Origin of the sequence: Paraburkholderia sprentiae WSM5005 (assembly GCF_001865575.2) — a bacterium.
Lineage (GTDB): Bacteria > Pseudomonadota > Gammaproteobacteria > Burkholderiales > Burkholderiaceae > Paraburkholderia > Paraburkholderia sprentiae.
This window is the reverse complement of sequence record NZ_CP017562.2, coordinates 340,092-396,680: the sequence shown is the minus strand read 5'-3', so window position 1 is coordinate 396,680 and position 56,589 is coordinate 340,092. Positions and strand designations below refer to the sequence as shown.

At 64.2% G+C, this 56,589-nt stretch carries 52 protein-coding genes and 1 pseudogene (2 of these 53 running past the window's edge); 17 read left to right on the top strand and 36 right to left on the bottom strand.

From position 1 onward, the window contains the following. The 4 genes in view from BJG93_RS18575 to BJG93_RS18560 are tightly spaced (at most 29 nt apart) and all read right to left on the bottom strand, a layout consistent with a single transcriptional unit that may run on beyond the window. Positions 1-272 carry the 5' end (the start) of a phosphocholine cytidylyltransferase family protein gene (locus BJG93_RS18575; RefSeq protein ID WP_027195771.1) on the bottom strand. Its footprint begins 493 nt before the window's first position, so 272 of the gene's 765 nt are visible here — the first part of the coding sequence; it begins with the start codon at positions 270-272; its stop codon lies off the left edge, out of view. Between the two features lie 29 nt (positions 273-301). Next, positions 302-1,366: a lysylphosphatidylglycerol synthase domain-containing protein gene (locus BJG93_RS18570; RefSeq protein ID WP_027195770.1), complete on the bottom strand. Its 1,065-nt coding sequence runs from the start codon at positions 1,364-1,366 to the stop codon at positions 302-304. Continuing rightward, positions 1,363-2,178, bottom strand: coding sequence for a HalD/BesD family halogenase (locus tag BJG93_RS18565; RefSeq protein WP_027195769.1), 816 nt, complete (start codon positions 2,176-2,178; stop codon positions 1,363-1,365). The genes BJG93_RS18570 and BJG93_RS18565 overlap by 4 nt, the downstream gene beginning before the upstream one ends. Next, positions 2,175-2,873 carry a CDP-alcohol phosphatidyltransferase family protein gene (locus tag BJG93_RS18560; protein WP_027195768.1) on the bottom strand — a complete coding sequence of 233 codons (699 nt, stop codon included), beginning with the start codon at positions 2,871-2,873 and terminating at the stop codon, positions 2,175-2,177. Before BJG93_RS18560 ends, BJG93_RS18565 begins: the two co-directional genes overlap by 4 nt. Before the next feature lie 239 nt (positions 2,874-3,112). On the opposite strand from BJG93_RS18560, the gene BJG93_RS18555 reads away from it, so the two are divergent. Continuing rightward, positions 3,113-3,544, top strand: coding sequence for a hypothetical protein (locus BJG93_RS18555; protein ID WP_027195767.1), 432 nt, complete (start codon positions 3,113-3,115; stop codon positions 3,542-3,544). 4 nt (positions 3,545-3,548) lie between these two features. Here BJG93_RS18555 and BJG93_RS18550 read toward each other — a convergent pair whose 3' ends face one another. After that, complete coding sequence (locus BJG93_RS18550; protein WP_027195766.1) at positions 3,549-4,085, bottom strand: hypothetical protein; 537 nt, start codon at positions 4,083-4,085, stop codon at positions 3,549-3,551. Positions 4,086-4,658: 573 nt separating this feature from the next. Between BJG93_RS18550 and BJG93_RS18545 the strand changes: the two genes are divergently transcribed. Next, a complete protein-coding gene (locus BJG93_RS18545) occupies positions 4,659-5,012 on the top strand; it encodes a hypothetical protein (RefSeq protein ID WP_034478568.1) in 354 nt (117 codons plus the stop codon). A 139-nt stretch (positions 5,013-5,151) separates the two neighbouring features. After that, complete coding sequence (locus tag BJG93_RS18540) at positions 5,152-5,664, top strand: metal-dependent hydrolase (RefSeq protein ID WP_027195764.1); 513 nt, start codon at positions 5,152-5,154, stop codon at positions 5,662-5,664. 35 nt (positions 5,665-5,699) lie between these two features. Here BJG93_RS18540 and epsC read toward each other — a convergent pair whose 3' ends face one another. Both epsC and BJG93_RS18530 read right to left on the bottom strand, forming a co-directional pair. Next, positions 5,700-6,626 carry a serine O-acetyltransferase EpsC gene (epsC, locus tag BJG93_RS18535; RefSeq protein ID WP_027195763.1) on the bottom strand — a complete coding sequence of 309 codons (927 nt, stop codon included), beginning with the start codon at positions 6,624-6,626 and terminating at the stop codon, positions 5,700-5,702. 121 nt (positions 6,627-6,747) lie between these two features. Continuing rightward, entirely contained in the window at positions 6,748-6,981 is a 234-nt protein-coding gene (locus tag BJG93_RS18530) for a hypothetical protein (RefSeq protein WP_013092363.1), read from the bottom strand. Between the two features lie 328 nt (positions 6,982-7,309). Between BJG93_RS18530 and BJG93_RS18525 the strand changes: the two genes are divergently transcribed. Both BJG93_RS18525 and BJG93_RS18520 read left to right on the top strand, forming a co-directional pair. Next, complete coding sequence (locus tag BJG93_RS18525) at positions 7,310-7,762, top strand: DUF3005 domain-containing protein (RefSeq protein ID WP_027195762.1); 453 nt, start codon at positions 7,310-7,312, stop codon at positions 7,760-7,762. Between the two features lie 168 nt (positions 7,763-7,930). Next, positions 7,931-8,157: pseudogene (locus tag BJG93_RS18520) on the top strand (short chain dehydrogenase); the annotation flags it as partial. Between the two features lie 3 nt (positions 8,158-8,160). Here BJG93_RS18520 and araD read toward each other — a convergent pair. From araD to BJG93_RS18485, 7 genes are all read right to left on the bottom strand, one after another. Continuing rightward, on the bottom strand, positions 8,161-9,897 hold the full coding sequence (gene araD, locus BJG93_RS18515; protein WP_027195760.1) for an L-arabinonate dehydratase: 1,737 nt from the start codon (positions 9,895-9,897) through the stop codon (positions 8,161-8,163). A gap of 31 nt (positions 9,898-9,928) precedes the next feature. Continuing rightward, on the bottom strand, positions 9,929-10,870 hold the full coding sequence (locus BJG93_RS18510; protein WP_027195759.1) for an ABC transporter permease: 942 nt from the start codon (positions 10,868-10,870) through the stop codon (positions 9,929-9,931). Next, on the bottom strand, positions 10,870-11,757 hold the full coding sequence (locus BJG93_RS18505; RefSeq protein ID WP_027195758.1) for an ABC transporter permease: 888 nt from the start codon (positions 11,755-11,757) through the stop codon (positions 10,870-10,872). Before BJG93_RS18505 ends, BJG93_RS18510 begins: the two co-directional genes overlap by 1 nt. Then, the gene (locus BJG93_RS18500) at positions 11,754-12,833 is read right to left on the bottom strand and encodes an ABC transporter ATP-binding protein (protein ID WP_027195757.1); all 1,080 of its coding nucleotides are present in this window, start codon (positions 12,831-12,833) and stop codon (positions 11,754-11,756) included. The genes BJG93_RS18505 and BJG93_RS18500 overlap by 4 nt, the downstream gene beginning before the upstream one ends. Before the next feature lie 171 nt (positions 12,834-13,004). Beyond that, positions 13,005-14,174, bottom strand: a complete 1,170-nt coding sequence (locus BJG93_RS18495; RefSeq protein WP_027195756.1) for an extracellular solute-binding protein — start codon at positions 14,172-14,174, stop codon at positions 13,005-13,007. Positions 14,175-14,420: 246 nt separating this feature from the next. After that, entirely contained in the window at positions 14,421-15,365 is a 945-nt protein-coding gene (locus BJG93_RS18490) for an SMP-30/gluconolactonase/LRE family protein (protein ID WP_027195755.1), read from the bottom strand. After that, the gene (locus BJG93_RS18485) at positions 15,362-16,342 is read right to left on the bottom strand and encodes a dihydrodipicolinate synthase family protein (RefSeq protein WP_027195754.1); all 981 of its coding nucleotides are present in this window, start codon (positions 16,340-16,342) and stop codon (positions 15,362-15,364) included. Before BJG93_RS18485 ends, BJG93_RS18490 begins: the two co-directional genes overlap by 4 nt. A gap of 575 nt (positions 16,343-16,917) precedes the next feature. Here BJG93_RS18485 and BJG93_RS18480 point away from each other — a divergent pair. After that, positions 16,918-17,622 (top strand): helix-turn-helix transcriptional regulator, encoded by a 705-nt coding sequence (locus tag BJG93_RS18480; protein WP_027195753.1) that lies wholly within the window; start codon positions 16,918-16,920, stop codon positions 17,620-17,622. Here the strand turns inward: BJG93_RS18480 and BJG93_RS18475 are convergent. Continuing rightward, complete coding sequence (locus BJG93_RS18475) at positions 17,606-17,923, bottom strand: helix-turn-helix domain-containing protein (protein ID WP_027195752.1); 318 nt, start codon at positions 17,921-17,923, stop codon at positions 17,606-17,608. The genes BJG93_RS18480 and BJG93_RS18475 overlap by 17 nt on opposite strands. A gap of 153 nt (positions 17,924-18,076) precedes the next feature. On the opposite strand from BJG93_RS18475, the gene BJG93_RS18470 reads away from it, so the two are divergent. Next, positions 18,077-18,670: an acyl-homoserine-lactone synthase gene (locus tag BJG93_RS18470; protein WP_027195751.1), complete on the top strand. Its 594-nt coding sequence runs from the start codon at positions 18,077-18,079 to the stop codon at positions 18,668-18,670. A gap of 40 nt (positions 18,671-18,710) precedes the next feature. Here BJG93_RS18470 and BJG93_RS18465 read toward each other — a convergent pair whose 3' ends face one another. After that, on the bottom strand, positions 18,711-19,400 hold the full coding sequence (locus BJG93_RS18465) for a FadR/GntR family transcriptional regulator (RefSeq protein ID WP_027195750.1): 690 nt from the start codon (positions 19,398-19,400) through the stop codon (positions 18,711-18,713). Positions 19,401-19,675: 275 nt separating this feature from the next. Here BJG93_RS18465 and BJG93_RS18460 point away from each other — a divergent pair, with 275 nt between their 5' ends. The 3 genes from BJG93_RS18460 (at position 19,676) to BJG93_RS18450 (ending at position 22,536) form a co-directional block, all read left to right on the top strand. Further along, positions 19,676-20,143, top strand: coding sequence for a universal stress protein (locus BJG93_RS18460; RefSeq protein WP_027195749.1), 468 nt, complete (start codon positions 19,676-19,678; stop codon positions 20,141-20,143). A 318-nt stretch (positions 20,144-20,461) separates the two neighbouring features. After that, positions 20,462-21,754, top strand: a complete 1,293-nt coding sequence (locus BJG93_RS18455; protein WP_027195748.1) for an SUMF1/EgtB/PvdO family nonheme iron enzyme — start codon at positions 20,462-20,464, stop codon at positions 21,752-21,754. Positions 21,755-21,843: 89 nt separating this feature from the next. Next, positions 21,844-22,536 (top strand): cytochrome b/b6 domain-containing protein, encoded by a 693-nt coding sequence (locus BJG93_RS18450; protein WP_027195747.1) that lies wholly within the window; start codon positions 21,844-21,846, stop codon positions 22,534-22,536. Between the two features lie 42 nt (positions 22,537-22,578). Here BJG93_RS18450 and BJG93_RS18445 read toward each other — a convergent pair whose 3' ends face one another. After that, positions 22,579-23,040: a CHRD domain-containing protein gene (locus BJG93_RS18445; RefSeq protein WP_027195746.1), complete on the bottom strand. Its 462-nt coding sequence runs from the start codon at positions 23,038-23,040 to the stop codon at positions 22,579-22,581. Positions 23,041-23,288: 248 nt separating this feature from the next. Further along, a complete protein-coding gene (gene ilvD / locus BJG93_RS18440; RefSeq protein ID WP_027195745.1) occupies positions 23,289-25,151 on the bottom strand; it encodes a dihydroxy-acid dehydratase in 1,863 nt (620 codons plus the stop codon). Positions 25,152-25,635: 484 nt separating this feature from the next. On the opposite strand from ilvD, the gene BJG93_RS18435 reads away from it, so the two are divergent. After that, complete coding sequence (locus tag BJG93_RS18435; RefSeq protein ID WP_027195744.1) at positions 25,636-27,027, top strand: short-chain fatty acid transporter; 1,392 nt, start codon at positions 25,636-25,638, stop codon at positions 27,025-27,027. A 107-nt stretch (positions 27,028-27,134) separates the two neighbouring features. On the opposite strand, the gene BJG93_RS18430 is transcribed toward BJG93_RS18435, so the two are convergent. Continuing rightward, positions 27,135-28,115: a substrate-binding domain-containing protein gene (locus tag BJG93_RS18430; protein ID WP_027195743.1), complete on the bottom strand. Its 981-nt coding sequence runs from the start codon at positions 28,113-28,115 to the stop codon at positions 27,135-27,137. Further along, the gene (locus tag BJG93_RS18425; protein ID WP_027195742.1) at positions 28,112-29,524 is read right to left on the bottom strand and encodes a leucine-rich repeat-containing protein kinase family protein; all 1,413 of its coding nucleotides are present in this window, start codon (positions 29,522-29,524) and stop codon (positions 28,112-28,114) included. Before BJG93_RS18425 ends, BJG93_RS18430 begins: the two co-directional genes overlap by 4 nt. 299 nt (positions 29,525-29,823) lie before the next feature. Between BJG93_RS18425 and BJG93_RS18420 the strand changes: the two genes are divergently transcribed. After that, positions 29,824-30,447, top strand: a complete 624-nt coding sequence (locus BJG93_RS18420) for a methylated-DNA--[protein]-cysteine S-methyltransferase (RefSeq protein WP_027195741.1) — start codon at positions 29,824-29,826, stop codon at positions 30,445-30,447. Between the two features lie 48 nt (positions 30,448-30,495). Here BJG93_RS18420 and BJG93_RS18415 read toward each other — a convergent pair whose 3' ends face one another. The 3 genes from BJG93_RS18415 to BJG93_RS18405 form a co-directional block, all read right to left on the bottom strand. Beyond that, positions 30,496-31,737: a Zn-dependent hydrolase gene (locus BJG93_RS18415; protein ID WP_027195740.1), complete on the bottom strand. Its 1,242-nt coding sequence runs from the start codon at positions 31,735-31,737 to the stop codon at positions 30,496-30,498. A gap of 78 nt (positions 31,738-31,815) precedes the next feature. Continuing rightward, positions 31,816-32,523, bottom strand: a complete 708-nt coding sequence (locus tag BJG93_RS18410; RefSeq protein WP_027195739.1) for a dienelactone hydrolase family protein — start codon at positions 32,521-32,523, stop codon at positions 31,816-31,818. 92 nt (positions 32,524-32,615) lie between these two features. Further along, positions 32,616-33,758 (bottom strand): porin, encoded by a 1,143-nt coding sequence (locus BJG93_RS18405; RefSeq protein ID WP_027195738.1) that lies wholly within the window; start codon positions 33,756-33,758, stop codon positions 32,616-32,618. A 268-nt stretch (positions 33,759-34,026) separates the two neighbouring features. Between BJG93_RS18405 and BJG93_RS18400 the strand changes: the two genes are divergently transcribed. Next, positions 34,027-35,535 carry an MFS transporter gene (locus tag BJG93_RS18400; protein ID WP_027195737.1) on the top strand — a complete coding sequence of 503 codons (1,509 nt, stop codon included), beginning with the start codon at positions 34,027-34,029 and terminating at the stop codon, positions 35,533-35,535. Between the two features lie 20 nt (positions 35,536-35,555). On the opposite strand, the gene BJG93_RS18395 is transcribed toward BJG93_RS18400, so the two are convergent. The 4 genes from BJG93_RS18395 to BJG93_RS18380 all read right to left on the bottom strand — a co-directional run bounded on the left by BJG93_RS18395 (position 35,556) and on the right by BJG93_RS18380 (position 42,039). After that, positions 35,556-36,353, bottom strand: a complete 798-nt coding sequence (locus BJG93_RS18395) for a peptidylprolyl isomerase (protein WP_027195736.1) — start codon at positions 36,351-36,353, stop codon at positions 35,556-35,558. A 138-nt stretch (positions 36,354-36,491) separates the two neighbouring features. Next, on the bottom strand, positions 36,492-38,921 hold the full coding sequence (locus tag BJG93_RS18390) for a beta-glucosidase family protein (RefSeq protein WP_034478190.1): 2,430 nt from the start codon (positions 38,919-38,921) through the stop codon (positions 36,492-36,494). A gap of 307 nt (positions 38,922-39,228) precedes the next feature. Next, positions 39,229-40,578, bottom strand: coding sequence for a glucarate dehydratase (gudD, locus tag BJG93_RS18385; protein WP_027195734.1), 1,350 nt, complete (start codon positions 40,576-40,578; stop codon positions 39,229-39,231). Between the two features lie 129 nt (positions 40,579-40,707). After that, the gene (locus tag BJG93_RS18380) at positions 40,708-42,039 is read right to left on the bottom strand and encodes an MFS transporter (protein WP_027195733.1); all 1,332 of its coding nucleotides are present in this window, start codon (positions 42,037-42,039) and stop codon (positions 40,708-40,710) included. Positions 42,040-42,443: 404 nt separating this feature from the next. Here BJG93_RS18380 and BJG93_RS18375 point away from each other — a divergent pair, with 404 nt between their 5' ends. After that, on the top strand, positions 42,444-43,154 hold the full coding sequence (locus BJG93_RS18375; protein ID WP_027195732.1) for a FadR/GntR family transcriptional regulator: 711 nt from the start codon (positions 42,444-42,446) through the stop codon (positions 43,152-43,154). Positions 43,155-43,211: 57 nt separating this feature from the next. Here the strand turns inward: BJG93_RS18375 and BJG93_RS18370 are convergent, their stop codons facing one another. From BJG93_RS18370 to BJG93_RS18360, 3 genes are read right to left on the bottom strand one after another with little or no spacing between them, the layout of a single operon-like run. Next, a complete protein-coding gene (locus BJG93_RS18370) occupies positions 43,212-43,517 on the bottom strand; it encodes an AtuA-related protein (RefSeq protein ID WP_027195731.1) in 306 nt (101 codons plus the stop codon). A gap of 1 nt (position 43,518) precedes the next feature. Further along, a complete protein-coding gene (locus BJG93_RS18365; RefSeq protein WP_027195730.1) occupies positions 43,519-44,877 on the bottom strand; it encodes an acyclic terpene utilization AtuA family protein in 1,359 nt (452 codons plus the stop codon). 25 nt (positions 44,878-44,902) lie between these two features. Next, positions 44,903-46,207: a CitMHS family transporter gene (locus tag BJG93_RS18360; RefSeq protein WP_027195729.1), complete on the bottom strand. Its 1,305-nt coding sequence runs from the start codon at positions 46,205-46,207 to the stop codon at positions 44,903-44,905. 98 nt (positions 46,208-46,305) lie between these two features. Between BJG93_RS18360 and BJG93_RS18355 the strand changes: the two genes are divergently transcribed. Beyond that, positions 46,306-47,202 (top strand): LysR family transcriptional regulator, encoded by an 897-nt coding sequence (locus tag BJG93_RS18355; protein ID WP_027195728.1) that lies wholly within the window; start codon positions 46,306-46,308, stop codon positions 47,200-47,202. A 361-nt stretch (positions 47,203-47,563) separates the two neighbouring features. Continuing rightward, positions 47,564-47,791 carry a hypothetical protein gene (locus BJG93_RS18350; protein WP_013092475.1) on the top strand — a complete coding sequence of 76 codons (228 nt, stop codon included), beginning with the start codon at positions 47,564-47,566 and terminating at the stop codon, positions 47,789-47,791. 189 nt (positions 47,792-47,980) lie between these two features. Here the strand turns inward: BJG93_RS18350 and BJG93_RS18345 are convergent, their stop codons facing one another. Further along, positions 47,981-50,209, bottom strand: coding sequence for an NADP-dependent isocitrate dehydrogenase (locus BJG93_RS18345; RefSeq protein ID WP_027195727.1), 2,229 nt, complete (start codon positions 50,207-50,209; stop codon positions 47,981-47,983). Positions 50,210-50,534: 325 nt separating this feature from the next. Beyond that, the gene (locus tag BJG93_RS18340) at positions 50,535-51,830 is read right to left on the bottom strand and encodes an MFS transporter (RefSeq protein WP_034478183.1); all 1,296 of its coding nucleotides are present in this window, start codon (positions 51,828-51,830) and stop codon (positions 50,535-50,537) included. 122 nt (positions 51,831-51,952) lie between these two features. Between BJG93_RS18340 and BJG93_RS18335 the strand changes: the two genes are divergently transcribed. After that, positions 51,953-53,035, top strand: a complete 1,083-nt coding sequence (locus tag BJG93_RS18335; protein WP_027195726.1) for a LacI family DNA-binding transcriptional regulator — start codon at positions 51,953-51,955, stop codon at positions 53,033-53,035. Here BJG93_RS18335 and BJG93_RS18330 read toward each other — a convergent pair. From BJG93_RS18330 to BJG93_RS18315, 4 genes are all read right to left on the bottom strand, one after another. Further along, entirely contained in the window at positions 53,018-53,722 is a 705-nt protein-coding gene (locus BJG93_RS18330; protein ID WP_027195725.1) for a response regulator transcription factor, read from the bottom strand. The genes BJG93_RS18335 and BJG93_RS18330 overlap by 18 nt on opposite strands. A gap of 31 nt (positions 53,723-53,753) precedes the next feature. Next, a complete protein-coding gene (locus tag BJG93_RS18325; protein ID WP_027195724.1) occupies positions 53,754-55,136 on the bottom strand; it encodes a sensor histidine kinase in 1,383 nt (460 codons plus the stop codon). Between the two features lie 48 nt (positions 55,137-55,184). Then, positions 55,185-56,225 (bottom strand): ABC transporter substrate-binding protein, encoded by a 1,041-nt coding sequence (locus BJG93_RS18320; protein ID WP_027195723.1) that lies wholly within the window; start codon positions 56,223-56,225, stop codon positions 55,185-55,187. 126 nt (positions 56,226-56,351) lie between these two features. After that, positions 56,352-56,589 carry the 3' end of a sensor histidine kinase gene (locus tag BJG93_RS18315; protein ID WP_027195722.1) on the bottom strand. Its footprint extends 1,148 nt past the window's final position, so the window shows 238 of its 1,386 coding nt (coding positions 1,149-1,386); the start codon falls outside the window, past its right edge; it ends in the stop codon at positions 56,352-56,354.

Sequence of the window (56,589 nt, the reverse complement as noted above, 5' to 3'; positions counted from 1 at the left end):
TGCACGGTCAGCACGCTGCCCAGATCGAAGCGCGGATTGAGCACGGTCTCGACCTTGTGCGGCCAGTCGATGCGCGCCAGTTCCGCCTGCACGGATTCCGGCTGAAAACCCAGCGCCAAAACGACGTCGGTCACGCCGGCGGTTTCGAGCATCTGCAGATGCCGTTCAAGCAGGCTCATGCCGTCGAACTGCAACAGGCATTTCGGAAACTGGGCTTGCGGCGGTTGCTGGAGACGCAGGCCGAGGCCCGCTGCGAGAATGATGGCGCGCATGCGCTGTCCTTTGGAAAAAAATACGGAGGTCAATCGGCAACCGGCACACGCCGCACGGCGCGCCGACGTTGCCAGCTTCGTTCGCTGAGGTGCAATACGAGCAGGCCCGGCAGGCCCAGCACCAGTTCACGCGCACGCTTGGCGAGCGACAACGCCAGCGCCGCGTCGGGCGGCAAACCGACCAGCGGCGCGAGCAGCAGATAGCCGCCCTCCTGCACGCCGAGCGAGCCCGGAATCATGAAGGCCGCGCCGCGAATCGCCTGACCGATGCTCTCCAGCAGCAGCGCATCGATCCAGCCGACCGGGTGGCCTAAAAAACGCAACGCGAGCCAAACCTCGGCCGTGCCGACGGCCCAACCGACGAGGCTCAGCGCAAAGCTCGCCGCCACGCTGCCGCGCCCGCGGTACAGCGACTGCACGGCGGCGTCGACCGCTTCGGCGCGCGTCATCAGCGACGCCCAGTCGCGCTTGCCGAACAGCTTCGACACCACGCCGAGCAGCCGGCCGAACAGGCCGCGCCGCTGTGCGAAGTAAAACGCGGCGATCAGCGAGCCGAGCACGCAGGTCGCGATCAGCGTGGCGCTTCGCACGTCATGCAGCGCGCCGTGCGCCGCGTACGCGCCGAACATCACGAGGCCGCCGAGCGCGAACACGATTTGCGCGAGCGCCTGCCAGGTCGTGCTGACGGTGATCGCGGCGGCCGCGTCGCGCAGCAGCATGCCGCGCTGCGACAGTTGACGCACCATCACCACCGGGCCGCCGATCTGCCCGGCGGGCAGCAGGCTATTCACCGATTCGCCGACCCAGCGCGCGAACAGCGCATCGCGCAGCGAGGGTTCGGCTCGTGCAGTGCCCGTCGCGCCGCGCGTTGCGCCTTCTTGCGCACCGTCACGCGATGGGGCGCCGCGCTTGAACAGCACCGCGATCGCGCCCGCATCGAGCACCAGCGGCACCACGTGGAATGCGGCGACGACCGCGAGCCCCCAGCCGGCTGCGAGCAGGGTCGACGCCACCGAGCCGAAGCCCTGCCAGGCGAGCAGGCCGACGAACAGCGCCGAGCCGATCGACAGCAGAAGCAGGGCCGCGCGACTCATGCTGCGTCCTTGCCGCGCGAGGCGATCTGACGGAACACCTGGCGGAAACCGAAGTACGCGATCGCGTCCTTCATGTTGGACACGAAGCGGCGCCACGGCCGCATAGTGGGATCGGTGACGTATTCGAACGTCAGCGACACCCGCATCTCGTTCGGGCCGGCCGGCGTGATGCGATGACGCAGCTTGTCGCCGTCGAAAAACACGAGGCCGCCCGGCGGAATCTGCACCGAACCCGGCTCGTCCGGCACGTCCGGATTGCGCGTATGCAGCTCATAGTCGAGCCGGCACGATGACTCGTCGATCACGCCAAGCAGCAGCGTGTAGCGGCGTCCCTCGTAATACGAAGTATCGTAGTGCCAGCCGATATGGTCGCCGGCGCGCGTGTAGTAGTAGAGCGCGTACGCGTGCGGATCGTCGGCGGGCGACACCTGCAGCTGATCGCCGCTCAGCTGCGCGAGCCAGCCGATCAGCTCCTTCGAGCGATACAGCTCGGCGATGAACGGCGCGAGCCGGTCGATCGTATGACGGCTCACACTGCCGCCCTGCTTGTGACCCGGCAGATAGTTGCGGTTCACCTCGTCGAGCAGTGACCGCGCGCTATGAACCAGCTGCGCGGTGACTTCCGGCGCGAGGAAATCTTCCAGATACAGAAACGCGTCCTGCGCGGCGAAGTCTTTTCGCAGACGCGCGTTGTCGAAGGTGCGGGTACGGCTCGCGATCGCACGGTCGGCGTCGGGCGCGGGGATGAGCGCCGCCACGGGCGTGCCTGAGGAAACGGGCGCGATCACGTCGTCTTCGGCGTGCAGGTTCATTCGCTGGCCCACTGTCGACTGGTTTCGGAAGCGTTGGCGGCCTTGGCCGCCACGCGAGCGGTACGGCGCGCGACGCGCCGGTAGTCGATCACCACCCATGCCGCGAACAGCGGCGCGCCGATCGCCGCGACCACCACGAACGGCGCGACGACATCCGTCAGCGTGACGATCGGCAGCAGGTACAGCACGTCCTCGGTTTCGAAGCCGCCCACCGACGCCTGCTTCGTGCCGGCCTTGCCGGCCATTTCCTCGATCCGCATGCGCAAAAAGAAGATCAGGGCAATGGCGACACCCGCCACCGCGCCGAGCACGCCAGGCGCGAGCTTCAAAGCGCTGATCTGTGTGCCGCCGGCACCGATGCCCATGCCGACGAACAGCATCACGGTGACGAGCGCGTCGCAGGCAAGGTCGTAGAAATGACCGATGCGGCTCGACTTGCCACCGACCCGCGCGAGTTCGCCGTCCGTGTGGTCGACGAAATTCGACAGCACGATCAGTAGTGCGCCCGCGTTGGCCCACGCGAATCCCCCGCGCGCAACGCATAACGCGCCGGCGATACCGATCAGCAGGCGCAGCGTGGTCAAATGGTTCGGGGTGACCCAGGTGTCGACTAGCGGTGTCACGAGCCGGCGGGCGAGCCGGGCATCCCACGTACGTGGCGGCGGAACGTTTATTGGAGGTCGTCGCGAAGTCATAAGTCGGAAATATATACGGGATTCTGAAAGCTTGCTGTCATCCCGAACGCTTTTTTGTGAAGTCGTAGATGCCGTTGCGTGTCCGTCGCAAAGCGGAATTCGCCGAATCGCTGTAAAGTGCGAATCCAGTTTTGCCAGTCGCTCGGAATCCTTCGATGTGCAGCACCGTTCGTGCCTCCGCGGGGATGGCGCGGTGGTTGCTGGTCCACCACATCGATTGGTGACGCCCGCCTACGCTCATGAACCGTCTTCTTGCCCCTGTGCTGTTTGCCGCAGCCGCCGCACTGCCGCTTTCTTCGTTCGCCGTGGAGCTCGACGCGCCACTGGTATGCAACGAGAGCGGCCACCAGTTCATTGCTGATCTGATGCAGCAGCAGCTGATCAACCCGAAGCCGACGCACGTCGAAAGCAACTCGATCAACGCGTTCTCGCCCATGCCCGATGCGCATCTGACCGCTTTCGGCTTCCGGGTATTCGCGGTGGTGGGCTTCGAAAAGGACGACCCGATGTTCCGGGTCGGCGACGGCGAGCCGGTCGCGCAGTCCGCGTATGGCGCCGTCGTGTTCGGCAGCGACGACAAGGTAAAAAGCGCGCTCGAGAACGCCGGCAGCACGGCGATCGTGCATCACGTCGCGCCGCTCATCACCGCCATTTTTTGCAAGCGCAGCTAGCGCTTCACCCCGGTCGACGAAACTCGTTTGCCACCCACGCCGCGGCGCTCGCCTTGCTGAGCTTGAACGTCGGCGCAACCTGCACTTGCGCGACCTGCTCGCCGAAAGCATCGAGCGCGCTCAACAGTGCGTACGGCTCGTCTTCGTCGGGAACGATATCGAGCGTGATGTCGAGTTCGTCGTTGCCGTCCGCGCTCGGCACACGCACTGCCCTGTGCAGTTGCGCGCGCAGTTGCTGCTCGTGACGACGCAGCACTTCCGACGCCGTTTTCACCAGCGTGTTGAACGCCGATACGTCGAGCGGCTTCGGATCCTTCTTGTTGCGGCCCATCGTCCACGGTCCGACGAGCGTTGGCTCCGCCTCGCCGTCCTTGATCATTTCGACGGCCCAGCCTTCGTCGTCTTCGTTCTTGATGATGCGCGCGGTCCAGCCGTTGTCATGCCACAGACGGTCTTCATGCACGCTGTCTTGCGGTCCGGAAGAATCATCGGTCGGGAACTCGGCATTCGTGTCGGACGAGGGAAAGGGCGTGTCGTTCATCACAGGTTCACTCACTTCGCGGGGCGCACAAACAGATTTCGAACCCGCGATTCTACCTGTCCTGCGCCCTTTGCTTCGCTCCATCTGACGAACGGACAAGGCCTGTTCGGAATCGCGAAGCAGCCCCACCGGCGAAAGATGCTATTTGCCGGTACGTGGCGATCTATAAATCGGCCTTGAAAATATATAAAAAAAACGCGGCCCGAGAGCCGCGTATAAAAATGAAAAAGACACCCTTTGGTCGAAGGCGTCTATCGAAATTATAGGTGGCATCCCGCCTCGATTTAAGGCTTTCTTCGTAAGACTGCATTGCGCAAACCAATTATTAAATACCACGTCGCGGGTTTTTTCATGGGCCCTTACGGTTGGCCGTCGGACGAATTAACGCATGGCCGCGCTAGTGACGACGTCAACGCATGCTCGGTATACTGCCCCGGCCGCCGTGCGACGCGCGTGACACCGCGCCGTCCGCACAGCGGCTTTGTCGCGAAGCATCGCGCTGCACGCCGGCGCATCGCGCTTCGCTCGCGCCTCACCTTCCCATGCATGCATGGGAACGCCGACGATCGGATCATGAAAAGACTTTTGCTGCTTGCCCCCGCTGTCGCCCTCACTGCCACCCTCGCCGCTTGCGGTTCGTCGGGCGGCCCCGCGCGCGATGCGTCCGCGCCGCTCGTGTACGTCTCTTCATCGCGCACGCCTGCATCCATCGCGGCCTGCCTTGAAGAACGTCTGCCGCGCGTGCGTATCTCGCACGCCGGCGCCGCGACCGAACTCGCGGTCGGTGCCGATTCGCACAATTCGTACTTCGTTACGCTCACGCCGCTCAACGGCAACACGGTCATCAAGGTCATGCGTCCGGCCGATGCGCCCGACGATCCACCCGAAGAGGAGATGCGCTTCCATATCGCGCGTTGCGCGACCTGAGCGGCGCGTCTCGCGTGAACGCCGTGCGCCATCGGCTGATGCGCGAATTTTTATGTCGCGCATCGGCTATTTTTTTATCCGCTCATCTGCGAACATAGCCGCCCTTTGTTTTCGCGCGGCACGCGTGCCGCGAGTTTCGATGGCATCCAGCAAAGCGCATCATGCGACCGGTTTCGCTGCCGGCATCATCGCGGCGGCGATCGTCGCGCGCAGCGGCGGGGGTCCGTTTCATCCAGCCGTGCTGCTTAGCTTCATCGCCGGCGTGGCCGGCAGCACCGCGCCCGACTGGCTCGAAGTCGCGTGGTGGTCCCGCGCGCGGCGGCTGTGGATCACACATCGCACGTTGACGCATTGGGGTATCGGCTGGCTCGCGCTGCTAGCGGTGTCGTATCACACGCTCGGACATTCGATCTACGCGGCGCCGGCCTTCGGCTTCGCGTGCGGCGGCCTGATGCATCTGTTCGCCGACTGGCCGAATCCGCTGGGCGTGCCGTGGATCGCCGGGCGGCATTCGTTGAACCTATGGAATAGCGGGCACTGCGATCTGATCGTCGTCGCCGCGTCGTGGGTGGCCGCGTGGCTGATCGGCGAGCATGTGTGGCTGCATCGCGTGCATGCGTTGCCGTGGTTGCGCCACTGGCCGATCAGCTAGACGCGGCAATGCATCCGGACGCGGCTAGCGGTGCATCACTGCCGCCCATCGTCGGTGCGCTCGCCTTCGCGGACCTTGCCTTGCGATACGCTGCTGCCGGGCGGCACGCTGTGCGTGAGCCACACGTTGCCGCCGATCACCGAACCGCGCCCGATCGTCACGCGTCCGAGGATCGTCGCGCCCGCGTAGATCACGACGTCGTCCTCGACGATCGGATGGCGTGCGTTGCCCTTGATCAGCGTGCCGTCCTCGTCGGCCGCGAAGCTCTTCGCGCCGAGCGTGACTGCCTGGTACACGCGCACCCGCTCGCCGATGATCGCGGTCTCGCCGATCACCACGCCAGTGCCGTGATCGATGAAAAAGCTCGGCCCGATCGTCGCGCCCGGGTGAATGTCGATGCCGGTCGCCGAGTGCGCGATCTCGTTGATGAAGCGCGCGAGCAGCGGCACGCCGAGCCGGTGCAACGCATGCGCGAGACGGTGATGCGTCATCGCCCACACGCCCGGATAGCACAGCAGGATTTCGGTGATGTGCTGCGCGGCCGGGTCGCCGGTGAACGCGGCCTGGATGTCGCTGACGAGCAGCGCGCGGATGCCCGGCAACTGCGTGGCGAACTCGCGCGCCACCGCGAATGCGCGCTCGCGCAACTCGGGCTCGGGCGTCGCGCCGAACTCGGGCAGGAAGCGCAGCGCGCGACGAATCTGTTCGGCGAGCAGCCGCAACGTGCTTTCGAGCGTATGGCCGACGTAGTAGTCGACTGTCTCGTCGGTTAGATCGGGGGCGCCGTAATGCGTCGGAAACATCGCGGCGCGCAGGCCAGCCACGATATTGACCACCGCTTCACGCGATGGCAATTCGCGAATGCCGAGCGGATGCCGCGTGCGATGCAATTGTTCGCGCGAGGCGCGCAGGTCGGCGACGATCTGTTCAAGGCCCCAGTTGTGGGCAGGCACGTTGGGCATAAGGACGGCGCCGTGCGGCATGCACGGTTCGAGGTGGGGATGCAGCAGAGATTACAACGTTTTAACGCCGCCCGCGCGGCAACGGCCAGCGGCCAGCGGCAACACTCGCCGTTCCCTGAGCTTAAATAGTGAGACTGCTCGCGTCGATCCAGCGCACGGCCCAATCGCGCGCATGCGCGATCGCGGCGGCTTCGTCGGAGAAGCGCAGTTCCGTGGGGAAGAAACGGTTGGCGACCAGTTCGCCGTCGCTCGAGCGCGAGATCACCACATACGGTTGCCAGGAGCCGTCGCCCGAGCGCGCCGGTTCGCAATTCAAAAGATAGCCGCGATGTGTGAATGCAGCATCGAAGTGCATGAGCCACCCGCCCCTGAAGCCCCGTAACGTTTTCTCAATCGCGCGGCCATTTGTTTGTTCGTATTTTCCGACCATGAACAGCCAGAGCAGTGACGCCAATTTAACCGCGCATCGGTCGCAGGAGTAAGATCATACTCTGTAGAAAATGCGCGTCCATTAAAAAAAACGAAATGAAACGCGGACCTCATCGCCACTCAATCGCGAGGGCAACGCGACTCGCATCGAAGCATGGCGGACAACGCATCGCGAGGCCCGCGCATCGCGGCGCCGCGGCAGTCGGAACGGCTTTTGCTCCTTCTTCGACGATGTCCTCTTCAGGAGATGCACGATGAACAGCGCGATCAGCAAACCGGAAAACGCCGGCACGAAACCGGACCCGAAAGACCCACCGAGCACGGATCTGCACAACGACCGCACGCACGACAGCACGGTCGACACCGACGGCAAGAACCGCGAAGCGGCCCGTCTCGCGGGCCACGGCGCGATCTCGCCCGACGCGATCACGACCAGCAATGCGACGCTCGATAACAGCGTGCCCGAGTCGCTCGACGGCATGGCCGGCTTCGACAGCCGGGTCGGCGGCAATCATCTGCTGCTCGCGCTCGAGCCGGGTTACGCGGTGATCGACAAGGGCATGACCGAGCCGGTCGGCGCTTACTCGGCCGACCATCAGTACGACGACCCGCGTCCGGTCGGACAGCGCCAGGAGCGTGGCCGCATTCATTACGCGCTCAATCATTTGCGGCCCGCGCGCGTGATTGAATTACATCGGGTGAAATAGCGGAGTTGCGTATCATCCCTTTATACGCGCGCTTGAATCACCGCGTTTATTCCGATTAATCAGGTAATGACGTGGCACGCACTGTTTAATTCTGGTGCGTGCTTTGCTTTGTTTAACGCCGGTTCGTTTAACGGAGTTGCGGATGAAAAGAATCGTCGTCATCGGTGCGGCATTCCGGGCGACGAGCCGATCCTGCAGGGCGCGAGCGCGACGACCGTCAATCTCGCACTCGAAGGCTTCGTGCGCGGCGCGGCGATCGAACTTCCGCGCGGCTGCGCATCAACCTTGTGAGTCCGACGGTGCTGACCGAGGCCATGGACGCTTACGCGCCGTTCTTTCCGGGCTTCGAGCCCGTCAGCGCGCAGACGGGGCGCGTGTATCGCGTGGGGTATTGAAGCTCAGTGAATCTCCGGCTCGCCCGGGCTATCAGGACGCGCGCCGCCACGTTGCAGGAAGTCGAAATCGCAGCCTTGATGCGCCTGCATCACGTGCGCCTGATGCAGGGCGCCATAGCCGCGCTCGAAGCGCGCCGCCGGTTTGACCCACGCGGCCTCGCGGCGCGCGAACTCTTCGTCCGATACCAGCAAATTCAGCCGGCGGCGCGGCACATCCAGTTCGATCAGGTCGCCGCTTTGCACGAACGCCAGCGGTCCGCCGACGAACGCCTCGGGCGCCACGTGCAGCACGCACGCGCCATAGCTCGTGCCGCTCATCCGCGCATCGGAGATACGCACCATGTCGCGCACGCCCTTTTGCAGCAGCTTGCGCGGAATCGGCAGTTGGCCCCACTCGGGCATGCCCGCGCCGACCGGCCCCGCGTGCTGCAGCACGAGCACGCAGCTTTCGTCGATATCGAGCGTGTCGTCGTCGATGCGCGCGGCCATGTCGTTGTAGTCGCTGAACACGACAGCGCGGCCCGTGTGCACGAGCAGGTGCGGCTCGGCCGCGCCCGGCTTGATCACCGCGCCGTCGGGCGCCAGATTGCCGCGCAGCACCGCGAGGCTGCTGTCGCGTAGCAGCGGATTGGCGCGGCGGCGGATCACGTCGTCATTGAAAATGCGCGCGCCAGCAAGGTTCTCGCCGAGCGTGCGGCCGTTCACGGTTTTCTGCGAGCCGTCGATCAACTCGCCCAGTTCCGCGAGCAGCCCACGCAGACCGCCCGCGTAAAAAAAGTCTTCCATCAGGTAGGCGCCGGTCGGCCGGATGTTCGCGAGCACGGGCGTGCGGCGCGCGATCTCGTCGAAGCGATCGAGCGTCAACTCGATGCCGGCGCGCCGTGCCAACGCGATCATATGCACGACCGAATTGGTCGACCCGGACAGTGCGACGCACGTCGTCACCGCGTTATCGACCGATGCCGCCGTAATCAGGTCCGACGGCTTCAGATCCTCCCACACCATCTCGACGATACGCATGCCGGTTTTCGCGGCCATCTGCGCATGACGCGAATCTGGTGCCGGGATCGACGCGAAGCCGGGCAACGTGAAGCCCAGCGCTTCGGCCGCGCTCGTCATCGTCGACGCGGTGCCCATCGTCATGCAGTGCCCCGGGGAACGCGCGATGCCGCTCTCGACGCCCTGCCAGTCGTCCGGCGTCAGCGTGCCCGCGCGCAGTTCGGCCCAGTATCGCCACGAATCGGAACCCGAGCCGAGCGTCACGCCGTTCCAGTCGCCGCGCAGCATTGGCCCGGCCGGCAGAAAGATGGCGGGCAGATCCATCGAAATCGCGCCCATCAGCAACGCGGGCGTGGTCTTGTCGCAGCCGCCCATCAACACGACGCCGTCGGCGGGATACGAGCGCAGCATCTCCTCGGCTTCCATCGCGAGGAAATTGCGGTACAGCATCGTGGTGGGCTTCTGGAACGGCTCGGACAGCGTCTGCACCGGCAGCTCGATCGGGAAGCCGCCAGCCTGCCAGATGCCGCGCTTCACTTCCTCGACGCGCTGCTTGAAATGCGTGTGGCACGGGTTGATCTCGCTCCACGTGTTGAGAATCGCAATGACCGGCTTGCCCGCGTACTCGTCGCGGTTGTAGCCCATCTGCGCCGTGCGCGAGCGGTGGCCGAACGAACGCAGATCGTTCGCGCCGTACCAGCGATGACTGCGCAATTCCTCGGGGGTCTTTCTCTTCGTCAACGTCTACTCCACGATGGCCGCCGACCCTGCGTCAGCGCCTCTGTTCTTTCACGCGAGACACGATTTGCGTCGGGCTCACGAATTGTAGGGCGATCAGCACCCAGATCAACGTGATCGCCATATAGATCATCGCCATCGCATCGATCGATTGCGGCGCGCGCACGCCGGTCGAAAAGACCGCGTAGTACAACGCGACCACCAGCGTTTGCGTCGCCGGGCCGGCCGTAAAAAACGTCAGTTCGAACATGCCGATCGTGCGCACCAGCACGAGCAGGCCTGCCGCCAGCATACCCGGCACGAGCAGCGGCAGCAGCACATAACGGAAATAGCGGAACGTGTTCGCGCCGAAAATGCGCGCGGCCGCCTCGAGATTCGGATCGATCTGCTCGATGAACGGCGTCATCACGAGAATCACGAACGGCAGCGCCGGTACCAGATTCGCAAGAATCACGCCCCATAGCGTGCCGGCGAGCCCGACCTTGTACATCACGGTCGCCATCGGAATGCCGTAGGTGACGGGCGGCACCATCAACGGCAGCAGAAAGATCAGCATCGCGAGGCGTTTGCCGGTGAACTGCACGCGCGCGAGCGCATACGCGGCGGGCACGCCGAGCAGCACCGACAGCAGCACGACCGCGCCGACCACCTGCACGGTGACCCACAACACGCTCGCGAGCTGGAAGTCGCTCCACGCCTGCGCATACCAGTGCAGCGTGAAGCCTTGCGGCAACGCGGTGCCGAACCAGCGCGTCGCGATCGAATTCACCGCGACGGTCGCGATCAGCAGCACGACGTTGATCAGGAAGAACGCCATTACGGCCCACACCAGCACCCGCCAGATACGGCCCGCCAGGTTCGCGCGCTGACGCGCGTGTTGCGCGGGCTCGCGGGCGCCGTCGCCCGGCTGAGGCGCCGCGGAAGCGGAGGTTGACGCGGACCAGTCGGGCTGCGTCGCGCGACGATCGGTCGTCATCAGCCTTTGCCTCCCGTGACGGGGCCACGATAGAACCAGCGACGCGCGCCGAGCAGCGCGGCGACCACCAGCAGTTGCACGAAGCCCATCACCATCGCGATCGCCGACGCAAGCGAATAGTCGTAGCTCTCGAACGCGGCTTCGGCCGCGGCAATCGACATCACGCGCGTCGGACCCGCGGGCGCGCCGAGCAGCACCGCGGACGGAAACACCGAGAACGCCTGCACGAACGACAGACACGCGGCCATCGTGAGCCCCGGCACGAGCAGCGGCAGATAGATGCGGCGAAACTGCTGCCACGGACTCGCGCCGAGCGTCGCGGCCGCGCTCGCGAGGGTGGGGTCGATGCCGGTCACGTACGACAGGGTCAGCAGAAACGCGAACGGAAAGCCCGACACGATCAGCGACAGCAGCACGCCCGTGAAGTTGTGCGTGAGCCGCACTTCGCGCGTGTACAGATGCAGCGCCTGCAACGCCTGCGGCAGCCAGCCGTGCGGACCGAAGTACGTGAGCATGCCGTCCGCGATCAGCACGGTGCCGAGCGTCACCGGAATCACCAGCAGCGTCGTGACAATCTTCTGATAACGCGAGTAGCGGCGCAGTGCGAACGCGACCGGTACCGACACGCCGACGTTGATCAGCGTGGCCGGTACCGACAGCTTCAGCGTGACGAGAATCGTCGGCCACATCGACATGTCGGTGAAGAACGTCAGATAGTTGGCCCACACGCCGCCGCCGTTCATCGGCCGGAACGACAGCGCGAGCCCATACGCGAACGGATAGATGAACAGCGCGACGATGAAGAGCAGCGCAGGCGCGACGAGCCAGGCCTTGGCGTCGCGCGGCGCGCGGGAGCTAAGCGGGGGGACGAGCGTCGGCGTGTTCATGCGGCCTCGGGGTCATAGACGAGCACGCACGACGGCCGCACCCGCAACGTGATGCGCTCGCCCTCCGCGCATTCGCCGGTCACGCGCGCCCACACGTCGCCGAACGCGGTCTTCGCGCGCAGCAGCGAATCGTGGCCGCCGTATTCGACCGCGTCGATCAGCGCATCGAACGCGTTGTCGGCGCCGGGTTCGGCACGCTCCATGTCTTCGGGACGCAGTGCGACGCTCACGCGTTTGCCGTCGAAGCCCGCCATCGGCGTGCCGATGAGCCGCACGCCGTTGGCACTGACCGCGACCCCATCGCCTTGCATGCCCTCCAGCGTGAACTCGGCGACATTGCGATAGCCCATGAAGCGCGCGACGTGCAGGTTGCGCGGCCGCGTATAGACCTCCTTCGGCGTCGCGACCTGCTGCACGACGCCCTCCCTCATCACGACGATGCGATCGGCCATCGACAGCGCTTCGTCCTGATCATGCGTCACGTACAGCGTCGCGCGTTCGAGCTGCGTATGGATGCGGCGAATCTCCGCGCGCATTTCGATGCGCAGCTTCGTATCGAGATTCGACAGCGGCTCGTCCATCAGGATCAGCGGCGGCTCGATCACGATCGCACGCGCGATCGCGACGCGCTGTTGCTGGCCACCGGACAATTGGCCGGGCAGCTTGTGCTCATGACCGGTCAGCTGCACCAGTTGCAGGGCCTCGCGCGCACGCCGCGCGATCTCGCTCCTGCCGACGCCGCGCATCTTCAGCCCGAAGCCGACGTTGTCGAGCACGCTCATGTGCGGGAACAGCGCGTAGTTCTGGAACACCATGCCGAAGCCGCGCTTTTCGGGCGGCAGCACGTCGATGCGCCGTTCGTCGAGCCAGATGCCGCCGCCGGTGAGCGGCTGCAATCCGGCGATGCAGTTCAGCGCCGTCGATTTGCCGCAACCCGACGGCCCCAGCAGCGCGATGAACTCGCCGCGCCGGATCGTCAGGTCGAGACCCTGCAGCGCGGCGATCGCGTGGCCTTGCGCGTTCGTGAAACTGCGGCTCACCGAATCGAGCCGCAACTGCTCAAAATGATGCTTCATGGCGGTTTCCTGGTCCGCGTGGGCGACGGATGTCGCGAGTGCCGCGCTTGCGGTGAACGCGGCACATCAGGCAGTCAAGCGGAGGCGCACGTCATCGCTGAAAACACGCAGCGCGGCCGAACTTCACGCCGCGCTGCATTTCGCCTCGTTTGCCGTCGCGATGGCGAAGGCCTAACGGGTCTTTTGCGCGCCGATGTCGCTATCCCACTTCCTGAAGGCGGCGACCATTGCCGCTGCATTCAGCGGCAACGCATGCGGATGATCGGCCAACATCTTCGCGTATTCGGGGCGGCCATACTTTTGCAGCACCTCCTGACTGTGCGCGGGCGCCTGCTCGACGGTGACGCCCTTGATCGCCGGGCCCGGATAGAAATAGCCGTCGTCGTAGGTCAGCGCCTGCTGCGCGGGCTCCAGCATGAAGTTCATCATCTTGTACAGCACGTCGAGCTTTTCCTTCGGCACGCCCTTCGGAATCACCATGTAGTGGGCGTCGTTGACCCACGTCATGTTGTCGAACGGCTGTACGCGGAATTCGGCGGGCACGATGCCGAGCGCGCGCGGATTGATGTCCCAGCCGGTCACGGTCACGGTCATGTCGCGCGTGCCTTCGCCCAGTTCCTTCATCACCGCCGAGGTGCCGCCCGGATAGTACGGAATGCAGTCGTTCAACTGCTTGAGGAACGCCCATGTCTTGTCCCAGCCATGCACCGGGTCCCGCGGGTCCTTGTCGCCGAGCACGTAGGGCAAGCCCATCAGGAACGTGCGGCCGGGACCGGAATTTGCCGGCCGTGCGTAGATCAGCTTGTCGGGGTGGGCCTTGCACCATTGCAGCAGTTGCTCGGGCGTCTTCGGCGGATCGCTGACCTTGGCCGGGTTGTACTCGAGCAACGGACCGGCCGGCATATACGCGACCTCGAGGCCGTAGCCTTGCGCGAGGTCCTGCATCTTGCGCGGACCCGGCGCGTATTTGTCGAGCACGCCGGGGAACTGCGCCGCGTTGTCGGGCAGCAGCTTGATCCACAGGTTCTGTTCGATGCCGGCCGCGAGCGCGTCGGTGCCGGTCAGCACGAGGTCGATGTCGGAGCGGCCCGCGGCCTGCATCGCCTTGATCTTGCCGGGTAATTGCGGCGCCGGCGCGTTCGTGAACGTCATGTTTCCGACGAGATTCGGATACTTCGCCTTGAACGCCTCGAAGCCCTTCTGTGTGAGTTGAAGATCGCCGGCGACGTCGACGATGTTGATCGTGACCGGATCGGCCGCATGCGCCGCAACGGTGAAGGCCGCGCTCGCGACGATACAGACGGATAGCAGCTTGAACGACAACCTGTGCGAAACAGTCATTGCGTCTCCTCGCTTCTTGGTATGGAAGCCCGCCGTCGATGCGTTGCGGGCGGTGTCTTTCTACCAATGGAACATAGCGAAGCGCAACAGCCGATGTCAAGCAAATAGTCGAGACTGCTGGCGTGCGCGAAAACGGCTTGTTTTCCGTGGACTCCTTGTCCTTCAACGCCTGGCAACGCGCGTTAAGGGCAAACCCGAGCGTCCGCTGCGCATGCAGCACGTGTTGTCTGGTAAGCGGACGACCGCTCAGCCGCCGCGCACGCCCTGCGTATTGACGAACAGCGAATACAGCCCGTGGCTCGCCGCCATGAACAAGCGGTTGCGATGCCGTCCGCCGAAACACACGTTCGCGCAACGCTCCGGCAGCGCGACATGGCCGAGCGGCTCGCCGTGCGCGGTGAACACGCGCACGCCGTCCAGCTCGTCGGTGCCCATGCCCCAGCCGCACCACAAGTTGCCGTGCACATCGATACGAAAACCGTCGGGCGTGCCCGGACCCGCGTCGATCAGCACGCGGTTGTTCGACACCGTCGTGCGTTTGCCGTTGGCCTCGACATCGAACGCACGGATCTTGCGCGGCTCGCCGCGCGATTGGACGACGTACAGCAGCGATTCATCCGGTGAAAACGCGAGACCGTTCGGAGCCAGCACGTCGTCGATCACCACCGACACCTCGCCCGACTGGCCGTCGATCCGATACACGCATGGGTTCAGCTCGGACTGCTGCTGCTCGCCCTCGTAAAAACCGTCGATGCCGAAGCTCGGGTCGGTGAACCAGATCGAGCCGTCCGATTTGACGACCACGTCGTTCGGCGAATTGAAGCGCTTGCCCTGATAGCGATCGGCGAGCACGGTGATCGAACCGTCGTACTCGGTGCGCGTCACCCGCCGCGTCAGGTGCTCGCAACTGACGAGCCGCCCTTCCCGATCGCGCGTGTGGCCGTTCGCATTGTTCGACGATTGACGGAACGTGCTGACCGCGCCCGTGGTTTCGTCCCAGCGCAGGATGCGGTCGTTCGGAATGTCGCTCCATAGCAGATAGCGTCCATCGCCGAACCACACCGGCCCCTCGGACCAGCGCGTGCCCTGGTACAAGCATTCGACCGATGCCGACGCGAGGATCAGCGACTTGAAGCGCGGATCGAACACGCGGATGGCGGGATCGGGATAGCGTCGGCTTTGGTCGGTCATGCGGTGGCCTGCCTGTCGGAACGGTTACATGGGGTGCGCGCGAACTCGCGTTCGAGCGCGAGTAGCGTGCCTGCGGTCTGCGCGATCTTCGCATGATGCTCGCGCGGTGTCGAACTGAGCAGCGGCAGCAGCGGCCCCATGTCGGCCAGACCCGTGAACGAGATCGCATCGTGCAACACCCGGATCAGCGAGATGTCGTTGCGCAGCGCTTCGAGCGGCATGAACGCGTCGTACAGACGTTCGGCGGTGTTGTCATCAGCGCTACCGGCGCTGTGGCCGCTCTGCACCGCGCGCAGCAGCGCCATCACCATGCTCGGCGCGATGCAGCCGCTACCGGTGGTCCACGCGGCGAGTCCAAACTCGCGCAGATGCACGAGCGCCGGCCGCTCGCCCATGCCCGACACGATCTTGGCGGCCGGCACGCGTTGCAGCAGCCGGCGCAAATACGGATCGTCAGCGGGATCGTCGCGCGGGATCGCATATTTGACCGCGGTCAACGTGCCACGCTCGACGAGCCGCGCGAGCGTATCGACATCGACGTAGTTTTCGCTTTTGATGTACACCGTGAGCGGCATGCCGGCCGTGTCCGCGATCCGTGTGAGGCCCGTCTCGACGCCCTCGGGCGTCGTCAAGCCGCCGAGCGGCAGCACCATCGCCGTGCGGTAACGCGTCTGCGCGAGGATGCGCGCCTGGTCGAGCATCTTGCCGTAGTCGGGACCGAGCGCAGGAATGACGCGTGTTCCGGGACTCGCGGCGTCGGCGAGCAGGTCCAACAGTTCCCGGTATTCGCTGACCGCGACGTGATAAAGGTTCGCGTTGCCGCCATACAGTAGCGTGCGTACGCCGCCCGCTTCGATATGGCGGATCAACGCGAGATTCTGAGCCGGGTCGAGCGTGTAGTCGGCGCGGCGCGCGAGCGGCGGCACGGCCATGACCGATGCGGCGAACTCGCCGTCGCGGAGCGGAGATTCGTTCATGATGGTTGACGCGCAAACGCACAAGGCGGAGCGTTCACGGTAGCATCGGCATCGCAATGTTGTCAAACAACTTGCGCATCGGGATCGGCCGCGCCATGCCATTGGCGTCGGATTGTCGGGCGCACATCACGATCTTTCCTTTTGTATGACAATGGAGCCAGCGCATCCCGTGCGGCATCGGCATAGGCTGTTTTTAGGCAAGCAGGACGCGGCTTGCAATGACCTGCTTTCGCGGATAATCGAGTAAATGCGATTAAATGAAAGCGCGACGGAAATAATGCTGTCAATGAAACACATCAAAATACGGCAAGCGGAGGCGGATTAGCCGCGTTAGTCGCCCGAAAATCCCGGGCGGCTAAAGATTTATTTCAATCAGCATAATAATGGGCAGCACCGCCTTGCCATCGCGCGGCTGCTAGCGTTTACCCCGCAGAGCATGGGCGGATTGCGCCCGAGTTTTTAGTGATAGATTATGCGGAACAAAAGAGCGGAGCGAAGCGCCCGCCAATAACCGCGAATGCGATGTTTGCGAGCCTGAGAGAGTCAATAAATTGTCGCTACACTTTATCGAGCAGATGGCACCGCTACTGAATGCCGCCGACGAGGCGGAATGGTTCGGCGCGATAACAGGCCTCGCCGGAACGTGGGGCTTCGACAGGATTCTGGTTGCGATGCTGCCGCGGCCGACCATGCGTCTCGAGGACGCTTACCTGCGCAGCACTTACGCGCCGGCATGGCGCCACGCCTATGACGAGCAAGGCATGGTGCATATCGACCCGACGGTCGCGCACTGCCTGTCACGCTCCGCGCCGCTGATCTGGACGCCGGACATTTTCGCCACCCCGGCGCAGCAATCCCTATACGAGGAAGCTCGCTCATTTGGCCTCGGTGCAGGCGTGACGCTGCCGATTCACGGGCCGAATCAGGAAGCCGGCATGATGTGCTTCGTCAATGACGACAACCCGTCCGACGGGTTCAGGCGTCATGTGAACGCCGCCTTGCCGAATCTCGTGCTGTTGCGCGACCTGGTGATCGACACCAGCAAACAGCATGTGAATTCGCATGCGCAGACCTTGCTGCCGAAGCTCACGCCGCGCGAGCGCGAATGTCTGAAATGGACCGCACGCGGCAAATCCACCTGGGAGATATCCCACATCCTGAGTTGCTCGGAAGCCGTGGTGAACTTCCACATGAAAAACATCAGGACGAAATTCGGCGTGAATTCGCGGCGTGCGGCAGCCGTGATCGCGGCGCAGCTCGGGCTTATTGACCCGGGTTGAGCAGCGCGGCCGCGTCGCGGCTGTACATCACCCGCTCGGCGCGGCCCAGATCGGCGTCCGACACGGTCTTCGTAAAGTACAAACCCAACAGGATCGACACCGGCGCCGGAATCTCGGCGCCCGATTCGAAGCGGCTGCCGCGCGACTGCGTGACGCCGAAGCGAGCCCAGAAACGGCGCTGGCTCTCTTTTTTCTTTTTCCGGTAGGCAATGATCAGCACGCGATCCACTGCCGAAGAGACCTCCGAAGGACGCGCCGGGAGGTGGGTTTGCGGTTGCCAGTGATTGTCGAGGAGTTCCATTTTGGAGCCTTGTCGGTTGGGGGCGGATACGTGTTTGAATTTTGCGATACCCGATAAGCATCCACACCTATCCAGGTAGGTAGGTGGCGTAAAGATTCAGAATGCATAAGTTTTCCTGCGTATCTGGCACCCCGACACGTACAGGAGAACGTCATGCAAACCACGATCCGAATTGGACTCCGGCAGGATTTCGACAACGAGCTGATCAACGAGATGTACCGCCTGCGAGCCCGTGTGTTTCACGGTCGCCTCGGCTGGGAAATTCCGACCATCGCGGGGATGGAGATAGACGGCTACGACGCGCTCGGGCCGTACTACATGCTGATTCAGGGCGATGACCAACGGTTGCGCGGCTGTTGGCGCCTGATGCCGACCGAGGGTCCCAACATGCTGAAAGACACGTTCCCGCAGCTGCTGCATGGCGCGGCCGCGCCGGTCGGGCGGCACATCTGGGAGCTGAGCCGCTGGGCGATCGAAACCGGCGGTGAGGAACAGACGTTCGGTTTCACGGATATGACGATCCGTGCAATTCAGGAAGTGATGCGCTTCGCGCAGCGCATGGGCATCACGGATTACGTCACGGTGACCACCACGCCGATCGAGCGCATGCTGCGCCGTGCCGGCCTCGACATCAGCCGGCTCGGGCCGCCGCTGCAGATCGGCGTCGAGCGGGCCGTCGCGCTCGACGTCGCGGTGAGCGCGAAAACGCTGACTGCGCTGTTCGGGCCGGTCGCCGTCGCGGCCTGAACCGCGCCACAGCGCCGGCCTGACGAAAGTCGCGATGCGCTCAGGAACCGAACATCCGTTCCAGCGCGTTCTCGAGATGCGCGCGCATCGCGGCACCCGCGCCCGCCGCGTCCTTGCGGCGGATCGCGTCGAGCACCGCCATGTGCTCGGCCTGCACCAGCCGCTGCCGTTCCACCGTTTTCACGAGCGACAGATTGCGCGACAGGTTCATGCTGAACAGAATCTGTTCCTCGATGAACGACATCACCGTGATGAAAAACGGATTCTTCGACGCGCGCGCGACCGCCTGGTGGAACATGAAGTCGTCCTTCGCGCCGATCCCCTGGGCCTCGATGATGCGCTCGAGTTCGTCCCACGCATGCTGGATCGCCTCGATGTCGCCGGCATCGGCCTTCAGCGCCGCCTGCGCGGCCGCGCCCGCCTCGGTCACGATGCGAAATTCATAGCAGCGGCGAATGTCGGACAGCGTCTCGAGCGGCGCGAAGCGGCGCACGTCCGGATCGGGCCGCCGCTCGACGGTCGTACCGGAGCCGTGTCGCGTCGAGATGATGCCGTCGGCCCGCAATCGCGCGAGCGCTTCGCGCACGGTCGGCCGGGAGGTGGCGAAACGCTCCGCCAGCGCGTGTTCGGTCGGCAATCGCTCGCCTTCCTTGTACTCGCCTTCGAGGATGCGGTTCAGAATGTCGCCGTAGATCTGGTCGGGTAAGCCCTTGGTTTTTCGATCGTTCATCAGCGGACTGGCCAGCTTGTCTGAATATGGCCTGATTGTAAGGCCAACCCCGTGTCGGCTTCAGCAATCTTGTGCGGGTTGCAAGCACGCGAGGCCGCCCGCGCGGGCTGCCGCGCTGCCACTTCGGTTGCGCCGGGCCTGAATAGTTGGCAAATGTTTGATTTACATCCTGGTCCGGTGCATCTCTTCCGGCAATCATCTAAGCTTCATTGGCAGATCAATAAACCTGCCGCGGCTAACCATGTGGCAGACGCATTTTTTGACGCGGAGCCGATATGTACACACGCATCCTTGTAGCGGTCGACGGCAGCAATACCTCACGCCGTGCGTTCGCAGCGGCGCTCGATCTCGCCAAATCGAATGGCGCGGTGTTGCGGCCGTTTTATGTCGTCGAAAACACGCCGATGTATTTCGAGGCGCCCGGCTACGACCCGTCGATCCTGCGCAACCGTCTGATCGAGGAAGGCCAGGAGCTGCGTGTCGAGTTTTCGAAAGCAATGGCCGAGCAAGGTGTGCATGGCGACCCGGCGGTCTCCGAGGCTTCGTCGCTCGGAGACGTCGCGGAGATCGTGCTGCAGGCCGCAGCCGAATTCAACGCCGACCTGCTCGTGATGGGCACGCACGGCCGGCGTGGCTTTCAGCGGCTGATTCTCGGCAGCGTCGCCGAACGCTGCGTGCGCCAGGCCACGCTGCCGGTCCTGCTGATACCGTCCGCCGCGGGCACCGACAAAGAACCTGCCTGACTGTTTCATCATGCGCAAGGCCGCGCGCCACGCGCCGCCTTGCCCGAACGGGGCCACGATGCCCGTCGACGCGCGCCGTCGCTCAGCGCGTGCGGGCAGCGCACGCGTCACTTTGCCCCCAGCTGCACGTCATAGCGGGGGGGACGACACGCAGGGCAAGCCCATTCGCATCGTCGACCTCGAAGGCCTGCGGCAAGTCTGAGCGCAGCGGCCGGGCGCGCCGAGCCGTTGCGCTATTCGTCTTGGCACGCCGCCTGCAAGCGGGTACAGTTTCAGATCGCCCCTCACGGCAACCGTGTTGCATGGAGACCCGGCCCAATGAATCGCGACCCTGCCCCGCATCATCCGCTCGTGCGGCGCCTGCTCGACGCGCGGCAAGTCACCGACGACCTTTTTTCGATCGTCAAACCCGACCACCTCTATGAACGGCCGATCCGCGAGCGTCACCGCGTGGTGTTCTACATCGGCCATCTCGAAGCGTTCGATCGCAATCTGCTCGACCAGCGTCTGTTCGATCTGCCGGCTTTCGCGCCGGAACTCGACCAGCTGTTCGCCTTCGGCATCGATCCGGTAGGCGGCGGCTTTCCCACCGATCAACCCGGCGATTGGCCGTCGCTCGATCGCGTGCACGAGTACGCGACGCGCGCGCGACGGCAGATCGACGCGGCGCTCGGCGAACGCGGCAACCCGGCGCGCGACGACGCGGCCGTGCAGTTGCTGAACGTCGCGATCGAGCATCGCTTGATGCATGCGGAAACGCTCGCATACATGCTCCATCAGTTGCCTCTCGCGCAGAAAAACACCGCATTGCGCGAGCCGGTGGTGACACGCGCGCAACGGCGCGACGCATTGTCGTCGATGGTCAGCGTGCCGGCCGGCACCACGGTGCTCGGTATGCCGCGCGAGGCCGGCCGCTTCGGCTGGGACAATGAGTTCGGCGAAATGGTGGTAGACGTGCCCGCGTTCGAGATCGATCGATACATGGTCACGAACGGTGCGTTCCTCGAGTTCCTCGAAGCCGGCGGTTATCGCGAGCCGAAGTGGTGGTCGCCGAAGGACTGGGCGTGGAAGGAAGCGGAACACATCGAGCATCCCGCCGGCTGGTCGCAAGGCTCGGCGCAAGACGGCCGCGCCGCATGGACGCTGCGCACGATGTTCGACGATGTGCCGTTGCCGCTCGACTGGCCCGTCTACGTAAGCCACGCCGAAGCGAGCGCCTACGCGCGCTGGGCCGGCAAAGCGCTGCCGACTGAGGCGCAATGGCAGCGCGCGGCGCACGGTGCGCCGCAAGCGGTATCGGGGAATTTCGATTTCCGCAGCTGGGATCCGCGGCCCGTCGACGCGCATCCGGACAACGTCAGCGCGTTCGGTGCCGAAGGTCAGTTCGGCAACGGCTGGGAATGGACCTCGACGCTATTCGAAGCGCTGCCGGGCTTCGAAGCGTTTCCGTTCTATCCCGGTTATTCGGCCAACTTCTTCGATGGACAGCATTACGTGCTGAAGGGCGGCTCCGCGCGCACCGCGCTGTGCATGTTGCGGCCGGAATTTCGCAACTGGTTTCAGCCGCATTATCAGTATGTGTACGCGGGGTTTCGGTGCGTGCGGGCTTGACGAGAGAAATAAAGCAGAAGTTGAAAACGACTCTCAGTTTCTACGCGCAAAAAAGGTAGGCGAGAGCGTGACGCACATAGGCACGACACATGGATGCTCATGAACCCGTCACGCGGCAAACCCGGCCCGCAACTCGTCCGATGCTGGTCTGGGACGCGCCGGTGCGGCTATTTCACTGGCTGGCGGTCGCGCTAGTCACGGCCGCTTATGTCACCCTGAAGCTGAACTGGATCGACTGGCACGTGCGGGTCGGCGAGACGCTGCTTGCCTTGGTGATCGCCCGGCTGCTGTGGGGCTGCTTTGGCAGTGAGACGGCGCGCTTTCGCAGTTTCGTCGCAACGCCCGCGGCTGCGGTTCGACATTTGCGCCACCTGTTTCGTCGCGAGCCGGACCTGCAGGTGGGCCACAACGCGGCCGGCGGCTGGATGGTTTTGTTGCTGCTCGCCTTGCTGCTGACCGAGACGCTGAGCGGGCTCTATGTCAACAACGACATTGCCGACCAAGGGCCGTTGAGCGAACTCGCGCCCGCGTGGCTCGCCAACGCGATCTCGGCACTGCACGGGCTCGTCTGGGACCTGCTGCTCGCCGCGGTGGCGCTGCACGTGCTCGTGATTGCTCTCTATGCAGTAGCGAAGGGACACAACCTGCTGCGGCCGATGCTGACCGGCTACAAACTGCTGCCTCCGTCCGTCGACGCGCCGCGGCAGACGCCAGCGCTGCTGGCGCTGCTTGCACTCGGCGTCGGCGCTGCCGTGGTGATGCTGCTCGCGGCTTATCTCTGAGCTCGCCGCACACTTGACCTCGGGACGCCGCTAGTGCCTGCTTCAGCCGCCCTTCGGCGGCGTCACCTGGCCGCGGATCTCGCCGTTCGGATTGTTCTTGGTGTGAACGTTGATGTACATGTCGCCGGCTTCGAACATCTTGGCGTCGTCCGCAGATAACGTGGCCTGACCGCTGATCGGGCTCGTCACCTCCGTCTTGCCTTTCTGCGAGAGCCAGACCTTTACGCCGGCGTTTTTACCGGCCGGGGCGGGCCCGTGGAAATGCGCCATCGTGACCGGACTCGTCAATCCGCTGAAGCTGATGTTCCACGTGACGACCCGCGTGCCGGAGTCGTACGTTAGCTTGGCGCTGCCGCTGCCTGGCGTCTGCACCGGCGGAACCTGTTGGGCGCCCGTCAACGGTACCTCGAATGAGACCGGCGCCGCTTGCGCCAACGTGAGCGTACCCGCTAAGGCCAAACCACCGAACACCATGAATGCGCGCTGCGAAATGGATCGTGACATCTGGTTTTCTCCTGTTGGGTTTGCCCTTGGTGGGCGGGCGATTATCGAACGCTGCAGAAGACCTCGTCGGCGCTGTTGGCAGCCGAAGAAGTGAAACAAGGATAGACGCAAGCCGCCCGTAACGCGAAGTTTGCATAATGCGAAGCAGCCGCCGACATAAAAAAACCGGCATACAGTCGCCTGCATACCGGTCTGTGTCGGGCCCCACTCGCGTCACCGCGAATAGGACCGCCGCGCTGATCCGCGCTTTATTTGCGCTTCAATTGCGAAATATCACGCACCGCGCCGCGATCGGCCGAGGTCGCGAGTGCCGCATACGCCTGCAACGCCTGCGACACCACACGCTCGCGATTGGTCGGCTGCCATGCGTCGTCGCCGCGCGCTTGCATCGCCGCGCGACGGCGCGAGAGCTCTTCGTTCGACACCGCGAGGTGCATCTTGCGCTGCGGAATGTCGATTTCGATCACGTCGCCGTCTTCGACCAGACCGATCGTGCCGCCTTCTGCCGCTTCCGGCGACGCATGGCCGATCACGAGGCCCGACGAGCCGCCCGAGAAACGGCCATCGGTAAACAGCGCGCAGCTCTTGCCAAGGCCCTTCGACTTCAGATACGAAGTCGGGTACAGCATTTCCTGCATGCCCGGACCGCCTTTCGGACCTTCGTAGCGGATCACCACGACGTCGCCCGGCACGACCTTGTCACCGAGAATCGCGTCGACCGCGTCGTCCTGGCTTTCGAACACGCGCGCGCGGCCCGAGAAGAGCCACTGCGATTCGTCGACCCCTGCGGTCTTCACGATGCAGCCCTTCTCCGCGAGGTTGCCGTACAGCACCGCGAGGCCGCCGTCCTTCGAATACGCGTGCTCCTTGCTGCGAATGCAGCCGCTCTTGCGGTCCGCGTCGAGCGTGGCGAAGGTGGCTTCCTGGCTGAACGCGACCGTGGTAGGAATGCCGCCCGGCGCCGCACGGAAGAACTTCCGCGCTTCCTCGTCCGCGTCGCCCGCGATATCCCACTTCGCGATCGCGTTGCCGAGCGTGCCGCTATGCACGTTGCCGCACGACAAATCGAGCAGCTCAGCGCGCGCGAGCTCGCCGAGAATACCGATGATGCCGCCCGCGCGGTGCACGTCCTCGATGTGGTACTTGTCGGTCATGGGCGCGGCCTTGCACAGGCACGGCACCTTGCGCGAGATGCGGTCGATGTCCGACATCGTGAAATCGACGCCCGCCTCCTGCGCGGCGGCCAGCAGGTGCAGCACGGTGTTGGTCGAGCCGCCCATCGCGACGTCGAGCGCCATCGCGTTCTCGAACGCCTGCTTCGTGGCGATGTTGCGCGGCAGGACCGAGGCGTCCTCTTCCTGATAGTAGCGGCGGCACAGCTCGACGATCAGGCTGCCGGCCTGCTCGAACAGGCCCTTGCGCCATGCGTGCGTCGCGACGATCGTACCGTTGCCCGGCAGCGCGAGGCCGATCGCCTCGGTCAGGCAGTTCATCGAGTTCGCGGTGAACATGCCCGAGCACGAACCACAGGTCGGGCACGCGCTGCGTTCGATTTCGGCGACTTCGGCGTCGCTGACCTTCGGATCGGCGGCCTTGATCATCGCGTCGATCAGGTCGATTTTCGCGATCACCTGGCCATCGGTCGGCGACTTGACCTTGCCCGCTTCCATCGGACCGCCCGACACGAACACCACCGGAATGTTCAGGCGCATCGCGGCCATCAACATGCCCGGCGTGATCTTGTCGCAGTTCGAGATGCAGACCATCGCGTCCGCGCAGTGCGCGTTGACCATGTACTCGACCGAGTCCGCGATCAGTTCGCGTGACGGCAGCGAATACAGCATGCCGCCGTGGCCCATCGCGATGCCGTCGTCGACGGCGATCGTGTTGAATTCCTTCGCCACGCCGCCGGCAGCTTCGATCTGCTTGGCGACCAGCGCGCCGAGGTCGCGCAGATGCACATGGCCCGGCACGAACTGCGTGAACGAGTTCACGACCGCGATGATCGGCTTGCCGAAGTCGTCGTCCTTCATGCCGGTCGCGCGCCACAGCGCGCGGGCGCCAGCCATGTTGCGGCCATGAGTCGAAGTGCGTGAGCGATAGTTTGGCATCGGTATCCTCAGGATTTGCTGTTATCGGTTTTGATGAGCGCCTGCGCGAGCGAGGGAATTTTGGCAGCGCGGAGCTTGCGCTGGAAGCGAATAGTGCAAGAACGCCAGTAAGACGTCCAATATATATTTTCGGCGCGATTAGGTCGTGAAAAGTATTAAACAGTGCCGCGACCGCTCCGCCGATCTCACGTTTTCTTGACATCGCCCGCGCTCACCGCGAATAATGTAGCGTTCGTTTAACGAAACGATGTTCACGCTAAGAACATTGAAACGAGAAACAGAGGTCTTTTCGAGCGCAACGCCGGGTTCGAGGCCAGCCGCGCCCGCGTCTGGGCCCGCCCTCCTGGATTCACGCCATCTGTCCGCTGCGATCAAGATCAGGTAAGGCAAGTTTGCCGCCAATAAGCGCCAGCGCCCCACCGCTGGCGCGCCGTACCCGCCCCTCCGCCCAGCACATGGCCGGGCACTACACAGAGTCACATACATGAAGCGAGACACTTCCCCTCACGCCGCCGGCCGGCCGGCCGCTTCGCGCGGCATCGTCCAAGGGCTGGTTTATGTTTTCGAGCAGGTCATGCCCGACCCGTTCGTGCTGTCGATCTGCCTGACGTTCTTCGTCGCCGTGCTGGCGATGCTGATCGCGCCTTCCGGCACCCTGCCGACGCTGCTCGATTCCTGGTACACCGGCACGTTCGGCATTCTGGGCTTCGCGCTGCAGATGATCCTGATCCTCGCGACCGGCTACGCGATCGCGGAAGCGCCGATCGTGCAACGCGGTCTACGCGCGCTCGCCTCGCACGCGAACTCGCCGACGCGCGCCGCGCTGCTCGTGTTTCCGGTCGTCGCGGTTGCCGCGTGGCTCAACTGGGGGCTCGGGCTCATCGTCGGCGCGTTGCTGTCGCGGGAAATCGCGCGGCGCGTCGACGTCGATTTTGCCTGGCTCGTCGCGGGCAGCTATTCGGCCTGGTCGATCTGCAACAGCGGGCTGTCGAGTTCGATCGCGCTGTCACAGGCATCGCACGGCAATGCGCTGAATCTGGTCGAGAAAGCGACCGGCCACGTGGTGCCGCTCAGCGAAACCATCTTCGCGCCGTTCGTGTTCATTCCGACCGTGCTGGTCGTCGTCGTGATGACCGCGATCTTCATCAAGATGCATCCGAAGGCGGAGAACGTCGTCGCGTTTCGTCAGAGCGGCGAAGCAGCCGCCGACGCGCCGAGCGACGACCCGCATGCCCGCGCGAGCAGTGAGACATCGCTCGCGGCGCGCCTCGAACAGTCGATGCTCGGCACGCTGCTGCTGCTCGCGCTCGGCATCGGTTATCTGGCGATCACGTGGCACAAGGAAGGATTCGATCTCGACATCAACAACACGATCCTGATCTTCCTGATGATCGGTCTCGCGCTGCAGCGCACGCCGATCGCGTACGCGAATTCGATTCGCCGCGCCGCGCGCCAGACCGGCTCGATGCTGCTGCAATATCCGATGTACGGCGGAATCATGGGCATCATGAAGGGCACGGGTCTCGCGTCGATGATCGCGAAGGCGTTCGTGACGATCGCGTCGCCGGTCACGCTGCCGCTGTGGAGCTATCTGAGCTCGCTGATCATCACGCTGCTGGTGCCGAGCGCCGGTGGCCACTGGGCAGTGCAGGGGCCGTTCGTGCTGCCCGCCGCGCTCAGCCTGCATGCGTCGGTGCCGCGCACCGCAATGGGCGTCGCGATGGCCGAGAACGTATCGAACATGCTGCAGCCGTTCTGGGCCGTGCCGATCGTCGCGATCGCGGGAATCCGGATTCAGCGCGTGATGGGCTATACCGCGGTGACGTTCGCGGTGTCGCTGGTGATTTACGCGGTGGCGTTATGGCTCGTGCCGTGAGTACGATGATCTGAGTCGAACCGTCTGGCTACCGTCAAAACCAAGGGCCGATGAAGCGATGCTTGATCGGCCCTTGGTGCAAATGCCATGCAAGAGTGCGCGCCGCGTCAACGTTTCGGCGCCGTCACCAGTTGCAACGGCGTCTCGATCACCCTCGACAGCTCGCGCTGCTTGCGCTGCTCGGTCACCGCCTTCAACACGAAGTCAATGCCGAACACGGCCTGGCGGCCGGCGAACTGATTCATCGTTGCGAGCACGCGGCCGTCGGCGAGTAGCGGCTTGATCGCATCGATCGCGTCGTAGCCGGTGACATAGACGCCGCCGCCGCGACCCGCGTCGCGGATCGCGTCGACCGCGCCCATCGCCATGTTGTCGTTGCCGCATAGCAGCGCGCGAAGCTGCGGGTGCTCGGCCAGCATTTTCGCGGCCACGTCGCGGGCATTGCCATACTCCCAGTTACCGGAATCGACCGCGACGACTTGCACGCTCGCGGCATCCATCGCATCGCGGCTGCCGGCCGTGCGCTGCTGCGCATTGGTGCTCACCGGAAAGCCTTCGATGATGCCGACCTGATCGCCGGGCTTCAGCCACTTCGCCAGATAATCGCCGACCTGCTTCGCGCCGTTGCGATTGTTCGGCCCGACGAACGGCACCGAGATGCCGGCGGCGGCTTGCGCGGCGTCGTCGAGCGGGTTGTCGATCGTGATCGTGATGATGCCGGCCCTGATCGCGCGGGCGACCACCGGGATCAGCGCCTTCGAGTCGGTCGGCGCGATCACGATCGCGTTCATCTTCGCCCTGATCATCTCGTCGACCATGCGGATCTGCGCGGCGGTGTCGGTCTGTTTCACCGTGCCGCGAATCGTCAGGTTGAATTGCGACGAGAAGTGGTCCTGGTAATTGCGCGCAGCGTCGACCATCGCGACCGTGAACGGCTCCGACATCGATTTGAGCACGAGCGCGATCTTCGGCTTCGTGGCGGGCAGCGCTTCGGCGCGGGGGTCGTCACCGTACAGCGCGCCGCCACCGAGACCGGTTGCGGCGAGCGCGCCCGCGAGCAGCACGCGGCGGCGCATGTTCTGCGTCATGGCTCGACTCCTTCGCGGAGGTGCCGGTTGCGGACGTGCCGGTTGCGGACGTGCCGGTTGCGGACGTGTCGATCTAACGACGCGACGCTGGCGGCGATTTCGTCGAACAGCGGCCTGCTGTCGATGTCTTCGCTCAGACAACGCGTCTTCAAGGCGGCGAGTTGCGTGCCGATGTCCCGTTGCGCGTCGAGCCTACCGGGCGCAGCGCAACGCTCGATCAGTTCTTCGAGCAGACAGCCATACGCCCTCACTTCGAGCCGCTGCAACGCGATACCGAACTCGCGATCGCCGACCTCGAAAAACGACGCCGCGCCGAAATCGCCGAGCAGCGCGTGCCCCGCGCCGCCGTGCAGGATATTGTGCGCGTACAGATCGCCATGCATCACGCCGCGCCGATGCAGATGGCTCGCGACGTTCGCGATGCCGCTTGCGATACCGAGCACCGTCGCAACGTCGAAGCACGCGTCGTCGCGATAGACGTCGCGCGTGCACGATGCGAGACTCGGCGGACCGGCGAGATTGGCGAAGCGAGGATCGATCAACCCCATCACGAGGCCATGCGAGTCCGACGGATGCCCGCTCACCCTGCCAAGCACCGGAATCAGGTTCGCATGTTCGCCGCCGCGAATGCAAGCAGCCATTTCGCAGTCGGGCAGACCGTCGCTTGTCACCGCGCCCTTGAACAGCTTGACGGCGACCGCACGCGGCGCAGGCTCGCCTTGCGCGTGCAGCGTGGCGCGATGGATCACACCCGATGCGCCCTCGCCCAGCGGCTGTTCGAGCCGCAAAGCATCCCAGCGAATGGCGCTGATCGGCGTGTCGATGACTGCCGCCTGTTCGAGCGCCGCGTTGAACGGATTGCCCGCATACGCGAGCCACGAAAGCCGGGGCAGACGCAGCAGCCAACGCGGTAATGCGTCGAACCGGTTCGCCGCGAGCCGCAGCAGTTCGAGCCGCGTGCAGGCGGCCAGCTCCTCGGGCAGCGCGCGCAGCCGGTTGCCGGCGAGCATCAGCTTCTGCAGTTGCGTGCAGCGGCCGAGCTCCGCGGGCAAGCGTTCGATGTCGTTGTCGGTCAGGATCAACCAACGCAGCAGCGGCGGCAGCGCGCGCGCCGGCACCTCGCGGATGCGATTCGACTTGAAGCCGATCATGCTCAGTTGCGCGCATTCGCCGAGCACGCCGGGCAGCTCGGTGAACGGGTTGTTGGACGCGAACAGGATGCGCAGCTTGCGCAGACGCGGCAGATCGTCGGGCAGCCTCGTCAATGCATTGTTCGACAGGTCGAGCACTTCGGGCGTATCGGCGAGATCGAAAATCTCGCGTGGAAAATCGCTCAGGCCGCACGCGAGTTTCAGTTCGCGCGCACCCGCCAGTTGTCCGGCGCGCAGTTGTTCTAAAGTCGTGGTCACAGTGGTGGGAAAGAAAATCGGCTAGCGCCCGCAGCGCGTCGTACCGAAGCTGCCGATTTTACTGAGTCGAAGGCCATCTGGGGTTCTCTGCGGTACAGTGATGCGAGCGTCGCGGTGGTCACGACCGTCGCGGCCATGTCGAATGCGAATGAGACAGCAATATCCGGAACGCGTTCAGGCCAAGCAAGCGACACACTACCGGATAACGGCGCAGCCTTCATGCAGCTTTGTGCGTGCGGTCGAAACAACGCTTCGCCCCCGCAAGCTTTGCGCCCCCATCCTGTCAGGAGCCAGAGAAAGTGACGTACGCATACAAGTTGATCGATTCGCCGGTCGGTCAGTTAAAGCTCGTGGCGAAAGGCGGATGCCTCGCCGCGATTCTGTGGGAGCACGACAAGCCTAACCGCGTGCGACTCGGCGACATGAGCGAAGCGAACGAGATAGCGGTGCTGGTCGAAACCGAGCGGCAATTGCGCGAGTACTTCGCGGGCATACGGCAAGCTTTCGATCTGCCGCTCGAGTTTCAGGGCACCGAGTTCCAGAAGCAGGTCTGGCGCGCTTTGCTGACGATTCCGTTCGGCCAGACCCGCAGCTACTCGGAGATCGCGCAGCAGATCGGCAAGGTCAATGCGGTGCGCGCGGTGGGCGCGGCAAACGGCCGGAATCCGATTTCCATCGTCGCGCCCTGTCATCGCGTGATTGGCGCGTCGGGTGAGCTGACGGGATTTGCCGGCGGGCTCGCTAACAAGATGCTGCTGCTTGCGCTGGAGGCGGGGCAGACATCGCTCGAAGCAGCGGTGGACGACGCTCAAAAGCAGGCGCGGGAACGGGCAGCGGCGCGAGCGGCCAAGGCCGATGCATCACCGAAACCGGCGCATCATCTGCCGAGCCGGGGAACCCAGGGTTCGCTGTTCGGTAGCTAAAGCAGAGACTCCCGACGCGCTCGGCGCCAAGTGGAAGCAGCGCGGCCCTCAGGCATGCCTGGCCGATCGCTCCAGCAGCATCGAAGCCGCGGCCGTCGCCGCGACCTGGCAGCCGAGCACGATGTGTTCCTCGGCCGTGTCCTCGATAAAGTCATGACTCACGCCGCCGATGCTCGGCACGAACATCATGCAGGCCGGCATGCAACGCGAGATCACCTGGGCGTCGTGCGCGGCGCCGCTCGGCATGCGCAGCCACTGGCCCGGCGCGATCGTTTCGGCAGCTCGCGCGATGTGCTCGGCGAGCGTGGGGTCCATGCTGACGGGTTCGATCGGCTCGTCGATCGTCTGCACTTCGACGCTCACCGCGTTGTGTGCGTTGAAGTCGCGCACCAGTTCCATGAGCGCGCGTTCCAGTGCCTGAAGCCGTGCCGGGTTCGCATCGCGGAATTGCAGGTACATGTCGGCCGCGCCGGGCACGACGCTCATCGAGCCCGGCTCGAGATCGATGCGGCCCACGGTCCAGACGGTGTCCGCGTCCGCCAACTGACCGAACGCGTCGTTCATGCGCGCGATGAATGCGACCAGCGCCGCGCCCGCGTCGCGGCGGATCGTCATTGGCGTCGTACCCGCGTGGTTGCGCTGACCGGTGAAGCGCAGCCGCGATTCGCGCAGCCCGACGATCGTCGTGACGACGCCGATCGTTTTGCCGATCGCTTCGAGCCGTCCACCCTGCTCGATATGCGGCTCCAGATACGCGACCTGGCGCCCTGGCTCGAAACGCGCACGCGGCCGGCCCGCGAGTCCCGCGGCCTCGAGCACGTCGGCGAGGCGTTCGCCCCGCCGATTCTTCGCGCCGCAAATCGATTCGTCGACCGCCTCGCCGACGAAGCTGCGGCTACCGAGCAGGCCCGAGAAGGTGCCCTCCTCGTCGATCCACGACGCGACGTCGACGGCGAGATGCCGCGTCGCGTCGTGCTCCGCTAGCGCGCGGGCGATTTCGAGCCCGTACATCACGCCCATTGCGCCATCGAGCCAGCCGCCCGTCGGCTGCGTATCCGTGTGCGAACCGATCACGAGCGCGGGACCGCTATTGCGCGAGCGTCCGAACACCGTGCCGACGCCGTCGATGCGCGCGTCGAGCCCCGCCTCCGTCATTCTGCCGACCAGCCATTCGCGCGCCGCCAGATCGACAGGCGACAGCGCGAGCCGCACCACGCCGGGACCGGTCGCGCCAAAACCGCGCAGCCGTTTGAGGTCGGCCAGCAGCCGGTCCGGATCGATCTTCACCACGTTGTCATCTCCATGAATTGAGTGCCGATGCCGCCGCGCCATTGAAGCACCGGCCGTACGCTCGCGCCATTCACCAGATCATCCCCAAAGCGTGCTGCCAAAGAACGTCAGCGTACGATCCCACGCTTGTTGCGCCCAGACCGGGTCGTATTGCGTCTTCGCGATGCGCCCCGGCCCAACCGCCGTTTCGTTCGCGAAAGCATGACGTGCCAGATAGCGATGAAACTCGATGTCGACCTTCGCGTCGGTGAGCTTCTTTTCGAGCTCGGCGACGGTATCGGCGGCGAAGAACTCATCCTGCAGACCCCAGTGGCCCATTACCGGCACCTTGATGTTCGACGCGTCGATATAGTCGAGCGGCGGAAAGCCATACCAGACGACGCCGGCGGCCACTTCGGGTACGTTGCACAGCGCGAGGAACGTCAGCGCGCCGCCCATGCAATAGCCGGTCAGGCCGACCTTCGCCGCGTGCTGCTGCAGATACTGGACCGCGCCGCGTACGTCCTGCGTGGCGGCGTCGCCGAAATCGAGGCCGCTCATCAGATGGTGCGCCTCGTCCTCTTCGACCGTCGACTTGCCGCGATACAGATCGGGCACGAGCGCGAAGTAGCCGGCTTTCGCGAGGCGATCGGCGACGCCGCGAATCTGGTCGTTCAAACCCCACCATTCCTGGATCACGACGACCGCGGGCGCGCCCGCGGTTCGGTCGGGCTTCGCGAGATAGCCCTGCAGTTGCTTGCCATCGGGACGGTTGAACGTGATCATCGAGCCTGCGGATTGGATCATTGGTCGCTCCTTGAGTAGACGAGACCGCTAGCATAGCGCCATGATCGGATGTGGATTGGCTCGACTGAAAACTTGGCCTACGGTGACGCGCGCTAGAACCGCTCGATCACACCGAATTGCACGCCCGCGACCGGCGCGCCCGGATAGGCGACCGGCAGCCCGGTCACGTTGACGCCGCGCAGCGTGAAGCTCGAGTCGTCGTGATTCGCGAGATACGCGGCACTGAAGTACAGCAGCAGCGTAGGCGACATGCTGTATTCGAATGCCGCGCTGAACTGGTCCGCGCTGCCGCCGGGCGTCGTGTAGTCGCGCACGTGCGCATAGCCGAGCGAGGCGCGCGCGTTGGTCGAAAAACGGTACTGCGCCGACAGCGAGCCGCCCGCGCCGTGGTAGACCGGCGCGCCGCCATCGCCGTTGAAAAAGGACAGCCACACGTGCAGCTTGCCGAACGCGTAGTTCGCGCCGCCGAGGTTCGCGCGCAGTGCGCCGGAGCCGTGCGTCTGCTGTCGCGCGTACAGCAGATGCAACCGGTCGAGCCGATACGACGCGCTCACGTAGTAACCGTCGATGCCGTTGCCGTCGTCCTCGGACGCATCGCGCATCGCCACCATCAGCGTCGTGCTGAAGCCGGCGAGGCGCGGAGACAGATAGGTGACCGCGTTGTTCGCATACGGCGTGATCTTCGACAGGTTGTTGAGCCCCGAGGCGATCGTGCCGGCCCCGAACGCGTCGAGATCGCCCTTGAACGGGATATAGATCGGCGAATACTGACGGCCGACGCGCAATTCGCCCCACGCGCCGCTCGCGCCGAGCCATGCCTGGCGATTGAAGATCGAGCCCGGCACCTGCAAAGCGCCGTCGGCCGAGCTGAAGCCGTTTTCGAGCGTGAATACGATCGCATTGCCGCCACCGAGCGGCTCGGCGCCATGCAGCCCGACGCGCGAACCGCGATACGCGCCGGAGTCCATGCGCGGGGTCCAGCCCGAACCGGGGTCGGTGATTTCGAGACTCGTATCGATCACGCCGTACAGCGAGACGAAGCCGGTGTTGATTCGGGGGGCGGCGGCCGCGCCGTGCGCGTAGACCAGCAGCGCGCCGCCCACCCGAGCGGCTCTGACGCCGACGCCGGTCGTCAAGGCTTCGCGGACTGCGTTCAGCAAGCAAGCCAGGGCGTGACGCAGGATGAGGTCCTCCTCAAACACATCGATCGGATCGTCCGCGAGCGAACTTACCACGTTCGGGCGAACCCATGCGGCCCACGCGGGACGGCACGGTGTTGCCCGGCGCCGTGTGGTTTTTCCGACGACCCCTCGTTGCGACCAGGGGAAACCCGTATAATCCGCGAGAGGTCAGACAACCTGCGTAAAATCGCCGGTGGTCCTGACCGCGATCCGCCGTGCAGCGTCCACCCCCGAACCGCTTTCTGCCCGATCCGTGAATTCCACCGCCCCCGCCAGTTCCACCGCCGCCCCCGCCCTGCCGTTTCGCCACGCGCTTTACGCGATGCTCGGCATCGGGCTGGTCAACATGCTGGTCGCGCTCGACCAGACCGTCGTCAGCACCGCGTTGCCGTCGATCGTTGCCGAGTTGCACGGCTTCGAATATTTCGCGTGGATCGCGAGCGCGTACCTGCTTGCCTCGGTCGTCACGGTGCCGGTGTTCGGGCGGCTCGGCGACTACTTCGGCCGCAAGCGCTTCGTGATCGCCGCGGTGATCACGTTCACGCTCGCGTCGGTATTGTGCGGCCTCGCCAACAGCATGCTGTTTCTCGCGATCGCGCGCGGGCTGCAAGGCGTCGGCGGCGGCATGATGGTGGGCACCGCGTTCGCGTCCATCCCCGATCTGTTCCCCGACCCGCGCACCCGCGTGCGCTGGCAGGTCGTGCTGGCCGCGGCCTACGGCATCGGTACGGCGGCCGGCCCCTCGCTCGGCGGCTGGATGAGCGAGCACCTCGGCTGGCGCTCGACGTTTCTCGTCAATCTGCCGGTCGGCGCGGCGGCGCTCTATTTCATCTGGATGCATCTGCCGAATTTTCGGCGGCCGCATGACGGCGAGGTCAAGATCGACTGGCTCGGCGCGGGGCTCGTCGCGGGCGTGCTCGGCGGCTTGCAGGCGTTTATCGAAGCGGTGCCGAAAAATGGCCTCACGGTGGGCAACCTCGCGCTCGGCGCGTGCGTGATCGCCGGCGCGGTCGCGCTGTTCGTGTGCGAAAAGCGCGCCACGCACCCGATCATTCCACTCGATCTGTTCAAGGACGCACAGCTCGTCACGCTGTTCACGCTCGGCATGCTGTCCGGCTTCGTGATGTTCTCGCTAATCTTTTTTGCGCCGTTGCTGCTGCAAGGCGGCTTCGGTCTGTCGCCGCAGCAGGCCGGCCTGCTCGCCACGCCGATCGCCGCGTGCATCGCGCTCGGCAGTCTGCTGAACACCCGCATCGTGATTCACATGAAGAAGCCGACGCGCATTCTGACGATCGGCTTCGGGCTGCTGATGTTCGCGTCGATCGCGCTCGCGTTCGCGAATCCGGACACGCCGCGCCTGCGCATCGTGCTGCCGATGGGCGCGGTCGGCATCGGCCTCGGCTTCATTCTGAACAACCTGAACGTGTTCGGCCAGGAGATCGCCGGACGCGAGCGTTTCGGCATCACGACCGCGCTCCTGCAATCGACGCGCATGGTCGGCGGCATGCTCGGCACCAGCATCGTCGCGACCGTCGTGCAGCATCACTATCGCAACGTCGTCACACGCACGATGAGCGTGCTCGGCGAGCCCGCCGCATCGCAATGGCGACCGCGTTTCGTCGATCTGCGCATCCTGATCGACGACGCGTCGCGCACGCAGCTGATCGCGGACATGAAGACGTCGGGGCTCGATACGCTCGCACTGATCGATAGCGCACGCGATGCGCTCGTACAGTCGATTCATATCGGTGTGTGGCTGACGGCGGTGGCATCGCTCGCGGCCGCGCTTCTCGTGCAGCGGATCTCGCGCGTGGTGTTTCGCAAGAGCTGAGCGCTCAGTGATTCGGCCGCTTACTGAACGGTGGCTTTCGCTCGCAGGTTCTTCACCATTCTGTCGACGAGTTCGGCTTGCGCCTGCTGGTACAGCATCGGCTTCATGTCTTCGAAGGACGGCACCTGCAACGGGCGAGTGTCATCGACTTCGATGACATGAAAGCCGTAACCGGTCTTGACGGGGCTGTGCGTGTATTCGCCCTTGTGCAGATTCGAAACTGCGTCAGCGAACGGTTTGACCACCTTGCTCGAAGTTATCCAGCCCAGCTCTCCGCCGTTGTATCTGGTGTCCGAATCGATCGATTCCTTTGCGAGGTCGCCGAACGACGCGCCTTGGTTGAGCTTCGCAATGAGGTCTTTCGCCTGGCTCTCGTCTTTGACGAGGATATGGCGGACTTTATATTCCGTGCTTCCGCCTTTCGCTTTCATGTCGTTGTACATCGCCTTCAATTGAGCGTCACTGACAGGATTCTTCTTTAGAAAATCCTGCATGTACGCTCGAACGATTTCGATCTCCCACGTCGCTTGCGCCTGCACGAGAATCTTTTGCCGAGCGGCCTCGGCACGTGCCGCGACTGCCGGGTTCCGGTCGAAGCCGACTTTCTGCGCTTGCTGGAAGAGAACTTCGCGGCGAATCAGTTCATCCCGGACATGGTCCGTCAATTGAGGCGAATCGGAAAAGCCTTGCGCGTGCGCCTGTCCGATATACAAGTCGGCGTCCGCCTGAGAGACCGGTTTGCCGTTTACCGTGACAAAAGGCTTCTCTGCTGCGCTCGTCGCCAGGCAGAGCGTTGCACCGAGCACAAGTGCCGACATTCGTCGTGATAGTACTGTCATTGAGCCGACCGATTACGTTGGTTCGAGCACCTTGGCGAACGGTCGCCAAAGGTCTGTGTGCAGCGCCAGGTCTAATCAGGAATCGGACCTGATCAGACACTGGTGCCCTACGCGACTCTATTGGGTGATGGTTCCCGCAAGAGTCAGGCTGCGTGATGAGTTTCCGACATACACAGCGTAGGAGCCGGTCGGGATCGTCCACTGCTGCGAATCTTTATTCCAGGTGCTGAGCGGATGATTCGGCGCGGCTGGATCGATCGTGATCGACACCGTCTGCGTTGCCCCGGCGTTCAGGCTCACCTTCTGGAACCCCACCAGACGCCTGGGCGGCTCTGCCGCCGCGGACGGCAGCGCGATGTACACCTGTGGAACTTCGGCGCCCGCCACGGAACCCGTGTTCTTCACGACCGCGGTAACCGTGTATGTGCCGTTCGCTCCGGTACTGACGGTCGGGTTGCTAATCGTGAAGGTCGTGTAGGAAAGACCAAAGCCAAACGGGAATGCCGGGCTCTTATTCATCGCGTCATACCAGCGATAACCGACATTCAGCCCTTCCGAATAGGTCACCGTCGGGCTTCCGTTGATCGACACGCCAGGGTATTGGAAAGGCGTGATCGAATCCATAAAACCCTGGCCGATCTGCGGGAACGTCACCGGCAGTTTGCCGGACGGATTCGCCACGCCCCACAGCAGATCCGCGACGATGTGCCCATCTTCCTCGCCAGGGAACCAGGTCTCGAGAATCGCGCTCGCCGCGGATGTCCCTCCGGTGAGGATCGAGGGATCGAGCGCTTCGGCGGCACTGTCCTTCAGAACGAGCACGGTGTTGCTGTTTGCCGCGACGATGGTCTGGAGCAACGCGAGCGTGTTGCTGTTTTTGGCGGAACTCGAAGTGGTAATCGAACTCGACTTCGGCGCATACCAGTCGAGCGTATTGAGGTATTTGCCGGTGTCGAGCGTGAGGCCCGTCGAGTCCGTGAAGCTCGCCTGATCGGCCCCTTCCTCCGACATGGAGCCAGCCATGAAGATGACGGCGTCGGCACCGGTGGCTGCCGTCTTGACGTCGGCGAGGGTGGCGGCCGCGCCGTCGATCGTGCCGGTCGAATTGTTGTCGTCGACGAGCGCCAGATGAACCTGAACGCCGGTATTGCCGAGGTTGGCAAGCGTGTCCTTGATGCCCTGCACCGGTGTAACGGTGTACAAGGCGACGACGTCGGAGCTGCCGCCTCCCGAACCCATCGGGTGACCGACCGAGCTGCCGCCAGCCACCGCTTGCTGAGCATAGACCTGCGTCGTTTTGCCGACCACGAGCACGTTTCGAACCGTCTTGTTCAGCGGCAACGTCCCGTTGTTCTGCAGCAGCACGGCCGACTGCTCGCCGATCTGCTTCGCGACCGTGCCGTCAGCCGTTGCGTTGATAGCGCTCTGGGCAATGGGCCGATCGAAGATACCCGCGCGGAACATCTGCGTATATCGGCGCAGCAGCGCATTGTCGATATCGGAGGTCTGGATCTGCCCCGAGGCCAAAGCCGCATTCAGGTTCGCGGGCGACCAGTTTTGCGGCAGCGGCATCTCGTTATCCATACCTGCCAGCATGGTTGGCGCGGTGCTATGCGCGGCAAAGAAGTCCGACTGCACATAGCCTTTGAAGCCCCATTGTCCGCGCAGGACATCGGAGAGGATGTGCTTTTGCTCGCACATCGAAAAACCGTTCACCGAGTTGTACGAACACATAACGGCGCCGACGTTTCCTGCTTTCACCGCCATCTCGAACGGCAGCAGGTAGAGTTCGTGCAACGTTTGATCGTCCACGCTCTCCTGAATCGTCATGCGGTTCGTTTCCTGTTCATTCGCCACCAGGTGCTTCGCCATCGCGATCATGCCGTGGGCTTGCACGGCCTGGATTTCCGCGACACCCATCGTCCCGGTGAGATAGGGGTCCTCGCCCATGTACTCGAAATTGCGTCCCCCCACGGGCAATCTTGCCAGGTTCATACCCGGCGCTTCGAACACGTGCAGAGCCAGATTTCCTCCCTCGACGCCAACCACGTTGCCAAACTGGGTCGCGACGGAAGGATCGAACGAAGCGGCCATGGCGATGGCTGACGGGAGCGCGGTCGCCTTGGCGGAACTGGAATCCGTATAAGCGGCGAAGCCTGATACGGAAGGAGAAACGCAGTCGTTCTGGCCAATACCGACAGGCCCATTGGTGATTCGCAGCGTCGGAATAGCGTACTTCGCCAGCCCAAGAATGTGCCGGGCGCCGTAACACTGCGGCAACTCGGGCAGGATGCCGGGATTCGAACCGGTTAATTGCTCTTCCTTGTCGGCAAGCGCCATGGCGGGAACAAGCAGTGCAGCGCGTGCTTCGGGAGAAAGTGACGTATTCATCCATGGCATAGCGGATGTCTGCGTCGAGGGTGGATTTGAAGCCGGGTTTGGAGCCGCTGCCGGCGTGTTGGGACTATTGCTTCCTCCGCACGCCGCCAGAATGAACACGATACTTGCGGCGGCGGCCGTTCTCCTCTGAATGAATCTCTCAGACATGGTCTCTCCTTGATTTTGTTATACGCACAATGCGCGATGCGCGTTGGCCGTTCTACTGTGAAGGACTGCTATCTCATTTGGTTGTCAGCGTTCCGTCTGCTGATGCTCCCGCCCTGCTCTGCTTTCACCGAAGACATCGTAATGTTTAATTCGTCATCAGACGACTAGGGTTTACGTCGAATCAATAAAAACAATGGCTTAGGACAATGCGCGGACGTCTGATGATGAAGAAATTAAAAACAAAAAAGCCTGACGGGCTGCACTGCTCGTGCAGCCCGTCAGGCTTTTATTCAGGTCGAAGCGTCTTTTAACGCACGAGGCACGGACGCTTGTTGTCGAACTTCCAGTTCGGAATCAGATATTGCATCGCCACGCCGTCATCGCGCGCGCCAAGGCCGTGCTGCTGATACAGCGCGTGCGCGTTCTCGAGCGCGTCCATATCGAGTTCGACGCCAAGGCCCGGCTTCTGCGGCACCTTGACCTTGCCGCCGACGATCTGCAGCGGATCTTGCGTCAGGAATTGACCGTCCTGCCAGATCCAGTGCGTGTCGATCGCGGTGATCTTGCCCGGCGCCGCGGCCGCGACGTGCGTGAACATCGCGAGGGAAATGTCGAAGTGGTTGTTCGAATGGGAACCCCACGTGAGACCCCAGTCGTTGCACATCTGCGCGACGCGCACCGAGCCCTGCATCGTCCAGAAATGCGGGTCGGCGAGCGGAATGTCGACGGATTGCAGTTGGATTGCGTGGCCCATCTGACGCCAGTCGGTCGCGATCATGTTGGTCGCCGTCGGCAGGCCGGTCGCGCGGCGGAACTCGGCCATCACTTCGCGGCCGGAGTAGCCGTTCTCCGCGCCACACGGATCTTCCGCATAAGCGAGCACGTCGTGCTTATCACGGCACAGGCGTACCGCTTCGGCGAGCGACCACGCGCCGTTGGGGTCGAGCGTCACGCGCGCTTCCGGGAAGCGCTCGGCCAGTGCCGTCACGGCCTCGATTTCCACGTCGCCGGCGAGCACACCGCCTTTCAGCTTGAAGTCGTTGAAACCGTAGCGCGCCTGCGCCGCTTCCGCGAGCCGCACGACCGCTTCCGGCGTCAACGCGACTTCGGTACGCACGCGCTCCCAGTCGTCCCCCGCGCCGGCGTTGTTCGCATACGGCAGATCGGTCTTGTTGCGATCGCCGATATAGAACAGGTAGCCGAGCATTTCCACTTCGTCGCGCTGCTGGCCTTCGCCGAGCAGTGCCGCGACCGGCACGCCGAGATGCTGGCCGAGCAGGTCGAGCAGCGCGGCTTCGAGCGCGGTCACCGCGTGAATCGTCGTGCGCAGGTCGAAGGTCTGCAGGCCGCGCCCCCCAGCGTCGCGATCAGCGAACTGCGTGCGCACCTTGTTCAGGATCGCCTGCAGATTGCCGACCGACTGACCGACCACGAACGGCCGCGCGTCGTCGATCGTGTTGCGGATGTTCTCGCCGCCCGGCACTTCGCCGACGCCGGTATGGCCCGCGCTGTCGCGCAGGATCACGATGTTGCGCGTGAAGAACGGGCCATGCGCGCCGCTCAGATTCATCAGCATGCTGTCGCGGCCGGCGACGGGCACGACGCGCAATTCGGTCACGACCGGCGTAGCGTTCGGTTCGGTAGGTTTGGTGGACATGGAAAAGCACCTGTGTGATGAAGAAAGCCGGCCGGCGCAAGCCGCCGCGCGCTGCGTGCGCGTTCGACCGGCCCGGACGAAAACTCGAATCCAAAAAGATTGACGGCCGCATGCGAGCCGTCAGTGTAGTCAATGCGCGCTGCCGTGCAACGAATCGGGCAACGGGCCGCGATTGCCGCGCCTCGTGCGTGTCAGGAAGCCCGCCGCCGCCGCGAGCAGCGACGCGACGCCCAGACCGTACAGCCCGCCTGTGATCGAGCCCGTGTGCTGCTGCAGATAGCCGAAGGTGGCCGGCGCGAAGAAGCCGCCCAGGTTGCCGAGCGAATTGATCAGCGCAAGCACGGCGGCGGCGACGCGCGCATCGAGGTAGGCCTGCGGGATCGGCCAGAACAGCGACGCCGCCGCCTTGAAGCCGATCGCCGAGAAGCAGATCGCGACGAACGAGAACACCGGGTTGCCCGACGTCGACGCGAACAGGCCAGCCGCCGCAATGACGAGTGCGACCGCGAGCCAGGCCTGCTGATGGCGCCATTTCGCCGACACGAGCGCGAAGCCATACATCGCGACGATCGCGATCAGCCACGGAATCGCGTTGAACATGCCGACCTGGAAGTCGGACAGGCCGCCCATCTTGCGGATGATCGTCGGCAGCCAGAAAGTGGCCGCGTAGATCGTCAGTTGGATCGCAAAGTACAGGAAGCAGAACAGTGCGATCTGCGGGTCCTTCAGCAGCTTCATCGTCGTCGGGCGGGCGCCGCCCTTCGCTTCGCGCTCGGCCTGTTCGGCCGCGATCGACTGTTCGAGCACGCGCTGCTCTTCGGCGGTGAGCCAGTGCGCGTCGCGGATATGCGACTTCAGCATCAGCCAGCTGACGACGCACAGCACGATCGAGAATGCACCTTCGATGAGAAACATCCACTGCCAGCCTTGCAGGCCAAGGCCGCGAATCGACAGCAGGGAGCCGGTGATCGGACCGGACAGCACCGACGCGATCGCCGAGCCCGACAGAAAGATCGCCACCGCCTTGCCGCGTTCTTTTTGCGGCAGCCACTGCGTGAAGTAATAGACGACGCCGGGAAAGAAGCCTGCCTCGGCGACGCCGAGCAGGAACCGCAGCACGTAAAACGACGTGTCGTTCCAGACGAACGCCATCGAGGCCGCCACCAGCCCCCACGTGCCCATGATGCGCGTGAGCCACGCACGCGCGCCGAACTTCTGCATCAGCACGTTCGACGGCACTTCGAACAGCGCATAGCCGATGAAGAACAGACCGCTGCCGAGCCCGTACGCGGCCGCGCCGATGCCAAGATCGGTCTTCAGGTGCGCGTTGACGAAGCCGATGTTCACACGGTCGATATAGTTCGCGATGAACATGATCAGGAAAAGCGGCAACACGTTGCGCTTCACCTTCGAGACCGCCGATTGCAGCGGGTCGAGCGCAGTGGTCAGAACTGATGTCAAGATGTGTCTCCCCTGTCGGCCCATGGCCTGTTGGAACGCAACCCGGCGCATGCGGTGGGTGCAAGTCCCTGTGACGCGCCTGGTACGTTGTCTGACGACAGTCTATCGCGTTGCTTTTGCTAAATCCAATCGGGTGTTTACCCTGTATAGCTGAAGCGACTTGCTCGGAGAGACGGGGACTCGCGGCCTCTCGTGCTGTCGCCCGCCTTAAATTCGATTCGAACTAAGACGTCTGATGTCCTTGGTTTTTCGCGCTGCGGGCGGCAGCCGACGCGCCTGCGCCGCCGTCCGCTTCATGCTCGGGCCGCCGCCCCGCCGCAAGCACAGATAGCCCGCGCCGAAGGCGGCAGAATCGAGTACATTCCTGTGCGATACTTTGCAGGATCAGTCAACCAGCCACAAAAATGAGCAGCCTAACTGAAAAGGTGGTGGCCACCCTTTCCGATGAAATTCGCCGCGGCGCGCTGAGGCCAGGCGACCGCATCCCCACCGAAGTCGCGATGATGAAGCAGCTGTCCGTGAGCCGCTCCGTGGTCCGCGAGGCGATTTCGCGTCTGCAGGCGGCCAGGATCGTCGAGACGCGCCACGGTATCGGCACGTTCGTGCTCGCGCCCACCGCCGAAAATCCGATGCAGCTGCCCGCCGCCGACCTCACGAGCATGCTCGACGTGATGGCGATCATCGAGTTCCGGATCGACGTCGAAGCGGCCGCGGCAGCGCTCGCGGCATCGCGGCGCACCGAGCAGAACCTCAAGCAGATTCGCACCGCGCTCGATCGCTTCGAGTCGGAGCTGGAGCGCGGCAGCACCGACACGCTCGCGCACGACATCGAGTTTCATCTGCAGATCGCGCGCGCGAGCGGCAACCGCTATTTCTTCGACGTTCTGAGCCAGCTCGGCCGCTCGGTCAGCCCGCGCACGCGGCTTGGTTCGGCCGAGATCGCGGAGCTCGACCATATCGAGGTGTTGCGCAGCGTGCTCGGCGAGCACCTGATGATCTATCGCGCGATCGAGCGTCAGGATGCCGACGATGCGCGCGCCGCGATGCGCATGCATCTGAGCAACAGCCGCGAGCGGCTGCGCCGCGCGCATGAGTTGACGAAGGCCGGGGTGTGACGACGGGCGGGGCTGATCGACTGCCCCGCAACACGAAACGCCGCCAGCATCACCTGCTCATTCCCCCACTTCGAGATCCATCAACGCGGAACTCAGCGATTTGCCATGCGCATCGAGCGCGAGCGAACGCGTGACGCCGCCGCCGAGCGCATCGCCGAGCACGAAGTTGAATGCGGCAATGCCCGGCAACTCGTGGCGCACCACGTCGCCGTGGACCACATCGCGCAGATGCGCGTTGACGCGCTCGGGTGTCAGCACATCGCGCAGGCGCTGGTAATGCCGCGCGTCGTAGCAGATCACCGAGATATTGAGCGTGTTGCCCTTGTCGCCGGTACGCGAATGGGCCAGTTCCCGTAGTTTCATCTCAAGCCTCCAGCAGCGAGAAAGCCGGCGTCGCATACGCGCGCGGCAGCAACACCGATTGCACCGCGACCACCTCGCGCGCGGCTTTCGTCACGCCGCCCCCGCCCGCCGGTCCGTTCGTGTACAGCGTCTCGACCTCGTTGCCGATGCGCAGCGCCTGCGCGAGCGACGCCGTGCGCCCCGTCACGCGCGCGCGCACCTCGTACGGCTCGCCATGACCGGCAGCCACGGTGTCGCCATGCAGCGCGTTCAAGCCGATCAGATCGAAGCGCAACTCGCGCGTCTGTACGCCGGTCAGCGCGAGCCGTTCGCGCACGATATCGAGCGCGAGCCGCGCCCGCGCGAGCGCGCCCGGTCCGCCGTACGAAATCTGCCCTTCGCCGATATAGCCATCGAAATACGCAACCGACACTTTCAGCGTCGCGGTGCGCTCCGTACCGCGACCGCCAGTGACGCGCACCCGGTCCGGGCCTTCCTGCTCGACACGCACCCGCGAAAAATCGGCGACCACGTCGGGCTGCAAATAACGACGCGGATCGTGGATCTCGTACAGCAACTGTTCCTTGCAGGTCGCCTCCGTCACGAGCCCGCCACTTTGCGCGAGCTTCGTGATCACCACCGAACCGTCGCGCGCAACTTCGGCGATCGGGAACCCCAGCCGCGCGAGATTCGGCACGTCCTTGAAGCCGGGATCCGCGAAATAGCCGCCGGTGATCTGCCCCGCGCATTCGAGCAGATGGCCGATCACCGTTGCCTGGCCGAGCATCGGCCAGTCGTCCATGCGCCAGCCGAATGCGTGGATCAGCGGCGCAACGAATAGCGACGGATCGGCGACGCGTCCGGTCAGCACGATCTGCGCACCGGCCGCGAGCGCCTCGACGATCCCGCTCGCGCCGAGATATGCATTGGCCGAAATCAGCCGGTCCTGGCACGCGGCCACCGCCTCGCCGGATTCGACGAAATGGAAGTCGCCCGCGCGCACGACGTCGAGCACGTCGTCGCCCGTGACCGCCGCAATCTTCAGGCCGCCGAGACCCAGCTCGCGCGCGATCTGCGCGGTCCGGCGCGCCGCCGCGAGCGGATTGGCCGCGCCCATGTTCGACACGATACGCACGCCGTGGCGCGCCGCGACGGGCAGCACCGCGCGCATGCGCGCTTCGAGCAGCGGGTCGTAGCCGAGCTCCGGGTCCTTGCTGCGCGTCTGCTGCGCGATCGCGATCGTGCGCTCCGCGAGGCATTCGAACACGAGATAGTCGAGCTGGCCGTGTTCCGCGAGTTCGAGCGCGGGTTCGATACGATCGCCCGAATAGCCCGCGCCCGCGCCGATGCGCACGACCCGTTGAAGTTGAGTGGCTGTCATGCTGCTCCCGTGCGTTCAATGAAGCTCACAGTGGAAAGATCCCGAGCGCGACGCACGCGATCGTCATCACGACCGACGCGCCGAACAGCAGCGGAAACGTGAATCTTTGATGATCGGCCAGATCGATACCGCACAGGCCGACCACGAGGAACGTCGCGGGCGTGAGGGGGCTGACCGGAAAGCCGGTGGTCATCTGTCCCAGCAACGCGGCTTGACCGACGTGCACCGCGGGCACGCCGAGTTGGCCCGCCACCTCGGCAATCACCGGCAGTACGCCGAAATAGAACGAATCGGGATCGAACAGCATGCTGAGCGGCATCGACAGCAGGCCGAGCACGACCGGAATATGGCTGGCCATCGCCGGCGGCACGAAGCCGACCGCCGCCTGCGCCATCGCCTTCAGCATGCCGCTGCCCTGCATCACGCCGGTGAACACGCCGGCCGCGAGCAGGATGCCGGCCATCATCAGCGCGGCGCGCGCGTGCGCGTCGATCCGCTTGCGCTGCATGTCGACGTTCGGGTAGTTGACCATCAACGCGATGCACAGGCCCACCATGAACATGATTGCCGGCGGAATCTTCTCACCCATCGCGACCATCGTACCGAGCACGACGAGCGTCAACCCAATGTTGAACCAGAAGTTTCGCGGGCGGCGCAGCGCCTGTTCTTCCGGCGTCAGTTGGCGTTGCGGCATCGGCACGGCGCCGCTCGCGGCGCTCAGGCCGAGGCGCTTTTCCTCGCGCCGCCCGAGCCAGTACGCCATCGAAAACACGAACACGAGGCCGATTGCCTGCACCGGAATCAGCGGATTGAACAGCGCCGAAATCGGCAGATGCAGCGACGCGGACGCGCGGATCATCGGCCCCGTCCACGGCAGGAAATTGATGCCGGCCGCCATCGATACCGCCGCGGCGAGCACGCGCCGGTCCATCTTCAGGCGGTCGTAGAGCGGCAGCATCGCGGGGATCGTGACGAGGAAGCAGACGGCGCCGGAGCCGTCGAGGTGGATCAGCAGCGCGAGCAGCGTGGTGCCCATCACGATGCGCGTGGGCCGCGTGCCGACCGCGCGCAGGATGCGCTCGATGATCGGGTCGAGCGTGCCCGCGTCGGTAATGGTGCCGAAGTACAGGATCGCGAACACGAACATGCCGACGACCGGCGCGAGGCTCTTCAGGCCGTCGATCACGAACTTGCTCGTATGAAAACCGAATCCGCCGATCAGCGACGCGGCAATCGGCACGATGATGAGCGCCACGAGCGGCGACATGCGTTTGGACAGGATCGCGCCGAGCAGCACGACGATGGTAGCCAGCCCCAGCAATGGCAGCATGAGCTTGTCTCCAGGTTGTTTTTTAGTGTGATCGAGCGTAAGTTCGCGGCAACAATAAGGCAATTGAAATGAATTGATCGCAGCCATCACATATCATCATGGATCTGAATCTGCGGGACATCCGCGCGTTTATCACGGTCGCGCAAACGGCCAGCTTCACGCGCGCCGCCGCGCGGCTACATCTATCGCAACCGGCGTTGACGGTGCAGATTCGCCGGCTCGAGGAAACGCTCGGCCTGCGCCTGTTCGATCGCAACAGCCGCAACGTCGCGCTGACGCCCACCGGCCGCGAGTTGCTGCCCGTGCTGCAAAAATCGCTGCACGACATGGAGCACGTGCTGCACGATGCGCGCGCGCTCGGTGAAGGCGCGAGCGGCACGGTGCGCATCGCGTGTTTGCCGACTTTCGCGGCGAGCGTGCTGCCGGAGCTCGTGCAGGCGCTGAGAAAAGCGGTGCCGCGCGTCGGCTTCGAGGTGCGCGATGTCGTCGCGAGCATGGTCAACGCGCTGGTGCGCAACGAGGAAACCGATATCGGGCTCACGGGCGGCGAGCTGAACGACAGCGGGCTCGAGGTGCTGCATGCCGGCATCGACCGGCTGGTCGCGGTGTTGCCGAAGCGGCACGCGCTCGCGCGGCGGCGCCGGCCCGTCACGCTCGCCGATCTCGCCAACGAGCCGCTCGTGCTGACCGCGCAGGGCACGAGCGTGCGCGCGGTCGTCGATAGCGCGTTCGCCGGCGCGCAATGCGTGCCGCGCATCGCGTGCGAACCGACTTACATGATGAGCGCGGTGGCGATGGCGCGCGCAGGGCTCGGCATCACGATCCTGCCCGCGTCGGCGCGCGAGGTGCGCGCGGAGCCCGAACTAGTCGCGCGACCGATCGACGACCCCGCGTTCACGCGCCGTATCGCGCTGATCAGAAAGCGCGGCCGCACCCTGCCGCCGGTGACGGAGCGCTTTGTCGCGATGCTGATCGAACGGCTCGGCACGGCATAGGGCCGCACAGTGCCGTCTCGCGCTGGCGCGCGGCCCCTAATTTTCACAGTACGAAACGATGCCGCGCGTCGTAAAAAGTCATGGTGCGCGGCACAAATAGGGCATTCCACGATGCCCGGTGCCGTTGCACATCGCAAAATGAAACGCACAAGTCATTGTTTTTAAGACAGCTTTTTTAATATAAGGAACGGTTTGACGCCCGCTTGCACGACGATTCGCTGACGTAGACTCTTTCACAAGAGCACGCGCTTCACGCAGTCGGATTCGAGGGCCCTCACGACACGAGGCCGCCCAGATCCCAAGGATTGCGAAGAAGCCGTCACGAATCGCGGCTTTTTTATTGGCAACTGGGAGACTAAAAATGAAAGGCTTTCGCTTTGGTTCGACGCAGGGAGCGTTCTACATTCTGCCGGGTCAGGACGGCTGGGAAGCCACCTACGGCAACGAAACGCTCGGCGAATTTTCAAGCCCGCAACAGGCCGCCGACGACCTCGCGCGCGGCCTGAGCTGCGAGCATTTGTCGGAACTCGATACGTCGACGCTCGAAATCCCGGAGAAGCTCGCCGATTGGGAAATCGTTCACGTATAAGGACGGGTATGACCGACGGCGACATAGCAGTGAAAGCAGAAACGACAATGGCGCCCGAAGGCGCCATTGTCGTTTCTGCGGTCCTGCTTGCGGGTTTATCCGCGGTTGGGGCTGCGTGCTTACCGCGTGGCTTTCAAGACCATCGCGGTGGCAGCCGCAACACTTGCCGCGTCAGCCGCCCGCGCGAGTTCAGGCTACCGAATCGACGATCGCGTTCAGCGTCGCGCTCGGGCGCATCGCCTTGCTGGTCAGTTCGACGTTCGGCCGGTAATAGCCGCCGATATCCACCGGCTTGCCCTGCACCGCGCCGAGTTCGGCGACGATCTTCGCCTCGTTGTCGGCCATCGCCTTCGCGACGCCCGCGAACTGCGCCTGCAGCGCCGCATCGTCGGTTTGCGCGGCCAGTGCTTCGGCCCAGTACATCGCGAGGTAGAAGTGGCTGCCGCGGTTGTCGATGCCGCCGACCTTGCGCGCCGGCGACTTGTCGTTGTCGAGGAACTTGCCGGTCGCCTGATCGAGCGTCTTCGCGAGAATCTGCGCCTTCGGGTTGTGATAGGCGGTGCTCAGATGCTCGAGCGATGCCGCCAGCGCGAGGAATTCGCCGAGCGAATCCCAGCGCAGGAAGCCTTCCTCGACCAACTGCTGCACGTGCTTCGGCGCCGAACCGCCCGCGCCGGTTTCGAACATGCCGCCACCGGCCATCAGCGGCACGATCGACAGCATCTTCGCGCTGGTACCCAATTCCATGATCGGGAACAGGTCGGTCAGGTAGTCGCGCAGCACGTTGCCGGTGACCGAGATCGTGTCCTTGCCGGCGCGAATGCGCTCGACCGAGAACTTCGTCGCCTCGACCGGCGTCATCACGCGGATGTCCAGACCGTTCGTGTCGTGATCCTTCAGGTACTGCTCGACCTTCCTGATGATCTGCGCATCGTGCGCGCGCGCCGCGTCGAGCCAGAATACGGCCGGCGTGTTGCTCGCGCGGGCGCGGTTCACCGCGAGTTTGACCCAGTCGCGGATCGGCGCGTCCTTGGTCTGGCACATACGGAAGATGTCGCCCTGTTCCACCGGCTGCTCGAGCAGCACCGCGCCGGCTTCGTCGGTCACGCGGACCACGCCGTTCGCCGGGATCTGGAACGTCTTGTCGTGTGAACCGTATTCTTCGGCGGCTTGCGCCATCAGGCCGACGTTCGGCACCGTGCCCATCGTGACGGGGTCGAACGCGCCGTGCTTCTTGCAATCTTCGATCACCGCCTGATAGACGCCGGCGTAGCAACGGTCCGGAATCACCGCCTTCGCGTCGTGCAGCGCGCCATCGGCGCCCCACATCTTGCCCGACTCGCGGATCATCGCCGGCATCGATGCGTCGACGATCACGTCGCTCGGCACATGCAGGCTGGTGATGCCCTTGTCCGAGTTGACCATTGCGAGCGGCGGACGCTGTTCGTATTGCGCCTTGATGTCGGCTTCGATCGCCGCGGCCGTTTCCGCGGGCAGGTCCTTCAGACGCGCGTACAGATCGCCGATACCGTTGTTCGGGTTGAAGCCGACCTTGGCCAGCGCGTCTGCATGCTTCTCGAGCACGTCCTTGTAGAAGACCGACACCACGTGACCGAAGATGATCGGGTCCGAGACCTTCATCATCGTGGCCTTCAGATGCACCGAGAACAGCACACCGCTCGCTTTGGCCTCGGCGATCTGCGCTTCGATGAAGCTGCGCAGCGCGTTCTTGCCCAGCACCGACGCGTCGATGATTTCGCCCGCCTGCACCGGCGTCTTTGCCTTCAGGACCGTGGTCGTACCGTCGGCGGCGGCCAGTTCGATTTTCACGCTACCGGCTTGAGCGACCAGCGCCGACTTCTCGCTGCCGTAGAAATCGCCGCCGCTCATGTGCGAGACGTGCGACTTCGAATCCGCGCTCCATGCGCCCATCTTATGCGGATGCTTGCGCGCGTAGTTCTTCACCGACAGCGGCGCGCGGCGGTCCGAGTTGCCTTCGCGCAGCACCGGATTCACCGCGCTGCCCTTGATCTTGTCGTAGCGGGCCTTGACATCCTTGTCGGCGTCGGTCGTCGCGACATCCGGATACGACGGCAGCTTGTAGCCCTGGTCGCGCAGCTCGGCGATGGCGGCCTTCAGTTGCGGCACCGATGCGCTGATGTTCGGCAGCTTGATGATGTTCGCTTCCGGGCGCGTGGTGAGTCCACCAAGCTCCGCCAGATCGTCGGAAGCTTTCTGTTCCGCGCTCAGGTAGTCCGGAAATGCGGCAATGATCCGGCCGGCGAGCGAGATGTCACGCGTTTCGACGAGTACGTCGGACGAGCGCGTGAACGCCTTGACGATCGGCAGCAGCGAGTACGTCGCCAGTGCGGGCGCTTCGTCGGTCAGGGTGTAGATGATCTTCGGCGGTGTGGACATGGTCGATGCTTTGCAAGGAAGTGATAGTCAGAGCGTTGGCGGTCGAAGCCAGCGCAAATCGTGGCGCGACGGCGACCGCGTCGATTGGGCACGACGCAATCCCGCGACCTTCGTTTTGCGATACGACCGAGAGTATATGCGCGTTTTCCACTAAATGTGACTAAACAAACAGATCGCGAGACCCTACGCAAACAGGCCGGGTCCCGACTGGCAAGGGTTTGCGGCCGATTACCACGGTCTTAAGATAGATATCTTATAGATGACTTGCGCGCCATTATTTTTGGACAAATGCGAATCGATCGCATCGTGAGCCGCACTCGGCGCCTCATGCGCGCGCTTCGCGCGCCACGACGTCGCGCCGCGGCGGCGTTGACGGACGGCGCACGAGCGTCCACAGCAGCGTCGCGCCGATCAGATCACCGAAACCGAGCGCGACGAAAAACGGCGCATAACCGACGCGGCTCACGAACCAGCCCATCGTCATCGTGAACGCGAAGTTGCCGAGCCCCGCGACGAGCGCGGCCAGTCCGGTCGCCGTGCCGACTTCACGGCGCGCAAACAGATCGGCCGACATCGAGATCACGGTGATCGACAGCGTCTGATGCGCGAAGCCGCCGAGGCACAGCAGGAATACCGCCATCGCCGGATCGTGGACGAAGCCGACGCCGGCCATGCCGATCATCAGGAACGCCGCGATCGTGAACGCGATGCGCTTGCCGTTGACGATCGGCACGTCGAAGCGGCGCTCGAGCCACGCCGACAGCGGACCGCCGATCATGCAGCCGAGGTCGGCCGCAACGAACGGCAGCCACGCGGTCAGCGCGATCGCTTTCAGGTCGAAGCCGCGCGCCTGGTACAGATAGAGCGGCATCCAGTAGACCAGCGTACCCCACACCGGATCGGCGCAAAAACGCGGCAGCGCGATACCCCAGAAATTGCGCTGCTTCAGGATCTCGAACACCTTCGGGTGCGAGCCGTTCGCGGCGCGCAAAGCGGATTCCTGCGCCGCGCCGATATACATGGCCTCCTCCTGCGACAGCGCCGGATGACGGTCCGGATGGCGATAAAGCAGCAGCCACAGCATGGCCCACGCGAACCCCAGCGCGCCGACGATCACAAACGCGACATGCCAGCTGTAGTGCAGGATCGACCACGCGATCAGCGGCGGCGCGAGAATCGCGCCGGTCGAGGTACCGAGATTGAACACGCCGGCGGCCGTGCCGCGCTCGTGCGACGGAAACCAGTACGCGGCCGCGCGCATGCCGCCTGGAATGAACGCGGCTTCCACCAGCCCGAGCATGCCGCGCAGCACGAACAGCCCGACCCAGCCGGACGCGAAGCCATGCGCCACACAAATCAGCGACCATGCGACGCCGCACAGCAAAAAGCGCATGCGCAAGCCCACGCGATCCATCAGATAGCCGGTCAGCGGCGCGCCGATCGGATACATGACGAGAAACGCGCCCGTGATCCAGCCGTATTCATGCGTCGAAATGTTCAGATGATGCAGCACCGTCGGCGCCGCGACGCCGAGTGAGCTGCGTGCGAGATAGTTGGTGATCGTGCCGAGCGTGAGCAGCCCGATCATCCACCAGCGCAGTCCTTTCACCTTGATAGTCATGTCTCCCCTCGTGTCTGCGCTCGGCGTGCCGGGCCACGCGAATATCGCGCATAGCATTCGCCTTTACGCGTTTTGCGATAACCGTATTATTAAAAACTCCGTGGAAAACGTTATCCCCGCCGATGAAGAAGGGTGCCACCATTCGCGACGTCGCGGCCGCAGCAGGCGTATCGGTCGCGACCGTATCGAAGTACATGAATGGTACCCAGCGCTTCACCCCCGCCGTCGAGGCGCGTCTGAAGGAGGCGATCGAGCAGCTCGGCTACCGTTCGAATCCGCTCGCGCGTTCGATGATCACCGGTCGCACGCGCGCTATCGGTCTCGCCATTCTCGATATCCGCAATCCGCATTTCACCAACATCGTGAAAGGCGCCAATCGCGTCGCCATTCAGCACGATTACACGCTGCTGCTCGTCGATACCGAAGAGAACCAGGAGCGCGAAAAAACGCTGATCGAATCGCTCGCGCAACGCGTCGACGGCATGATCGTGAGCTCGCGCATGCCCGACGATTCGGTGCAATGGCTGCTCGATCTCGGCAAGCCGGTCGTGCTGTTCGGGCGCAGCTTGCGCTTTGCGGTTTCGAGCGTCGGCACCGATAGCTGTCTCGCGGGTTATATGCTCGCGAACCATCTGATCAAGCTCGGTCACCAGCGCATCGCGTATCTCGGCTTTGGCCGTTCACGCTGGAACGACGAGCGGATTCGCGGCATTCGCAATTGCCTCGACGAATACGGGTTGCCGCTCGACGTTCACGATGCGCAGAGCCCCTCCGCGGCGGCCGGCGAGCGCGCCTGCTCGGGTCTGATGCTCGGCCCGAAACGACCGGACGCGGTGATCTGCTACAACGACCTGATCGCGCTCGGCTTCATCAAGGAAGCGCGCGAGCTGGGCTTCTCGTTGCCGCGCGATGTGTCGATCGCCGGGTTCGACAATGTGGCGTATGGCGAATACGCGTCGCCGGCGCTGACGTCGGTGGACTTTCAGAGCGAGAAGATGGGCGAGCTCGCGATGTCGAAGCTGATCGACGAACTGCACGGCAAGAGCGAAGAAAGCGCGAGTTATTCGATGCTCGATCCGCGTCTGGTGGTGCGGGAGTCGACGCTCAGGCGGGGGCTGGCGGAGGCAGCGGCGGATGATGCTGCGGGCAGTGATGACCGGGTGCGCACGAGTGTGAGCCCCACCCAGTCAACCGATTCCGCCTGACGAAAATGCTTCGCGCGGTTCTTCTTCGCGAAGAATGTAGCCAAGTCCGCGCAGCGTCATGATCTTCGCACTCGATGTCGCCAGATGCTTGCGCAGCCGGTGAATATAGATATCGATCGCATCGGCGCTCGGCTCCTCGTCGAGCGTAAAGATCTTGTCCATCAGCGTTGCCTTGGAAACGGTCTTGCCCTGCTTCAGGATCAGCGCTTCGAGGATCGCGTGTTCGCGGCGGCGCAACGGCAGGCGTTCGTCCTGCAACACGAATTCTCGCGAATCGAACAGATAACGCAGATTGCCGCATTCGGTCGACTGCCCTCTGTCTCCCGCGACCTGACGGCGAATCAGCGCCTTGATACGCGCCATCAGTTCGCGCGCATCGAAGGGCTTGACGACATAATCGTCGGCACCGGCCGAAAAGCAGTCCACCTTGTCGTCTGTCGACCCATTCGCGGTCAGCATCAGCACCGGCACGTTATCGCGCTTGCGGCGCAACCTCGCGAGCAACTCCTTGCCGCCCATGCCGGGCAGGCGCAGATCGAGCAGCACCGCGTCATAGCATTGCAGACCGAGCAGCGTCTCCGCGCATTCGCCGTTCTGCGCCCAGTCGATCGCGAATTGCTCGACCTGCATCAGGTTCATCACCCAGCGCGCGAGGTCGGCGTCGTCTTCCACGAGCAGCAGTTTCATCGTTGTCCTCTCCTTGGCGAGCCGCGCGACGTCAGCTCGCGCCGATCCATAAGCGCATCTCGACGGTCGCCACGAGGCCCGCGCCGCCTTCGTTCGATTCGAGCGTCACGCTGCCGCCCTGGCGATGCGCAATCTCGCGCACGATGGGCAAACCGAGTCCAGTCCCTTCCGCATGGTTCGACGCGCGATAGAAGCGCTCGAACACCCGTTCGCGTGCATCGGCGTTGATGCCGGGTCCGTTGTCGATCACGCGCACGATCGCCATCGCCTCACGCCGCTGCGTGTGCACGGTGACGCGACCACCCGCCTGCGTATAGCGCAGCGCATTGTCGACCAGATTGGTCACGAGCGCCGCAGTCAATGCTTCGTCGCCGGTCACGTACAAACCGTCTTCCAGCTCCGCGCCCAAATCGATTTCTCGCGACTGCGCAAACGCGATCAGTTCTTCGAGCACGCCCGCGATCAACGCGCTCAGGTCGATCCGCTCGCGCTCGTTCACCGGCGCGGCCGACTCGGCGTGAGCAAGCAACAACAGCTTGTTGGTCAGCGTCGTCAGCTTGCGGCTGCTCTTGTGCATGCCTGCAAGCGCTTCGGCAAGCGGGGCGTCGCGGCTATCGCGTTGCCGCGCAAACTGGATTTGCGCGGCCAGCAAAGCCAGCGGCGTGCGCAACTGATGCGCGGCATCGGAAATGAATTGCCGCTGCGTCGCGGCCTGCTTGCCCATTCGCGCGATGCACTGGTTGATCGCCTCGACGATCGGCCTCAGCTCGACGTGCAGACGCGCAACACGAATCGGTTCGAGTTGCGACGCATTGCGATCGGCGACGTCGTCTTTCACCTTCATCAGCGGCAGCAGCTCGAAGGTCAGGCCGAGGTAGACGAACACCATCGCCAGCACCAGTGTCAGAACTTCGCCGGACAATTGCGGCCGCAGCAAACGCCACACCATCGCATCGCGCGAGCCCTCGGTCTTCGCGACCGCGACGATCACTTCCTCGGTATGTCCCGAATCGTAGAGCTGCCGCGCGTAGGCGACCGCGCGCGCCGCGCGGCCATCGGCGAAATGCGTGGCATAAAGCGTGGGACTGTCGCTCACATGCGGCGGCAGCGGCAAGTCGGGGATGCCCGCAAGCAGACGATGGCCGCTCGCCTCGACGCGATAGAAGACCGTGTCCTGTTCCGGCGATTCGAACAGCTCGAGCGCGGCCGGCGGAATCTGGATCGACACCGAACCGTTGTCCCAGTCGACATCCTCGCCGATGATCCGCATCGACGAAAGCAGCGCATTGTCCTGAACCAGGTCCGCGGTGTCCTGCGCGAAACGGTATGAAATGACGACGGAAATGGATACGAATGCCGCCAGCGGCAACAGCAACCACCACAACAAGCGTCCGCGCAAACTGCCTGAAAACACGATGTGCCGATCCTTTTGTGCTCGAAGCAACCCGCGGTCAGCCCGCTTTCAAGGCTTCACGTCATTGACGAACTGATTGGTAAACGTGCGCGACAGATCGATATGCCGCCCCTTCACCGCCGGATTGAAACTCGACAGTACCTTGAGCACCGTCTGCGGACCGTCGGCGGGCATCTTGCCGTCCACGGTGTACATCGGCAGCGAGGCCTGCAATGCGCTGATATACAGCGCCCTGTCATTGCCGACATCTTCTGTTGGCATCTGCGCGGCGATCTGTTCCGCGCTATGGGCGTGCATATAGCGCAGCGTTTTGACGAATGCACGCGCGAGTTTCGCGGCTTCGTCAGGATGCGCGTCGAGCCACGTAGTTTGCACGTAGAGGCTCGACGCCGGATACGTGCCCCCGAGCGCGGCGCGCGTGCCGTCGACGTTGCGCATGTCGACCAGTACTTTGGCGTCGCCCGATTTCAGCAGTTCGGTGACGGTCGGCTCGGTCGTCATACCCGCGTGAATGCGTCCTTGCCGCATCGCGGCGATGAAACTGCCGTCCGCGCCGACCGGCAGCAGCGTGTAGTGCGTGGACGGCACGCCCGCGCGCTGCGCGAGGTATTGCGTGAGAAAGCTCGTCGACGAGCCGAGCCCGGTTACGCCGAGCGTCTTGCCGCGCACGTCGGCCATGCTGCGGATCGCATCGGCCGATTTCGCCCCAACCAGTTGCACTTCACCGGGCACCTGGCCGAACACCACGATCGTCTTCACTTCCTTGCCGCGCGTCTGCAGATCGATCGTGTGATCGTAGAAGCCGACCACGCCCTGCACCGCGCCGGCGAGCATTTCGTTCTCGCCTTCGATGCCGGTCGGCTGCGACAGCAGTTCGACGTCGAGCCCTTCCGCCTTGAAATAGCCGAGCTGTTCGGCAAGACGCGCCGGCAAATAAATCAGCTTGTTGGTGCCGCCCACCATGATCGCGAGCTTCTCCGGCGCGGCGGCGTGCGCAGGCGCCGCGAGCCTCGCGAGCGCGCACAACGCGAGCGACGCCGCGACGGCGGCATACGCCGCGCGCGGGAAACGCGTCAAGCCAAGCTTCATTGCAGGTGTCTCCGTCATCTTGTGTCTGGGCGCCGCGCGCGTCGCCTGCCCGTGATTCTGAAGGGGCGAACCCTTCTCTATGCTTTCAGGGCGGTGCATGTTGCACGAACCTCGGGTTTATCCCGATCATTTCGGCGTCGCGCAAGGAAACGTCACGGCGATATGCACGCCCTTGCCGCCTTCGCCCGACTTCAGCGCGATCTCGCCGTGATGCGCATCCGCGATTTCGCGCACGATCGCAAGGCCGAGGCCCGTGCCCTCGGTATCGGTCGATGCGCGAAAGAACGGCTCGAACACGCGGCTGCGCGATTCGGCCGGAATGCCCGGGCCGTTGTCGGTCACGCTCACCGTAGCCGCATTGGCA

Coding starts and splice junctions, on each gene's coding strand:
- BJG93_RS18570 (WP_027195770.1), bottom strand. CDS start 1,366: ATGAGTCGCGCGGCCCTGCTTCTGCTGTCGATCGGCTCGGCGCTGTTC.
- BJG93_RS18565 (WP_027195769.1), bottom strand. CDS start 2,178: ATGAACCTGCACGCCGAAGACGACGTGATCGCGCCCGTTTCCTCAGGC.
- BJG93_RS18560 (WP_027195768.1), bottom strand. CDS start 2,873: ATGACTTCGCGACGACCTCCAATAAACGTTCCGCCGCCACGTACGTGG.
- BJG93_RS18555 (WP_027195767.1), top strand. CDS start 3,113: ATGAACCGTCTTCTTGCCCCTGTGCTGTTTGCCGCAGCCGCCGCACTG.
- BJG93_RS18550 (WP_027195766.1), bottom strand. CDS start 4,085: ATGAACGACACGCCCTTTCCCTCGTCCGACACGAATGCCGAGTTCCCG.
- BJG93_RS18545 (WP_034478568.1), top strand. CDS start 4,659: ATGAAAAGACTTTTGCTGCTTGCCCCCGCTGTCGCCCTCACTGCCACC.
- BJG93_RS18540 (WP_027195764.1), top strand. CDS start 5,152: ATGGCATCCAGCAAAGCGCATCATGCGACCGGTTTCGCTGCCGGCATC.
- epsC (WP_027195763.1), bottom strand. CDS start 6,626: ATGCCCAACGTGCCTGCCCACAACTGGGGCCTTGAACAGATCGTCGCC.
- BJG93_RS18530 (WP_013092363.1), bottom strand. CDS start 6,981: ATGCACTTCGATGCTGCATTCACACATCGCGGCTATCTTTTGAATTGC.
- BJG93_RS18525 (WP_027195762.1), top strand. CDS start 7,310: ATGAACAGCGCGATCAGCAAACCGGAAAACGCCGGCACGAAACCGGAC.
- BJG93_RS18510 (WP_027195759.1), bottom strand. CDS start 10,870: ATGACGACCGATCGTCGCGCGACGCAGCCCGACTGGTCCGCGTCAACC.
- BJG93_RS18505 (WP_027195758.1), bottom strand. CDS start 11,757: ATGAACACGCCGACGCTCGTCCCCCCGCTTAGCTCCCGCGCGCCGCGC.
- BJG93_RS18500 (WP_027195757.1), bottom strand. CDS start 12,833: ATGAAGCATCATTTTGAGCAGTTGCGGCTCGATTCGGTGAGCCGCAGT.
- BJG93_RS18495 (WP_027195756.1), bottom strand. CDS start 14,174: ATGACTGTTTCGCACAGGTTGTCGTTCAAGCTGCTATCCGTCTGTATC.
- BJG93_RS18490 (WP_027195755.1), bottom strand. CDS start 15,365: ATGACCGACCAAAGCCGACGCTATCCCGATCCCGCCATCCGCGTGTTC.
- BJG93_RS18485 (WP_027195754.1), bottom strand. CDS start 16,342: ATGAACGAATCTCCGCTCCGCGACGGCGAGTTCGCCGCATCGGTCATG.
- BJG93_RS18480 (WP_027195753.1), top strand. CDS start 16,918: ATGGCACCGCTACTGAATGCCGCCGACGAGGCGGAATGGTTCGGCGCG.
- BJG93_RS18475 (WP_027195752.1), bottom strand. CDS start 17,923: ATGGAACTCCTCGACAATCACTGGCAACCGCAAACCCACCTCCCGGCG.
- BJG93_RS18470 (WP_027195751.1), top strand. CDS start 18,077: ATGCAAACCACGATCCGAATTGGACTCCGGCAGGATTTCGACAACGAG.
- BJG93_RS18465 (WP_027195750.1), bottom strand. CDS start 19,400: ATGAACGATCGAAAAACCAAGGGCTTACCCGACCAGATCTACGGCGAC.
- BJG93_RS18460 (WP_027195749.1), top strand. CDS start 19,676: ATGTACACACGCATCCTTGTAGCGGTCGACGGCAGCAATACCTCACGC.
- BJG93_RS18455 (WP_027195748.1), top strand. CDS start 20,462: ATGAATCGCGACCCTGCCCCGCATCATCCGCTCGTGCGGCGCCTGCTC.
- BJG93_RS18450 (WP_027195747.1), top strand. CDS start 21,844: ATGGATGCTCATGAACCCGTCACGCGGCAAACCCGGCCCGCAACTCGT.
- BJG93_RS18445 (WP_027195746.1), bottom strand. CDS start 23,040: ATGTCACGATCCATTTCGCAGCGCGCATTCATGGTGTTCGGTGGTTTG.
- ilvD (WP_027195745.1), bottom strand. CDS start 25,151: ATGCCAAACTATCGCTCACGCACTTCGACTCATGGCCGCAACATGGCT.
- BJG93_RS18435 (WP_027195744.1), top strand. CDS start 25,636: ATGAAGCGAGACACTTCCCCTCACGCCGCCGGCCGGCCGGCCGCTTCG.
- BJG93_RS18430 (WP_027195743.1), bottom strand. CDS start 28,115: ATGACGCAGAACATGCGCCGCCGCGTGCTGCTCGCGGGCGCGCTCGCC.
- BJG93_RS18410 (WP_027195739.1), bottom strand. CDS start 32,523: ATGATCCAATCCGCAGGCTCGATGATCACGTTCAACCGTCCCGATGGC.
- BJG93_RS18400 (WP_027195737.1), top strand. CDS start 34,027: ATGCTCGGCATCGGGCTGGTCAACATGCTGGTCGCGCTCGACCAGACC.
- BJG93_RS18395 (WP_027195736.1), bottom strand. CDS start 36,353: ATGTCGGCACTTGTGCTCGGTGCAACGCTCTGCCTGGCGACGAGCGCA.
- BJG93_RS18390 (WP_034478190.1), bottom strand. CDS start 38,921: ATGTCTGAGAGATTCATTCAGAGGAGAACGGCCGCCGCCGCAAGTATC.
- gudD (WP_027195734.1), bottom strand. CDS start 40,578: ATGTCCACCAAACCTACCGAACCGAACGCTACGCCGGTCGTGACCGAA.
- BJG93_RS18375 (WP_027195732.1), top strand. CDS start 42,444: ATGAGCAGCCTAACTGAAAAGGTGGTGGCCACCCTTTCCGATGAAATT.
- BJG93_RS18370 (WP_027195731.1), bottom strand. CDS start 43,517: ATGAAACTACGGGAACTGGCCCATTCGCGTACCGGCGACAAGGGCAAC.
- BJG93_RS18365 (WP_027195730.1), bottom strand. CDS start 44,877: ATGACAGCCACTCAACTTCAACGGGTCGTGCGCATCGGCGCGGGCGCG.
- BJG93_RS18360 (WP_027195729.1), bottom strand. CDS start 46,207: ATGCTGCCATTGCTGGGGCTGGCTACCATCGTCGTGCTGCTCGGCGCG.
- BJG93_RS18355 (WP_027195728.1), top strand. CDS start 46,306: ATGGATCTGAATCTGCGGGACATCCGCGCGTTTATCACGGTCGCGCAA.
- BJG93_RS18350 (WP_013092475.1), top strand. CDS start 47,564: ATGAAAGGCTTTCGCTTTGGTTCGACGCAGGGAGCGTTCTACATTCTG.
- BJG93_RS18345 (WP_027195727.1), bottom strand. CDS start 50,209: ATGTCCACACCGCCGAAGATCATCTACACCCTGACCGACGAAGCGCCC.
- BJG93_RS18340 (WP_034478183.1), bottom strand. CDS start 51,830: ATGACTATCAAGGTGAAAGGACTGCGCTGGTGGATGATCGGGCTGCTC.
- BJG93_RS18335 (WP_027195726.1), top strand. CDS start 51,953: ATGAAGAAGGGTGCCACCATTCGCGACGTCGCGGCCGCAGCAGGCGTA.
- BJG93_RS18330 (WP_027195725.1), bottom strand. CDS start 53,722: ATGAAACTGCTGCTCGTGGAAGACGACGCCGACCTCGCGCGCTGGGTG.
- BJG93_RS18320 (WP_027195723.1), bottom strand. CDS start 56,225: ATGAAGCTTGGCTTGACGCGTTTCCCGCGCGCGGCGTATGCCGCCGTC.